The 57,671-nt window shown below is 44.1% G+C and carries 48 protein-coding genes and 3 pseudogenes (1 of these 51 running past the window's edge); 21 read left to right on the top strand and 30 right to left on the bottom strand.

The features are described 5' to 3' along the window. Positions 1–3: 3 nt before the first annotated feature. From SU60_RS03465 to SU60_RS03515, 11 genes are all read right to left on the bottom strand, one after another. Positions 4–606, bottom strand: coding sequence for a hypothetical protein (locus SU60_RS03465; RefSeq protein ID WP_041154334.1), 603 nt, complete (start codon positions 604–606; stop codon positions 4–6). After that, a complete protein-coding gene (locus tag SU60_RS03470; RefSeq protein ID WP_041154335.1) occupies positions 603–980 on the bottom strand; it encodes a hypothetical protein in 378 nt (125 codons plus the stop codon). The genes SU60_RS03465 and SU60_RS03470 overlap by 4 nt, the downstream gene beginning before the upstream one ends. Positions 981–1,312: 332 nt before the next feature. Continuing rightward, positions 1,313–1,729, bottom strand: a complete 417-nt coding sequence (locus tag SU60_RS03475) for a hypothetical protein (protein WP_041154336.1) — start codon at positions 1,727–1,729, stop codon at positions 1,313–1,315. Beyond that, complete coding sequence (locus SU60_RS03480; RefSeq protein WP_041154337.1) at positions 1,713–2,765, bottom strand: formate dehydrogenase subunit gamma; 1,053 nt, start codon at positions 2,763–2,765, stop codon at positions 1,713–1,715. The genes SU60_RS03475 and SU60_RS03480 overlap by 17 nt, the downstream gene beginning before the upstream one ends. A gap of 14 nt (positions 2,766–2,779) precedes the next feature. Next, positions 2,780–3,388, bottom strand: coding sequence for a formate dehydrogenase FDH3 subunit beta (gene fdh3B, locus SU60_RS03485; protein ID WP_041154338.1), 609 nt, complete (start codon positions 3,386–3,388; stop codon positions 2,780–2,782). Positions 3,389–3,399: 11 nt separating this feature from the next. Further along, positions 3,400–6,255, bottom strand: coding sequence for a formate dehydrogenase subunit alpha (locus SU60_RS03490; RefSeq protein WP_041154339.1), 2,856 nt, complete (start codon positions 6,253–6,255; stop codon positions 3,400–3,402). Positions 6,256–6,265: 10 nt separating this feature from the next. Beyond that, on the bottom strand, positions 6,266–6,466 hold the full coding sequence (locus SU60_RS03495) for a transcriptional initiation protein Tat (protein WP_041154340.1): 201 nt from the start codon (positions 6,464–6,466) through the stop codon (positions 6,266–6,268). A gap of 68 nt (positions 6,467–6,534) precedes the next feature. Further along, positions 6,535–7,167, bottom strand: a complete 633-nt coding sequence (locus SU60_RS03500) for a TorD/DmsD family molecular chaperone (RefSeq protein WP_041154341.1) — start codon at positions 7,165–7,167, stop codon at positions 6,535–6,537. A 9-nt stretch (positions 7,168–7,176) separates the two neighbouring features. Continuing rightward, positions 7,177–8,835 (bottom strand): 4Fe-4S dicluster domain-containing protein, encoded by a 1,659-nt coding sequence (locus tag SU60_RS03505; protein WP_041154342.1) that lies wholly within the window; start codon positions 8,833–8,835, stop codon positions 7,177–7,179. A gap of 300 nt (positions 8,836–9,135) precedes the next feature. Further along, a complete protein-coding gene (locus tag SU60_RS03510; protein ID WP_041154343.1) occupies positions 9,136–9,948 on the bottom strand; it encodes a DUF3306 domain-containing protein in 813 nt (270 codons plus the stop codon). Further along, on the bottom strand, positions 9,938–10,396 hold the full coding sequence (locus tag SU60_RS03515) for a DUF3305 domain-containing protein (protein WP_041154344.1): 459 nt from the start codon (positions 10,394–10,396) through the stop codon (positions 9,938–9,940). Before SU60_RS03515 ends, SU60_RS03510 begins: the two co-directional genes overlap by 11 nt. 390 nt (positions 10,397–10,786) lie before the next feature. Between SU60_RS03515 and SU60_RS03520 the strand changes: the two genes are divergently transcribed. Beyond that, a complete protein-coding gene (locus tag SU60_RS03520; protein WP_041154345.1) occupies positions 10,787–11,611 on the top strand; it encodes a formate dehydrogenase accessory sulfurtransferase FdhD in 825 nt (274 codons plus the stop codon). A 335-nt stretch (positions 11,612–11,946) separates the two neighbouring features. Here SU60_RS03520 and SU60_RS03530 read toward each other — a convergent pair whose 3' ends face one another. Next, on the bottom strand, positions 11,947–13,536 hold the full coding sequence (locus SU60_RS03530; RefSeq protein WP_041154347.1) for an ABC-F family ATPase: 1,590 nt from the start codon (positions 13,534–13,536) through the stop codon (positions 11,947–11,949). A 294-nt stretch (positions 13,537–13,830) separates the two neighbouring features. Here SU60_RS03530 and SU60_RS03535 point away from each other — a divergent pair, with 294 nt between their 5' ends. Both SU60_RS03535 and SU60_RS03540 read left to right on the top strand, forming a co-directional pair. Further along, positions 13,831–16,176 (top strand): ATP-binding protein, encoded by a 2,346-nt coding sequence (locus SU60_RS03535; RefSeq protein WP_041154348.1) that lies wholly within the window; start codon positions 13,831–13,833, stop codon positions 16,174–16,176. Positions 16,177–16,287: 111 nt separating this feature from the next. Then, a complete protein-coding gene (locus SU60_RS03540) occupies positions 16,288–17,184 on the top strand; it encodes a mechanosensitive ion channel family protein (RefSeq protein ID WP_041154437.1) in 897 nt (298 codons plus the stop codon). A 91-nt stretch (positions 17,185–17,275) separates the two neighbouring features. Here the strand turns inward: SU60_RS03540 and SU60_RS03545 are convergent, their stop codons facing one another. Then, on the bottom strand, positions 17,276–19,258 hold the full coding sequence (locus SU60_RS03545) for a sensor histidine kinase (protein WP_084735580.1): 1,983 nt from the start codon (positions 19,256–19,258) through the stop codon (positions 17,276–17,278). Between the two features lie 49 nt (positions 19,259–19,307). After that, positions 19,308–20,765, bottom strand: a complete 1,458-nt coding sequence (locus SU60_RS03550; protein WP_041154349.1) for a sigma-54-dependent transcriptional regulator — start codon at positions 20,763–20,765, stop codon at positions 19,308–19,310. 293 nt (positions 20,766–21,058) lie between these two features. Between SU60_RS03550 and SU60_RS03555 the strand changes: the two genes are divergently transcribed. From SU60_RS03555 to SU60_RS03580, 6 genes and pseudogenes are all read left to right on the top strand, one after another. Then, complete coding sequence (locus SU60_RS03555) at positions 21,059–21,877, top strand: ABC transporter substrate-binding protein (RefSeq protein WP_041154350.1); 819 nt, start codon at positions 21,059–21,061, stop codon at positions 21,875–21,877. Between the two features lie 6 nt (positions 21,878–21,883). Then, positions 21,884–22,582: an ABC transporter permease gene (locus SU60_RS03560; protein WP_041154351.1), complete on the top strand. Its 699-nt coding sequence runs from the start codon at positions 21,884–21,886 to the stop codon at positions 22,580–22,582. Between the two features lie 47 nt (positions 22,583–22,629). Then, entirely contained in the window at positions 22,630–23,349 is a 720-nt protein-coding gene (locus tag SU60_RS03565) for an energy-coupling factor ABC transporter ATP-binding protein (RefSeq protein ID WP_041154352.1), read from the top strand. After that, positions 23,327–23,914, top strand: coding sequence for a molybdenum cofactor guanylyltransferase MobA (gene mobA / locus SU60_RS03570; protein ID WP_041154353.1), 588 nt, complete (start codon positions 23,327–23,329; stop codon positions 23,912–23,914). Before SU60_RS03565 ends, mobA begins: the two co-directional genes overlap by 23 nt. Further along, positions 23,911–25,688, top strand: a pseudogene (locus SU60_RS03575) (bifunctional molybdopterin-guanine dinucleotide biosynthesis adaptor protein MobB/molybdopterin molybdotransferase MoeA). Before mobA ends, SU60_RS03575 begins: the two are co-directional and overlap by 4 nt. Positions 25,689–25,835: 147 nt before the next feature. Beyond that, a complete protein-coding gene (locus tag SU60_RS03580; RefSeq protein WP_041154354.1) occupies positions 25,836–26,099 on the top strand; it encodes a DUF2960 domain-containing protein in 264 nt (87 codons plus the stop codon). 77 nt (positions 26,100–26,176) lie between these two features. On the opposite strand, the gene nagK is transcribed toward SU60_RS03580, so the two are convergent. After that, complete coding sequence (gene nagK, locus SU60_RS03585) at positions 26,177–27,085, bottom strand: N-acetylglucosamine kinase (protein WP_041154355.1); 909 nt, start codon at positions 27,083–27,085, stop codon at positions 26,177–26,179. A 167-nt stretch (positions 27,086–27,252) separates the two neighbouring features. Beyond that, a complete protein-coding gene (locus tag SU60_RS03590; protein WP_041154356.1) occupies positions 27,253–28,008 on the bottom strand; it encodes a tRNA-uridine aminocarboxypropyltransferase in 756 nt (251 codons plus the stop codon). Positions 28,009–28,116: 108 nt separating this feature from the next. Here SU60_RS03590 and SU60_RS03595 point away from each other — a divergent pair, with 108 nt between their 5' ends. Next, positions 28,117–28,944 carry a sterol desaturase family protein gene (locus SU60_RS03595; RefSeq protein ID WP_041154357.1) on the top strand — a complete coding sequence of 276 codons (828 nt, stop codon included), beginning with the start codon at positions 28,117–28,119 and terminating at the stop codon, positions 28,942–28,944. 30 nt (positions 28,945–28,974) lie between these two features. On the opposite strand, the gene SU60_RS03600 is transcribed toward SU60_RS03595, so the two are convergent. The 3 genes from SU60_RS03600 to SU60_RS03610 all read right to left on the bottom strand — a co-directional run bounded on the left by SU60_RS03600 (position 28,975) and on the right by SU60_RS03610 (position 32,855). Continuing rightward, positions 28,975–29,352, bottom strand: a complete 378-nt coding sequence (locus tag SU60_RS03600; protein WP_041154358.1) for a hypothetical protein — start codon at positions 29,350–29,352, stop codon at positions 28,975–28,977. 229 nt (positions 29,353–29,581) lie between these two features. Further along, the gene (locus SU60_RS03605) at positions 29,582–30,127 is read right to left on the bottom strand and encodes a DUF3750 domain-containing protein (RefSeq protein ID WP_041154439.1); all 546 of its coding nucleotides are present in this window, start codon (positions 30,125–30,127) and stop codon (positions 29,582–29,584) included. 721 nt (positions 30,128–30,848) lie between these two features. Then, positions 30,849–32,855, bottom strand: a complete 2,007-nt coding sequence (locus tag SU60_RS03610) for a methyl-accepting chemotaxis protein (RefSeq protein WP_041154359.1) — start codon at positions 32,853–32,855, stop codon at positions 30,849–30,851. Between the two features lie 137 nt (positions 32,856–32,992). Here SU60_RS03610 and SU60_RS03615 point away from each other — a divergent pair, with 137 nt between their 5' ends. Continuing rightward, positions 32,993–33,520, top strand: a complete 528-nt coding sequence (locus SU60_RS03615) for a C40 family peptidase (protein WP_041154360.1) — start codon at positions 32,993–32,995, stop codon at positions 33,518–33,520. 117 nt (positions 33,521–33,637) lie between these two features. Here the strand turns inward: SU60_RS03615 and SU60_RS03620 are convergent, their stop codons facing one another. The 3 genes from SU60_RS03620 to SU60_RS03630 form a co-directional block, all read right to left on the bottom strand. Then, positions 33,638–33,982 carry a DUF3802 family protein gene (locus tag SU60_RS03620; RefSeq protein ID WP_041154361.1) on the bottom strand — a complete coding sequence of 115 codons (345 nt, stop codon included), beginning with the start codon at positions 33,980–33,982 and terminating at the stop codon, positions 33,638–33,640. A gap of 114 nt (positions 33,983–34,096) precedes the next feature. Further along, positions 34,097–35,080, bottom strand: a complete 984-nt coding sequence (locus SU60_RS03625; RefSeq protein WP_041154362.1) for a sensor domain-containing diguanylate cyclase — start codon at positions 35,078–35,080, stop codon at positions 34,097–34,099. Beyond that, positions 35,080–36,054, bottom strand: a complete 975-nt coding sequence (locus SU60_RS03630) for a response regulator (RefSeq protein ID WP_041154363.1) — start codon at positions 36,052–36,054, stop codon at positions 35,080–35,082. Before SU60_RS03630 ends, SU60_RS03625 begins: the two co-directional genes overlap by 1 nt. A gap of 225 nt (positions 36,055–36,279) precedes the next feature. Between SU60_RS03630 and SU60_RS03635 the strand changes: the two genes are divergently transcribed. Both SU60_RS03635 and SU60_RS03640 read left to right on the top strand, forming a co-directional pair. Then, the gene (locus SU60_RS03635; protein ID WP_041154364.1) at positions 36,280–37,146 is read left to right on the top strand and encodes a fructosamine kinase family protein; all 867 of its coding nucleotides are present in this window, start codon (positions 36,280–36,282) and stop codon (positions 37,144–37,146) included. A gap of 262 nt (positions 37,147–37,408) precedes the next feature. Then, positions 37,409–37,603, top strand: a complete 195-nt coding sequence (locus SU60_RS03640; RefSeq protein ID WP_041154365.1) for a CPXCG motif-containing cysteine-rich protein — start codon at positions 37,409–37,411, stop codon at positions 37,601–37,603. Between the two features lie 50 nt (positions 37,604–37,653). Here the strand turns inward: SU60_RS03640 and SU60_RS03645 are convergent, their stop codons facing one another. Beyond that, positions 37,654–38,265 (bottom strand): riboflavin synthase, encoded by a 612-nt coding sequence (locus SU60_RS03645; protein ID WP_041154366.1) that lies wholly within the window; start codon positions 38,263–38,265, stop codon positions 37,654–37,656. A 326-nt stretch (positions 38,266–38,591) separates the two neighbouring features. On the opposite strand from SU60_RS03645, the gene SU60_RS03650 reads away from it, so the two are divergent. Next, complete coding sequence (locus SU60_RS03650; RefSeq protein ID WP_041154367.1) at positions 38,592–39,962, top strand: MATE family efflux transporter; 1,371 nt, start codon at positions 38,592–38,594, stop codon at positions 39,960–39,962. 164 nt (positions 39,963–40,126) lie between these two features. Further along, on the top strand, positions 40,127–41,140 hold the full coding sequence (locus SU60_RS03655; protein ID WP_041154368.1) for a DUF3080 domain-containing protein: 1,014 nt from the start codon (positions 40,127–40,129) through the stop codon (positions 41,138–41,140). On the opposite strand, the pseudogene SU60_RS03660 reads toward SU60_RS03655, so the two are convergent. The 5 genes and pseudogenes from SU60_RS03660 to hrpA form a co-directional block, all read right to left on the bottom strand. After that, positions 41,130–41,977, bottom strand: a pseudogene (locus tag SU60_RS03660) (DNA ligase). The gene SU60_RS03655 and the pseudogene SU60_RS03660 sit on opposite strands and share 11 nt — an antisense overlap. A 167-nt stretch (positions 41,978–42,144) precedes the next feature. Then, on the bottom strand, positions 42,145–42,546 hold the full coding sequence (locus SU60_RS03665; protein ID WP_041154369.1) for an ATP-binding protein: 402 nt from the start codon (positions 42,544–42,546) through the stop codon (positions 42,145–42,147). A gap of 172 nt (positions 42,547–42,718) precedes the next feature. Then, a complete protein-coding gene (locus SU60_RS03670; RefSeq protein ID WP_041154370.1) occupies positions 42,719–44,302 on the bottom strand; it encodes a BCCT family transporter in 1,584 nt (527 codons plus the stop codon). A gap of 370 nt (positions 44,303–44,672) precedes the next feature. Beyond that, positions 44,673–45,152: an outer membrane beta-barrel protein gene (locus tag SU60_RS03675; RefSeq protein WP_041154440.1), complete on the bottom strand. Its 480-nt coding sequence runs from the start codon at positions 45,150–45,152 to the stop codon at positions 44,673–44,675. 278 nt (positions 45,153–45,430) lie between these two features. Then, positions 45,431–49,452, bottom strand: a pseudogene (gene hrpA, locus SU60_RS03680) (ATP-dependent RNA helicase HrpA). Between the two features lie 163 nt (positions 49,453–49,615). On the opposite strand from hrpA, the gene SU60_RS03685 reads away from it, so the two are divergent. Further along, positions 49,616–50,200 carry an FMN-dependent NADH-azoreductase gene (locus tag SU60_RS03685; RefSeq protein ID WP_041154371.1) on the top strand — a complete coding sequence of 195 codons (585 nt, stop codon included), beginning with the start codon at positions 49,616–49,618 and terminating at the stop codon, positions 50,198–50,200. A gap of 60 nt (positions 50,201–50,260) precedes the next feature. On the opposite strand, the gene SU60_RS03690 is transcribed toward SU60_RS03685, so the two are convergent. Beyond that, on the bottom strand, positions 50,261–50,572 hold the full coding sequence (locus SU60_RS03690; protein WP_245228343.1) for a hypothetical protein: 312 nt from the start codon (positions 50,570–50,572) through the stop codon (positions 50,261–50,263). 333 nt (positions 50,573–50,905) lie between these two features. On the opposite strand from SU60_RS03690, the gene SU60_RS03695 reads away from it, so the two are divergent. From SU60_RS03695 to SU60_RS03705, 3 genes are all read left to right on the top strand, one after another. After that, entirely contained in the window at positions 50,906–51,256 is a 351-nt protein-coding gene (locus tag SU60_RS03695; RefSeq protein ID WP_041154373.1) for a VC1380 family protein, read from the top strand. 25 nt (positions 51,257–51,281) lie between these two features. After that, complete coding sequence (locus SU60_RS03700; RefSeq protein WP_052481475.1) at positions 51,282–53,246, top strand: alkaline phosphatase D family protein; 1,965 nt, start codon at positions 51,282–51,284, stop codon at positions 53,244–53,246. A gap of 199 nt (positions 53,247–53,445) precedes the next feature. Further along, positions 53,446–53,886 carry a tellurite resistance TerB family protein gene (locus tag SU60_RS03705; RefSeq protein ID WP_041154374.1) on the top strand — a complete coding sequence of 147 codons (441 nt, stop codon included), beginning with the start codon at positions 53,446–53,448 and terminating at the stop codon, positions 53,884–53,886. 326 nt (positions 53,887–54,212) lie between these two features. On the opposite strand, the gene SU60_RS03710 is transcribed toward SU60_RS03705, so the two are convergent. After that, positions 54,213–54,743 (bottom strand): 3'-5' exonuclease, encoded by a 531-nt coding sequence (locus SU60_RS03710; RefSeq protein WP_041154375.1) that lies wholly within the window; start codon positions 54,741–54,743, stop codon positions 54,213–54,215. Between the two features lie 350 nt (positions 54,744–55,093). Between SU60_RS03710 and SU60_RS03715 the strand changes: the two genes are divergently transcribed. Both SU60_RS03715 and SU60_RS03720 read left to right on the top strand, forming a co-directional pair. Beyond that, complete coding sequence (locus tag SU60_RS03715; RefSeq protein WP_041154376.1) at positions 55,094–55,726, top strand: DUF2760 domain-containing protein; 633 nt, start codon at positions 55,094–55,096, stop codon at positions 55,724–55,726. Further along, positions 55,726–57,671 carry the 5' portion of an Hsp70 family protein gene (locus tag SU60_RS03720; protein WP_041154377.1) on the top strand. It continues 7 nt past the right edge of the window, so the window shows 1,946 of its 1,953 coding nt (coding positions 1–1,946); it begins with the start codon at positions 55,726–55,728; the stop codon falls past the right edge of the window. The genes SU60_RS03715 and SU60_RS03720 overlap by 1 nt, the downstream gene beginning before the upstream one ends.

Raw genomic sequence — 57,671 nt, forward strand, 5'->3', positions numbered from 1 at the left:
GCATTATTTTTCCAGTTGTTCGATTAACTCCCCACAACTGTTAAAAAAGTATTCGCATGATGTGCTCACCATTTTGGTAGAGTACTCTGCTTTGGGCTGAGAATTTTTATCAAAGCTATGCTTGAAGTTTAAGGAATGGTAATACAACGAATCCATGTAGACTTCAGCTGGAGCATGTTGCTTTGACCTAATATTATGTCTTGCCGTATGTTCGATATCCATTAGTTGAGCAAAAGGAACACCCAAGCTATTTAGAGACACATGATTATTTGACTCAGAGATATGAAGAAGAGAGTCATTGTAATAAGAGTTTTGACCTTGAGTAATTACGGAGTAAGTTGGTAATCCAATACAATCCTGATAGATCTTTGAAATTTTTTCGGCAAGATAAATGAATACTTCTGGTTCATATGTGTAAGAAATGTCGTTATTAAATGCACCCACACTCCAATTACTTTTTAATAGCAAACTATCTGCAAAGGAAATAAACGATATCGAAGGATACTCAGAAGCAATTTGGTCAATTCTGTCCCGTAGTTCAGCCAACATTTCAGTTGAGAGCTTATCTTCTTCTAGATATTTTTTTACGCCAATCGCATCAATCATTGAAAAAACGGAGAACGATCGTGCATGAAGCTATCAAGCCACTCCCCTTTAACAAAAATCCTTGGTTTCTCATCACATGCTTGACAACCTACACAAGAAACAAATTGCTCTCGAGGTAAAATTATAGAAACCTCATGGAATCGGTCCGATATATTAACGTACCAAGAGAGTTCAATACTATTATCCAAAGCCTTACGAGCAGCTGCGTAGCTAACATAACCAACGTTCTCGTATGGATTATTTTTATAGTCTGTCAAGAAACGAGTCATCATACTCTCATAGTCACTCATGTACTTTTGGTCGACGAGATACAAATCTCGATCTAAAGGTACATTTTCGAACTCATATCTTTCAAAATCTTCATGCTCGAACATCACAACTCCTAATTAATAATGCTAACGCTTTCTATACGGCTTAGCGCCGCTTTTCAGCTACGCCTTGCGCCTTCTTTCGTTCTAACTCTGTTATAGATACTAGCACTTATGTATATGAAATAATGACAATTTAACATTAATCTGTGTATTGACAGTAAGAACTATGCCGCAAAAATCAGCTTAATTCGTGATAGCGCCCCAAACCAAAAGAACTGTATACTTAAACAGTATTATTGGTGATGCCCAATATTCCGCTCTTTCCTTACCGTTTCGCTGAAAAAAAACGGCCCTATTCCGGACCGTTTGTATTCTAGAGATTTGCTAACTAACCATCACAAGTTTGGGCCTGTTGACGGGCTATGAGGTTGGTTGTTCTTCAATTGTGTCATGCCTTGATACATGCGGATAAACCACACCAAGATAGCCAGTGCCGCGAACAACATCCCTATCCATGGGATAACGTAGGCGATGGAATCCAGCATTGTGCTCTTCACCCAATAGTCGCTCACCCCAACTAAAACCCCGTTGGATGTTGCAACCGTGACGATCAAAACCACAAAGAACGTCAGGTACAAGAAGAACGTACGGATTAGCCCATAGTAATGGGATATGACCACTTCGCTGTCTTCACCTTTATCCAAACGATAGCCAGCATAAACAATGGCGATAACGCCTGAGATCAAAAACGTAAACGGGGTAAAGCAACTTAGGATATACGCAACCCAAATCCCGTTATGATGTTTGTTCATTCGGTTTCGCTCCTTTGTTCTGGGGTGTTGATGTCCCCGCTTCGCCCATCGCTTCTTTTGACTTCACTTCTTCGTACCAAAGGTCGTGGTGTTCTTTCGCCCATGTTTCGTCGACTTCACCGGTCACCATACCTTCCAACGCACCTTCCATGCCGAATAGGCCAATGTAGATGTGGAAAATAAAGCCACAGATAAGAATCAGTGCCGAAATACCGTGAACGAGGTTGGAAAGCTCCATATCGCGTCGAGTTTGGTCAAAGATTGGGAAGTCTAAAATCAGGCCACTGGCCGCAGCAATTAAGCCAAAGAAAATTAAAAGCCAGTAGATCGCTTTTTCACCGCCGTTCGAGAACCCCGCGGATGGGTGTGTGCCTTTGTGCTTGCCCATCATGCCACCCATTTTCATGAACCAACGGACGTCAGTCATGTTAGGGATGGATTTACGCCACCATTTTAAAAGCACCAAGATCAATAAGACGAAGAACAACGGCCCCATGTAGTTGTGGTACTGTTTTGCCAGCATGACGATAAAGCCCCAAAACTCAGTGGGCACGTACGGCTTAAGAAAGTGCTTACCGTAGACCAACATGAGTCCGCTAAACGCCAGCGTTAAAAATGTAAACGCCATGCTCCAGTGCAACGCGCGATCTAAACGGGTCCAACGTAGTAGTTTTCTTCCGGTACGCGGTTTACTTAGCATTAAAGGGCCGACAAAGATGTACGCCATAACAACAATGGCGATACTACCAAAGATGGCAATGGCGCCTGCTGGTGACATCCATTTTTCTTTTAGGATGTACCACGTCCCACCTGGCGTACTAATTAACACGCCATGCTCTGCGCCCTGTGACGTCGTATAGCCTTCTTGCCCCTCTCTCACTTGACGCCAATAGTCAGCACCTGCAAGTTGTGTCATTTCTTGCTGTGCAACATCAGACGACGCCGCTTGTGCTGACGCTGGTATGGCAAAAGTGAGCAGCAATGTTGCCATGAGTGACAACATTGCCAGAGACGCACGTTTCAAAATGTTTAACATGAGTCTCTCCTTACCTAGCTTTTGGTTGCGTCGTAAGAAAGATCGTTTCCGTCTGTCCAGCCTGCGTTTTTCGCGCCACGTTCAACGACACGCTGGCGGAAAACATCAGACACTTTATTAGCGTCACCAGCTAACAGTGCTTTTGTTGAACACAACTCTGCACACATCGGCAGTTTGCCTTCTGCGATACGGTTTGCACCGTATTTTAGACGCTCTTCCTCAGAGCCAGCTTCGGTTTCTGGGCCGCCTGCACAGAAAGTACATTTGTCCATCTTACCGCGCTCACCAAATGCTTCTTGTTTTGGGAACTGCGGCGCGCCAAACGGACACGCAAACAGACAGTAACCACAACCGATACACAGGTCTTTATTGTGCAGTACAATGCCATCTTCGGTGTGCTCAAAACAGTCTGCCGGACAAACCGCCATACAAGGTGCATCGGTACAATGCATACACGCGACTGAAATCGAGTTTTCACCCGCTTCGCCATCATTCAATGTTACGACTCGGCGGCGCTGAATACCCCACTCAAGTGCGTCATCATTTTCGTTCTTACATGCTGTGACACAACCGTTACATTCGATACAGCGTTTGGTGTCACATAGGAATTTCATTCGTGCCATGGTTAGACTCCTTACGCTTTACGAATGTTACATAGGGTGACTTTGGTTTCCTGCATTAACGTAACAGGGTCATAACCATACGTGGTCGCCGTGTTCGCAGATTCACCGCTAATATAAGGCTGAGTACCTTCAGGGTATTTAGGACGAAGATCTTCACCTTCAAATTCGCCACCAAAGTGGAACGGAATAAAGGCTAAACCTGGTTTAACACGACGCGTTACCATCGCTTTCACTTTAATACGCCCTTTTTCTGCACCTTCGACCCAAACATCGTCACCATCTCTGAAACCGAGATCGTTCGCGTCTTTCGGGTTCACCTCTACAAACATCTCTTGCTGTAGTTCAGCCAGCCATGGGTTTGAACGTGTTTCGTCACCGCCGCCTTCGTATTCAACTAAGCGTCCAGAGGTCAGAACAATTGGGTACTCCCCTGATTTGTCTTGATCTTGGATAGATTTGTACAACGTTGGAACACGGAAGATCGCTTCTTTATCTTCCCAAGTTGGATAATCCGTGACAAGGTCACGTCTTGGTGTGTAAAGCGGTTCTCGGTGGAGCGGAACGCGGTCTGGGAATGTCCATACAATAGCGCGTGCTTTCGCGTTACCAAATGGGATACAACCGTGCTTGATCGCGACGCGCTGAATACCACCAGACAGATCGGTTTTCCAGTTTTTGCCTTCTGCTGCGGCTTTCTCTTCCGCGGTTAGGTCATCCCACCAACCAAGTTGTTTTAGTAGCTTGTCTGTAAATTCTGGATAGCCGTCTTTGATCTCACTGCCCTTGGAGTAACTGTCTTCTGCGAGCAGGTTTTTACCTTCAAACTCAACGCCAAAACGCGTACGGAAGTTACCGCCGCCTTCTGCAACCGTTTTCGACGTATCGTAAAGAATGTGCGTACCTGGGTGCCCCATTTCTGGCGTTCCCCAACATGGCCAAGGTAGACCGTAAGTTTCACCGTTGATTGGTCCGCCTTCGGCTTCAAGCGTGGTTTTGTGGAACGTATGCCAGTTTTGCTGGTGCGCTTTCAGACGTTCAGGACTTTGACCTGTGTAACCAATGGTCCACATGCCTTTGTTGAATTCACGGGTAAGGTCTTCAATCAGCGGCTGGTTGTTTTCGACACGAATGTTTTTAAACAGCACGTCGTCAAAGCCAAGCTTTTTCGACAATAGGTACATGATTTCGTGGTCAGGTTTTGACTCAAAGAGAGGGGCAACCACTTGGTCACGCCACTGTAAAGAGCGGTTTGAGGCGGTAACACTACCGTAAGTTTCAAACTGAGTAGTTGCAGGAAGCAGATAAACGCCATCGGTACGATCGTTCATGACCGCGGCAACCGTTGGGTATGGGTCAACGATAACCATCATGTCCAACTTCTGCATCGCTTTTTTCATTTCGACGCCACGAGTTTGCGAGTTTACCGCATGACCCCAATAGAACATCGCGCGGATATTTTCACGTTGTCGAATGTTATCTTTGTTTTCTAATACACCATCAATCCAACGAGATACCGGAATACCTGCACTGTGCATTGGTTTTTGGCCGCTGTATTCATTGTCATCGAAACGTGCTTTTACCCACTCGAAGTCGACGTTCCAGACTTTGGACCAATGACGCCATGCCCCTTCAGACAACCCATAGTAGCCTGGCAGTGTATCTGACAGCACCCCAAGGTCGGTTGCACCTTGTACGTTATCGTGACCACGGAAAATGTTTGCACCACCACCAGATTTACCGATGTTACCGAGTGCAAGTTCAAGCACACAGTATGCGCGTGTATTGTTGTTACCTGTGGTGTGCTGCGTGCCGCCCATACACCAGACGATGCAACCAGGACGATTTTCCGCAAGCAGTTTCGCTGTGTGGTAGACGTCTTTCTCTGCTACACCGGTAACACGCTCAACTTCGCTTGGTGTCCAATTGGCAACTTCCGCCCGAATTTCATCCATACCAAATACACGTTGACGGATAAACTCTTTATCTTCCCATTGGTTTTCGAAGATGTGCCATAACACACCCCAAATAAAGGCGACGTCAGAGCCGGGACGAAGCGACACGTAATGATCAGATTTTGCCGCCGTGCGAGTACGACGAGGATCGGCAACCACGATCTTACAGTTGTTCTTTTCTTTGGCGATTAAGATATGCTGCATGGCGACAGGGTGCGCCTCTGCAGGGTTAGAACCAATGAACAGCATCGACTTACAGTTGTGCATATCGTTAAAAGAGTTGGTCATCGCTCCGTAGCCCCACGTGTTTGCTACGCCAGCTACCGTTGTTGAGTGACAAATACGGGCTTGATGGTCAACGTTATTTGTCCCCCAAAGCGATGCCATTTTTCGGAATAAGTACGCTTGCTCATTGCTGTGTTTCGCACTTCCTAAGAAGTACACAGAATCAGGCCCCGACTCTTCGCGAATGTCTAAAACTTTGTTCCCAATTTCTTCTATCGCTTGTTCCCAAGACAATTTTTTCCATTTGCCGTTTTCAAGCTTCATTGGGTATTTAAGACGTCGTTCACCATGCCCGTGTTCACGCAAGGCCGCACCTTTCGCGCAATGTCCACCAGCATTAAATGGGTGATCGAATGCAGGCTCCTGCCCAGTCCAAACGCCATTTTGAACCTCAGCGTAGATACCACAACCGACAGAACAGTGAGAACAGATCGTGCGCTTGATTTCCGTTTTAGCATCTGGGTCAACGGTTTTAGCTTGCGCTTTTTTCATCATGCCCGGCGCGAATAAACTAGCCCCGACGACAGCACCACCAGCAGCAAATGAGGTGTTCTTAATAAAAGCACGGCGTGATACGCCTAGTTGATTGGTTTCTTTGCTCACACTATCGGAGCGTTTAACGAGTTTCATCGGTTATCTCCTATAGTGTGTCGTAGTAATCACGAATGTGTTGCGTTTCACGGTAGCCTTTGGTTTTTACTTCATTTTCTGAAGGCTCGACCTTTTCTGACGCAGCCGCAGCTTTGGTCGTTCCCGCGACAACTGCTCCAGCAACGGCAGCGCTCGTTATGCCTTTGAGGATATCCCTACGGCTTTTGTTAATCTCATTGTTATCTTTCATCATTGCTTCCTTACCTGTCGGTAGACTTTCGGAGGCTGATGCCTCTCTATCGATATGACTCATCTTGATCACTCGTAATCGGTGACGTTTTTCACATCAATTTTTAATTTTGCTTTACTGCTTTTGGTGTTCTCACTAAAGCGCACTTGTTCCAAGGTTAAAAACGCCTGACACAGCTGAGATACTGGCTTATAAAAGTTTGCACTCTCTGCGTTTTCAAGCTGACGCGTAAAGCGGTTAAACCATGGCGCGATGTGCTTGTTAAACACTACTTGTTGAAGTTCTTCATCTTCATTGGTGAGCATTGCCATGACTTCACATAAAGCTGAAATATGATCTTCCGGCTCTTTAACATTCTCTTCTCGCTCAATGCCAAGTAGCTCAAGATCATGGCGGATCTCAGCAAGAGGCTTTTCCATCATTGAACCGGTAAGATGCCAAGAGGCAAACGGCACCACTTCACCACGACCAATTCCTATGAAAAGGTCTTGATATTCGTCTTCGAGATCTTCACGGCTTGTACTGTTTGCAGCTTGTTGAAGTGAAAGCCAAGCTTGTTGCATCGCACTTTGAGAGGATTCAACTTCCAGTGATTTCAGAAACTCGATCACCTCTGCTGAAGGCGCACTACGAAAAAGTGCTGACAAAATTAGGTATATTTCAGTTCTCAGTGTTTGCTCTTGTTCTTGGTGGTTGTCCACAGCGAACTCCTAATACTTGAGTTGTTTCATTGGATCTTCAGCCATGGATTCAAACATATCCACGACCCGGCAATCTTCACACATGGCAATACGGTTAATTGCGGCCTCATCTGTGAAGTGAGAGTGTCCACGAAGTTTGTTTTGCAGCATGTCGATCATCGACTGCGGAGCAAATGGCTTGTGACAACGAAGACATTCAGCGGCCTTTTCTTCATGAATGACCACCGGTTTTTGACGTGCCTCTTTGTCCCAATTCATTCTTGGAACCAGTGTTAATACATTCTCTGGGCATGCTTTGTCGCATAATCCACACTGAACACAATCTTGCTCAACAAATTTAAGTGATGGCGATTGACCATCAGTATGTAGCGCACGAGTCGGACAAACCGCTACACAGCTCATACACAAGGTACAGCCGTTGCTATCACAAGACACACTGCCATACGGAGCATTAACAGGAAGGTTGACCACGGTTTCTGTTGAACGAGATTCCGCAAGTGCATCTAGCGCCGTAAACAGACGCTGACGTTTATTTCCTTCTAAGTCCCCTAGCGCTATACCAAATGAATCAGTACACAGCGTTGGCATGCCTTCACGAAGCGATTCAAGATAAAGAATATCAACCGTTTCTTTTGCTATATCCAGTTGTTGAAGGAGTTCTTGGGCTATCCCCACTTCACTGTTGAGTACACGAATAATGGTTTCTGGCATGAATCGCGAGGCGGCGAATAGTACCTGTGTCGCGCCATTCACTAGCGCAGCAAACCACGTATCAATCCCCACGGAAGGGAGCTCTTCAACAACGATGGGAATCACGTTATCTGGTAATGCTTTAAGGGCCATTACGTTATACGTTTCATGGCGTGAACTGCAGATAAGAACGACTGGGTCAGTTCCCCCGGCGCTGCGATAGTTTGCTAGCGTACGCTCAATGAATTTTTGCGTATCTTGAGGCTCAGGGAGTGCATAGTGAATGGCTTCGGTAGGACATGCGGTAGCACAGGTTCCCACGCCTTGACACAGATATGGGTTGATCTCGATTCGATGTCCTGTCTTGTCACTGCCTTCACTCGACAATGCACCGGCTGGACAAGCATCGACACAACGTTCACAGCCTTTCACACCTCGAGAGCTGTGCGCACATAAATCGGTATCTAAACGGAAGAATTTTGGCTTATCAAATGTCCCCATGAGCGTCGGAATTTCTTCCAGTGCTTCAGCTAGTTTGGGATAGCCGCGTCCTACCGGATAATAACCAGGCACCGGGACTTCCTCAGACATACAGCTGCTGAGACAAAGATCGAGAACGATATCAAAGCAATCGTGATTGATCGCTACTTTGGCCAAGTTATTGCTGGTGCCTTTGTTTTCTATGATAACTTCAAAGGTTCCGAGAAAACCCGAGATCTGGACAGAGTTCGCGTAGTAAAGCTCAGGATAGGTGCCCTTTTCACCATCAGTCGAAAGCAGAGTCAGGCTGTTCATTTGTGATAACTGTGTGACCGCACTTTCGATGATCGCTGTAGGGCCGACGATCAGTGTATGCCCCCCACTTTCATAACTGACTGTAGGTGGGATCAAATTAGTCAGTTCGACAGTATTTTCGAAGGCATAAAGCCTCGCTTTCCCGTTACTAGAAGTTGCTTGTTGTAATAGTTGCTTCAGCATTGCTCATTCCATTTATGTATATGGATTATGGTGTTTTCCATCTTTCAGTGTAGTTAGCCGCGGAGATTCTGCCGATTAACTGACAAGTGTTGTAACGCAGTTAACCCATGTTTCACACCAGGTACACGATTGTCATTTTCAATTAGACGAATATTAAGCAACTTATAGCAAGCGCTGTGCCAAATAAATATTTCCTATATTTCAATAATTTATAAAGAACCAACTCTTTTAGTAAGGACAAAAAAACCGAGTGAGACATTTTGTCCCGCTCGGTTCGTTTGGTGTTCAGTCAAAATGTACCTACTTTTTATGTGGTATATTTTGTCCTAATTCATTCGTTTGGTTTAAATCCTCCACATGAAGGTCTGACAGAGAAGCGGTATCTGAACCCGAAACCTCTTGATCTGCATGTTCTCTTGATGATGTATTCATCTCAGCATGGATGCCGTCATCTTCGGACGCATTGTGGGTGGTTTCGTGAGTGTCGACGTCATGAATGTCCGTTTTGTCGGCGTTCAATGATGGCGGAATTTCTTGGTTATTCTCTGCTACCCGTTCTTCTTGGTGAGCATGCGCTTGACCAGCGTCTTCTTCAAGCTCGGGGTCTGTTTCGTCTCTAACCCAATCTCTTAGCGTATCAGCAACCTCTTTTGATAACGACGTTAAGTTACTGTAGTCGTCATCGTAATCATCCAAACCATCGCGGACGTTAAACTCTTCCGAAAGAAACAATTTACGCAGTGCCGCTTTCTTTACGCTTTCTGACGCTTCTGAAACCAACAGCGCTGCAATGCTCGGTTCTTCTTCGTCACTGTTCTCCGGTTGCGATGTCGAGAGCGTCGTTTCGTTTGAAGATAAAGTTTCGTCTCCCGATAGAGCCACCTCCGCTGATGATAACGCAACGTTATACTCCGCATTGGAAGGCTCGTCAGTCGAACGCTCAGAGCTTAAGGTTGATGCCTCATCAGACTGCAAATCTTGAGTCTCATTTTGCTCAATAACGTTAGGCACAGCGGAAGGAGTAGCATCAACATTCTGCACATAGTTTGCGTCAGAACGCGTTGACTCTTCTAACTTTCGTTTTGACCAACGGCTTAAAAAGCTAGTTGCCATTCGCTCTACCTGCTCCGTTTCGCTTCTTACGTTTGACTTCTAGCAACTCACCATGACGACCTATAAACGCTTCCATCCATGCTTGTACCGCAAGTGGCATCGCATTCGACAATACGAGATTATCGCTATCCATGTAACGAGCGGCAACCGACTGAGAAGCAGTGATAAGTTGAATAGTCGGTTGTTCACCCGAGTCTAGGTTATCCATGACAAGAAAGAGTTTAGGTTGACGCGAGCTTAAGTTGAAGCGGTAGTCTGTGCGCTCATCTTTATACAGTTGCAACAAGCAAATACGTTTGTTCTCTTTTGATGGTGTTAAATCAAATCCAGTCAATTGCCATTGAGTTGTTACCCAGATGCTTGTGCTGATTTCATGTTCAACAAGCTCTATACCAAGAGGCCACGAATCTTCCGTCTTCTCGTAAATATGATCGATATTATTAGACATAACTCACCAGTTTTTTGTTTTGTAATACAGAGATAAGTATTGACTCCATCATGCAAGGCCTGATTACCTGTAACATTAAGCATTAAGCATTAACTAAAGCAATAACCGAGCCAGTCATATTGGATTCTATACTCTATTATGTTTAAGTTAAGTTGCTGAGTTAACAAACCTCAAACTGATAGTTGTGTCATTATTGCGATATTGACGTTATTGGTTGGTATTTTGTTCATCGTAGGTATTGATGCTGTTAAACGCTATGTTGGAATAAGATTTGCTTTTGAGTTCTGTTTAGTACTTATTTCTGTTGCTTATTGAATTTAGAAAAAACGTACCATCGAAAAACATTGAACTGGGACAACCCCTACCTCCCTCACCCATTAGGAAAAGACTGTGGTAAAACCAAATATAATTAAAACCAGTGACAATCCCCTGCAAACCATGGAAGTCGAGGTGTATGACGAGTATGGCGAAAAATTAGTAAAACAAGTTGCCTGCGAACGACCTCTCACGGTGATGTTAAACTGGAAAGAAGTCGTAACACTGATGACGCTGGGTTCGCGCCCTGAAGCATTGGTGTTGGGCTATTTGAAAAACCAAAGCTTCTTATCTGATCCAGAAGCGATAGAATCGGTCATCATTGATTGGGAAACCAGTACAGCTGCTGTCATCACTGCAGAAAACACCGAGCATTTGGAAGGGGCGTTAAAAAAGAAAACCGTTACCTCTGGCTGTGGTCAAGGCACGATGTACGGCAACGTTATGAAAAGTCTTGAGAACTATCAAGTTCCTCAAGTTCAGTTTAAACAGTCCGAGATTTATGCTGCTTTAGAAGCATTAACCCATTATAACGACACATACAAAAAAGCAGGCGCGGTACACGGATGCGCGGTTTGCCAGGGGAACCAAGTTGTTTCGTTCGTTGAGGATGTGGGCCGACACAACGCCGTTGATACCCTAGCCGGTGAGATGTGGCTCAACCAACAAAGTGGCGAAGATAAAATCTTTTATACCACGGGAAGACTGACATCTGAAATGGTCATCAAAGTCGCGCAAATGGGCATACCTGTGCTGCTTTCCCGTTCTGGCGTGACGCAAATGGGCCTCGATTTGGCGAAACAGTTTGGTATTACCACGATTGCACGGGCAAAAGGATTGCGCTTTCTCGTATTTACTGGCGCGGACAATATTGACTTTGATGTGAAAGGCGAACGTTAAATATTTATTAATTTATTGTAATTCTATTGATTGGTGTAAACTAATAGATAACCTCGGTGAATGTTTCTTCGGAACGATGGGTATCACTGTGGTTGACTGCTTAAATTCACAAAGGATGTGAACTATGGAAAATGACCAGTTGTGGAATTTTTTGCTAACGCCAAGTGGCATCATGCTCTCGATGGTAATTACATTCGGTGTCGTTGGGATCTATGCTTACTTAGTCGGTCAATTCAGAGAATAGATAGATGGACTATCAATTAAAAAAAAGACCTCAATATCGAGGTCTTTTCTGTTTCGTATCAAACGCGAGTTACTTGAGTATCAGTGCTTTACTATTCAACACCACGTGATTTAAGAAACTCAGAATACGTGCCTTTAAAGTCCGTGATTTGACCGTCACGAATTTCAAGAATACGTGTTGCCAACGAGTCAACGAATACACGGTCATGCGAGACGAAGAACAACGTGCCTTTGTACTGCTCTAGTGCCGTATTTAGTGACTCGATGGATTCCATATCCATGTGGTTAGTCGGTTCATCCATGAGCAGCATATTTGGTTTATGCATCATGATCTTACCTAGTAACATACGACCTTGTTCGCCACCAGATAGTACTTTGACTGACTTTTTAATATCGTCCTGACCAAATAGCATACGACCTAGGAAACTACGAACTACTTGCTCGTCGTCGCCTTCTTGGCGCCACTGTCCCATCCAGTCAGTTAAGTTCAGGTCTTCTGCGAAATCGTGGGCGTGATCTTGCGCATAGTAACCAATGTTTGAATTCTCAGACCACTTGTACGAACCCGTACGAGGTTCTAAAACACCCGCTAATGTGTTCAACAGTGTTGTTTTACCCACACCGTTTTCGCCGATGATCGCAACACGTTCACCCACTTCAAAAATGGCGTCAAAGTTTGCGAACAGATCGTTTTCAAAACCTTGGCTTAGGTTTTCAACAATAAGCGCATTACGGAATAGCTCTTTAGACTGTTCAAAGCGAATGAATGGGTTTTGACGGCTAGACGCTTTAACTTCATCCAACTTGATTTTGTCGATTTGCTTCGCACGAGATGTCGCTTGTTTTGCTTTCGATGCGTTTGCAGAGAAACGCGCAACGAACGTTTGCAGTTCAGCGATTTGTGCTTTCTTCTTCGCGTTGTCATTGAGTAGACGTTCACGAGCTTGAGAAGCCGCTGTCATGTACTCGTCGTAGTTGCCTGGGTAAACGCGTAGCTCACCGTAATCCAAGTCAGCCATGTGCGTACATACTGAGTTTAGGAAGTGACGGTCGTGCGAGATGATGATCATAGTGCAGTTACGCGCGTTTAGCGTGTCTTCCAACCAACGGATCGTGTCCATATCCAAGTTGTTGGTTGGTTCGTCAAGAAGCATGACATCTGGGTCTGCGAATAGAACCTGCGCTAGAAGCACACGAAGTTTCCAACCCGGTGCGACTTCACTCATTAGACCGAAATGCTGCTCCATTGGGATACCAACTGCAAGAAGAAGCTCACCCGCTTTCGCTTCGGCCATGTAACCGTCCATTTCCGCGAACTGAACTTCTAAGTCAGCCACTTTCATGCCGTCTTCTTCGCTCATTTCAGCAAGTGAATAGATGCGGTCACGGTCTTGCTTCACTTCCCACAGTTCTTTGTGGCCCATGATAACCGTATCAATAACCGTGAACTCTTCGTATGCGAACTGATCCTGGTTCAGCTTAGCAACGCGTTCATTCGGGTCATAACTCACGTTACCACTGGTTTGTTCTAATTCACCACTAAGGATTTTCATGAAGGTTGATTTACCACAACCATTTGCCCCAATTAAGCCGTAACGGTTACCTTCGCCGAACTTAACTGAGATGTTTTCGAAAAGCGGCTTAGCGCCGAATTGTTGAGTAATATTCGCTGTGGAGATCAAAACCTATACCTTAGCAATTTGAGTGTATTTATAAAAACTGCGCAACGGTACTGGTTACAGCCTTACACTGCAAGTGTTGTTTTGATGAATGAGCAACAAAACTTTCCCTATAGCATCTCACCATCAGCGTTTCATGTATAAGACTGACGCGTTGAATAACCAAATATTGACACGCTTTATACTCTCGAGCCTATAGCCTTGCCGTTCAACAGTGGTGTTTGACGCAGCTTAAGCTCACTTATTGCCCCAGACCCACTATACTAACTCTAACTTTCTAAGTTCTAAGAGAAAACTATGCATTTCATGGTTCGAATTTTCACGCTAATCGCACTTGTTGTTTCCTGCTCATCTCACGCTGAGTGGAAGTATGATTTTAAAGCAGAGCCCGCGGCCTCACTTGTGGTTCAATCCATCGCTCAGGAAGTCGATAAACTGCCAGATCCTTTGTTCATGACGGAGAATGACAAGCGCAAAGTAAACCAGTTGCTTAATGCGGTGATGAACGAGCAGCGTAAACAAACCCTGGTGTTTGAATCACACCTCAAGGCCTACCACAGCACTGGGAAAGACGATGAGTGGTTTGATACCCAATCAAGTTACCTTACGCTTAAGAGTTTGGGTCAGAGTAAAGAACGATTGTTACTCTTAACGGATTCCGCTACTCGCGACAAACTAACCGGGTTTGGGCCTTATGGTGTGACTCAGTTTAAGCAAGAGTGGCGACAAACAGAGTTAAACGTCCAGTACTCCATATATTTTCAGATCCGTTCTTTCCAATCGTTAGTTAACGAAATCCTCATCTCACCGGTTCCCGTCGTGTGGGCTGGTATAAAAGTGCTGTTTATCTACTTCGGGTTGATTTGGTGGCTGGCAAACAGTAAACGTATTATTAATCTGTTTCGCGAAACTCAGTTAGACGATGTCACCAGTCCGCCAATCTGGATTCGATTGATCTGGTACGTTAGCCGCGCACATCGGGCCATCGCTTGGCTTATCGCTATCACCTTATCACTGCGCGTGCTTTCTGAGATTCAGAGCTTGCAGCATTTAGCGATTTTGGAAATATTAACCTGGTGGGTACTGGGCGGATCAATTGTGATCAGCTTTTTGCTCGAATTTACCTACCGAAACAGCCGCAGCTCAACGCCAGAAGTCATCGCGCTACGCTTATCAACCATTCGTCGCTACGTTTGGAGTGCGATTGTCGCGGGGGTAATTCTGCAAATTTCTATACGTACACTCGGCAAAGGGACTATTTATTCGTGGATTTACACCACGTTGTTCTTCTGGTTTGTGTTAGTCACTATCTCAGTTCTCCGCTTGTGGCGGACAAAAGTCTTTGATGTTGCAGAGAGTCTTTCCGATCGCCCGGTTTGGGTAAACTGGGCAATTCGCCGTAAAGACACCATGCTGTTAAGTATTGTCGGTACTGCAATTTCAGCCGTTTGGCTTATGCTAACCAGTTTTCAACACCGGATTGTCGCGATGTTGTCTGGCTACACCATGTTTAGCCAGGCGTTGGCCTATCTGTTTCGAATCGAAGTTGCCAAGCAAACGGGCAACAATGTCGATGACGTCAACCTAGTACGTATACGGGGCGATCAGACCTTCGACTATATTTTACCGGGTAGTGAGGAGAGTAAATTGGTCGAGTATGCGACAGAAGAACTCAAAGTACTTTCCAACTACCTATTAACCGACAGTCCTGCGGTTTGTGTAATTTCTGGTGAGCGTGGTATCGGCACAACCACGTTCTTGCGTACGATATTAAGCAAAGTAAAGAATGCTCAGCCGATCTACATCAACTGCCCTTACTCAGGTTACAGCGACCTATTACAACAACTCGCGTTAGCGTTTGGTTTAGAACAAGATGCCACAGAGATTCAAGTTCTTGCGTACTTGCGTAAAAGCGACACGTCGTATTTCATTGCTGTCGATAACGCACAGCGCCTAGTAAAACCAATGGTTGGTGGCTTAAGTGGCTTGATTAAAATCACCAACTTACTTCGACGGTCCAAAAAAAATCACCGTGTGCTGTTAGCCATAGAGAAAGCCAGTTGGCGATTCGTCGACCGAGCACGCGGTGAGCGACTGTTGTTTGACTGGGTAGCCTTTATGCCTCGCTGGAGCGAGAAACAGCTTAGTGCCCTGTTTGATACTCGTATTAACCAGAGCATGCCACACCCTGTTACGTTCGATGGTCTCAAAGTACCGAAACAGTGGGATCAAGAAGACACCACCGAAGAAGAACGTGCCAAACTCGGCTTTTATCGCATACTTTGGCACTACTCAGATGGCAACCCTACCGTTGCGTTGCGCTTTTTCCGTCTTTCACTGCATCAACATAAAGAGACCCAACAAGTGGTTGTGCGCTTGTTTCATGCCCCGCAATCGCAAGAGCTTGAAAAAATGCCAAAACCTATGTTGGCGGTGTTGCGTTCGATTGTGCAACTGGAAGCGGCCTCACCTGAAGAACTGTCCGAGTGTACTCAACTGAGTATTGCAGAAGTGATTGGCACGCTGCGCTATTTCCAAAGCCGAGGATTCATTGAATGGCGTGAGGAAAAAGCACGTGTGTCCGATCACTGGTTCCGACATATAACCAATGTCCTAGACCGCCAACATCTATTGGTGAAATAACAGTTATTTTCGAAATAACTATGAATTGTAAAAAAAACAATGAATTGCGAAAAAACGATGAATTGCAACAGAACAATAACTTTCGAAAGAATGATGATGAGTGAAAGTAGAATGATTAAACCGTTTAGCCTATTGGCCTTTTCACTATTTTGTGGCTCTGCTGTATTTAGTGGTTCCACTTTAGCGTCGGAAGATATCGCTAATGTGGAAAACATTCAGCAAATTGCCAGCCTGATCCGCTGGAGTGGCGTGTTCTTCTCCATAATTGTGATTGCTTGTACTTGGTTATTGCTCAAGTTCATGAATTCTATGGTCGACAGTATCGGCAGCCAATTTGTCCAGTACCGAATGCTGTTGCAAAAGCTGCAATCCTTCTTACAGTTTTTCATCTATTTAACCGCTGGCTCTGTTGTATTTATGATGAGTTTTCGAATCAACGATCAAATTCTCGCTTTGATCGGTGGTACGTTAGCGGTATCGGTAGGTTTCGCGCTTAAGGATTTGGCGGCGTCGTTTATTGCTGGGATGACGGTTATGGTTGACCGACCGTTTCAAGTGGGTGACCGCGTCACGTTTGAAGGCAATTACGGTGATATTATTGCGATAGGTTTACGCTCTGTACGCATGAGAACGTTAACCGACGATATTATTACTATTCCGAACAACAAGTTCTTAAGTGAAGTTGTCGTCAGCGGAAACTACGGTGCATTGGATATGCAGGTTGTCATTCCCTTTTATGTCGGAATGAACGAAGACATTACGTTGGCCCGCGATTTGATTCAAGAAGCAGCGTCTTCAAGCCGCTATATCCACTTGCCGAAGCCTGTGACAGTGTTGGTTAAGCAAACCATTACCGACAACTATCTGGCAATTCAGTTAACGTGTAAAGCGTACGTGGTTGATACGTCTTACGAGAAGTTGTTTGAAACGGACATTACCCTTCGTGTCATGAAAGAGTTTAAGAAGAACGGCATTCACCCGCCCAAAATTGCGGTGCACACGGGGTAACTAGACAAAACACAAAAACAATCCTAAACCAAAGAACAAAGGTCAGCACAGTGGTGCTGACCTTTTTTGTTTAAACAATATATTAGGTTTATTACGCGATGTTCATGACGTCCAATATCAATTCAGCTTTCTTGGGTAGGTAAATGCTAAAGGTACTTCCCTTACCCCACTCAGATTCCACTTTTAACTCACCGCCCGTTTGGCTCAAAATGCTCTGCGATACGGAAAGTCCAAGTCCGGTGCCGTTACGCTTGGTCGTATAGAATGGTGAGAAGATACGGTTTAAGTTTTCTGGTTTAATGCCACACCCTTGGTCGGTCACGTGAATCACCGCTCCTTTGACGTCGCCAGACTCTAGCCAATCCTCACTCGTTACGGTCAGTTTGCCTTTCCCACCCATCGCATGAATCGCATTCATTTGCAGGTTAACCAAAATTTGCAGTAAATGATGTCGGTTTACTTCGACTGAAGATTGGGCTTTTAAATCTGTGACAAACTCAACATCGCGTTTTTTTGTACCGGTTTTTACTAGCGTGATGCTTTCGTCGACAATCGGGTTCACATGTTGCCACGTGATCTCATCTTGTATGCCACCTTGGCGACTGTATTGCAGCAAACTCTTGGTGATACATCGAATACGATCTATTTGAGTATGTATGGCATCTAGCTCCTCTTGAATGCATTTAGCGTCATCGCCAAGTTCAAATTGAATCAATTCCACATTGCCTAATATCACAGCAGTAGGATTGTTGATCTCGTGAGCGATACCTGCGGTAAGTTCCCCTAACGCAGCCAGTTTTTCATGCACCACCAATTTATCCCGTGTTTGATGAAGAAGGTGGATGTGGAGTTCGAGCTGTTCCGTTTTTTCGCGCAGACTTGCCGTACGTGTTTGCACTTTATGTTCAAGCTGAGCGGCAGCATTTTTTAGCTCAATTTTTCGTTCTTGCAGAGCATCAAGCATATTGTCGAACTGCTTCGCCAATTGTGCGAGTTCGTGGTCTTGGTTTAATCCCAGCTCACCAATTCGTTTTTCTTTACCCAATTGAACCAGCTTCACCACCCTGTGTATCTGCTCTATGGGTTTGAACAAGTCGCGAGAGCCTCGATAGACCAATGCACTGGATACGAGCAATAACAACAAGGTAATCACGCTTATTTCAGCAATATTGGTCATATAAACTTTAACGAATGGCCATATCAAATAACCGGTATAGAGCATGCCAATCACGTTGTTGTGCTGATCTCTTAACGGCTGATATGCCGTGATGTACCAATCGTTGTAAACGTAAGCACGATCGACCCAATGTTTTCCATCTTTTAGTACGTGTTCTGATACTACTGAGCTGACTTTGGTACCAACCGCCCGCCCTTGTGTATCATGGTCATTTAAAGGCACGTTGGTACTTACCCGCAGATCGTCAAGGAATACGGTGATGGTCCCAACAGGTCTTAACTGGTCACTGTTATCAGGATAAATAAGATCGCGAAGTTGATCGACCAAAACCGTACTGTTGTTGAGTAGTAAACCACCATCGAGGAATCCGATGAGTTGATTATCTTGGTTACGGATGGGGATAACTGTCCGGCTGACCAAACCGCGCGTTTCTGTTCGACCGGCTTGACCATACATCGACACGGCGGCACGAGACGCCAGTTCAGGGTTTAATTGACTCAGTTCACCTTGTTCCAGAACATCGAAAAAGGATTCTCGCTGCGTCAGGTCGATATAGCGTAATTTACTATCTGATGCTCCCACTGGCTGAAAAGCGAGAAAATCTAAACCATAGCGATTCCGCTGCTGTTTGACCCAGGCTTGTAGCTCACGAGAAGGCATACTTTGATTAATTCTGATGCGAAAGTCGTATGATTCAGCAAATGACTTAACATCGCTTGCTTGCTTTCTTTGCAACAATTCGATGCTGTTATTGGCCACACCAAGTCGTTGTGACACATCAAGCAAAGCGTTGTGCCACGTATAATGAATCGACCAATAAATGGTAATCCCAACCAGAGCAATTAAGGTGAGAAAAATTGGAGCAGAAGTGAGGAATAACAAGCGATAACGGACCATGGTTTTAAACCTATGCATCCATTTCGCTACCCCTCGATATCGCATAGTTCTAACTCGCGTATCCGTCATTTTCTGTATCCCATTCCTTGTATTTTCTCTCTAGCGTTTTACGTGCAACGCCAAGATCGCGAGCCGCAGCGGATTTATTACCATCATGTAAATGAACCAACTGTTCGATGTGCGCTCTTTCTACTTCTTTAAGTGTCCAGTGATTGGGATACCCTTCTGCCGTTTGAGCGTCGTCTGGCGACGAAGACTTCAACTCTACCATGAGCTCTTGTGGTAGGGAGTGAGGTCTATCAGGTAATGAGAGTTCGCCTTTTAACTCACGCCAATAATGCGCAGGCGGCTGGCCAAGCAAAATACAACGCTCAATCAAGTTTTTTAATTCGCGAATATTTCCTGGCCAATCGTATTGATGCATGGCTTCGATGTCTTCATGCGCCCACTTTAGTGCCGGCATGCCAAGTTCGCGCGTTAACATATTAGCGAAGAAAGGCACTAATTCTGACAAGTCCTCTTTGCGTTCACGCAATGGGTGCACATCTATTTTCAGTACATTGAGACGATAATATAAATCGCGACGAAAATTTCCCTGGTTTACTTCTTCAATCAAATTGCGGTTGGTTGCGGCGACAACTCTTACATCGATGCTGATTTCTTTTTCCGAACCGACGGGGCGGATGGTTCGCTGCTCTAGCACACGCAATAGTGACGCTTGCATCGGCAAAGGCATTTCGCCGATTTCATCTAAAAACAGCGTGCCGTTATTGGCGACCCGAAATAACCCCTCACGGGATTTTTTTGCCCCCGTAAATGCGCCAGAAGTATGACCAAACAATTCACTCTCTAACAATTCTGGAGCAATCGCACCGCAGTTAATTGGCACGAAAGGCCCTACTCGTCCACTCAATTCATGAAGTCCTCGTGCAACCAGTTCTTTACCCGTTCCGGACTCTCCTTCGATTAAAACCGATGCGCGAGATGGGGCAAATTGACTGATCACCTGTTTAAGCCGCTGTGTCGGTTCTGAACTGCCGATAATTTCCGAGGTATTGTGACGCTGATAATCCCGCTTGAGCGCATATTGCATACGTTCATTTAAACGTCGCTCCATGCAGCGTTCGATCGCTTTTAGCATTTGTTCGAGGTTAAATGGCTTGAGGATAAAGTCTGCAGCACCCAACTGGAGTGCTCGAATCGCAGTTTCAAGGTCTGCATATCCTGTCATAAAAATAACGTCAGCACGCTTGTCGTCGTCTTCAAATGCCTCCTCCCATTCAATTCCTGAACGTCCGGGCAGATTAATATCCAACAAAATGAGATCGTAGTGACGGGAATGGCGCAAAGCTTCCGCGTCGTCAATGTTGCCAGCGATATCGACTTGGGAAAACAACTTTTGCAACGCCTTTTTTAAAATGGCTTGCATCCCTGGTTCATCGTCAACGATCAACACCGAAAATGCATGGTAATCTTGTCGAACACTAATATGAGGTTGAGTAGACATAATTTCCCTCGAATTTTCTTATTGGGACAGAGTGTACCAATTCTGCATTCAGATACCTTACAAAAAGTGCGACAATTTGTACCATATCAAACTATAAATAAAATAACGCTATGAATTCGCGCACAATATCGTCAGTTTTACTTGTATATAATTAAAAAAAGCCACAAGGCTTAACTATAATCTTGGCATTTAGCTTGCTAAGCCTTTGGCTAGATTTAACCGTGAAAACTCCACAGACCCTAGGGTTCAGAAATTCGGACTTCTAAGGAACCTCACAAAGGATACACATAATAATGAAAAAAATAGCGTTAACGTTGGCTGCAACTTCAATCACATTGGTAAGCTACTCAGCTTTCTCTGCCCCAGACAACGATCAGATCCGTCTAGCAACGACGACCAGCACATACCACTCTGGGTTGCTTGATTACCTACTCCCTAAATTCGAAAAAGAGACAGGGTATAAAGTCAACATTATTGCTGCTGGTACGGGCAAAGCGTTAAAAATGGGCGAAAACGGTGACGTCGATTTGGTGATGACGCATGCACCAAAAGCAGAAGCCACGTTTGTGGAAAAAGGTTACGGTATCTTGCCACGTAAGTTGATGTATAACGACTTTGTCATTGTGGGACCTGAATCGGATCCGGCTGAAATAAAAGATGACGAAAGCGTACTCGACGTATTTAAAGAAATTGCAAGTAAAGACGCGACGTTTATCTCTCGTGGTGACGATTCTGGTACACACAAAAAAGAGATGGGGTTCTGGGCTCAAACCAAAATAGAACCCAACTTTGGTGGTTACCGCAGCGTTGGACAAGGCATGGGACCGACATTAAATATGGCTTCCGAAATGCAAGGCTACACGATGACAGACCGTGGTACGTGGCTGGCTTACCAAAACAAGTTGGACCTAGAGATACTTTTCCAAGGCGATGAAATGTTGTTCAACCCTTATCAAGTGATCCTTGTTAACCCAGAGCGATACCCAACCATCAATAGTGAAGGCGCAAAAGTGTTCAGTGATTGGCTTGTCACCTCACACGGTCAAGAGCTGATCAACAGTTTTCGCCTAAACGGTAAACAACTGTTCGTGGCGAATGCGGATAGCAAATGATCCGACATGAATCTTGCTGACACCACACTAGAAGCACTTCACTTACTGGTGAATTTGGATGCAGAACTATGGGAGATCGTTGCGGTCTCCTTTAGTGTCTCTATCACCGCCATTTCTTTGGTGCTCGTTCCAGCGGTATTGATGTCATTTTTATTGGCTTACACCAATTTTCGTGGCAAATGGTTTTTGCTTTCCATCGTCAATACCCTTCAAGCCGTTCCGACCGTTGTGATAGGTCTGTTGCTGTACATGCTACTTTCACGAGCAGGACCTTGGGGCGGTTGGCAAATGCTGTTTACCCAAAAAGCAATGATCTTCGGTCAAATGCTGATCTGCTTTCCGGTGTTAGTTTCGATGATGCATGGCGCACTGCAATCAAGTGACCGTCGCATGGTTGAAACCGCGGTGACGTTAGGCGTATCCCTACCCCGCATCGCTGCGACGACCATTTGGGAAACTCGATTTCCTCTACTTGCGGCGGTTATCGCAGGGTTTTCTCGGATCGTCACAGAAGTTGGCTGCTCAATGATGGTAGGCGGTAATATCATGGGGCTGACCCGGAACATTCCTACCGCTATCGCGATGGAAAGCAGTAAAGGTGCGTTCGCACAAGGCGTTGCCCTAGGAATTGTATTACTATCACTAGCATTGGCACTCAATTTTTTCTTATCAAGTGTGAGAGGCAAAGGCTACTTAAGAACATAAAGCAACCGATTAGATTTGCTTTTTGTGTAGATAGGTAGAGGCGTATTATGACGATAAAAATCACCGCCGAGCAATTGTCCATGCGTTTTAATGAACGTGTGCTTTTTCATGTTCCAGAGTTAGCCATCGGCCCAAATGATGCGATCTATTTGACGGGCGATAATGGCGTCGGTAAAACAACGTTACTTAAGATCCTTGCTGGATTGCTGAAACCAACAACAGGTAAGGTCATTGCTCCGAAAGATTCTTGGCTAAAAAAACTGACTGGGCGCCATGGGCGCGATGATGTGGTTTACTTGCATCAGTCTCCCTACCTTTTTGATGGTAGCGTGTATGAAAACATCGCTTATGGAATCAAATATCATAAAATTACTGCTCAAGACAAACGTGCGTTAGTCATAAACGCATTAAGAATGGTGAAGTTAGAAACACTCGCTGACGAGCACATTTCTGTGTTATCCGGTGGTGAGAAACAACGCGTCGCCATGGCTAGAGCGTGGATATTAACACCGTCAATATTATTAATGGACGAGCCGAGTGCATCGCTCGATCAAGAGTCGATCGAACGTTTGGTGGTCATGGCGAAGGATTTATTGGAACGTGGATCAAGTATCATCGTTACAAGTCATCAAACCAATGCGTTGACCGATTTATGTAAGAAACAATGGTTGATCAAAGAAAAGACTTTGGTAGAGTCGCCGTTGTTACATGTCATACCAAAACAAAATTCTCAAGAGAATGCATATGCTTCAACCAACACAAACTAGTTGGGTCATTTTAGCTGGTGGTCAAGCCAGCCGCATGGGTGGCAAAGACAAAGGGCTTATTGAGCTTAATCACAAGCCGCTCATCGCGCACGTTATTGAACGTTTATCAGTACAAACACCAAATATTTTGATTAACGCTAACCGAAATCAAGACGCCTATCGCCAGTTCGGTACTGTCTTTAGTGACCAATTTAAAGAATTCCCCGGCCCCATGGGTGGTATTCACGCTGGTCTTGTCTATGCAGAAACTGATTGGGTTGGCTTTGTGCCTTGCGATAGTCCGCAGATTAACAGCGATATCGTTCGCCGTTTTTGCCAAGCGGTAGAGGAAGACACGGACATATTGGTCGCGCATGATGGAAACCATCAACAGCCAGTATTTACGATGTATCACAAACGGGTATTACCCAAATTGACGGCATTTTTAGAGCGAGGCGATCGAAAAATCATTCTTCTTTATCAGGAATGTAACACCCGCTACGTCGACTTTAGCGACTCTCCGAGCTGTTTCGTCAACCTCAATACACCGGAAGAACTGGCACAATTTGGACAATTAGAATCATGATACACTCACTAACCATCCCTATTCTTGGCTTTGCGGCTTACTCCGGAACGGGCAAAACGACGTTACTTGAAGCTTTGTTACCGAAACTAACAGAGGCTGGCTTACGTATTGGCATGCTAAAACATGCGCATCACAATTTTGACGTCGACAAACCGGGCAAAGACAGTCACCGATTACGCAAAGCTGGCGCAACTCAAATGTTGATTGCGTCTCGTAACCGTTTTGCGCTGATGACCGAAACGCCTGAAGCCGAAGAATCATTCGATTATCTGCTTAGCCGTTTTGATCACGATAAACTCGACGTGATTCTTGTCGAAGGCTGTAAAAATATTGCATTCCCAAAAATTGAACTGCACCGTGAAGAAGTCGGTAAGCCGTGGCTTTACCCTAATGACAAGAACATCATTGCCATCGCATCTGACGGTGGTGTACTTGACACTGACTTACCGCAAATGAACATCAACGATCTGGATGCAATTGCGAAGTTCGTTCTTCAATATGTACAAGATGCCAAAGTATCCGATTCCAAAGAGAAGGCCGCGGCATGTTGTGACACCCTGTCGCCAGCTTTCCTCTCAGTTAGCCAGGGTCAAGAAAAGATCTTGTCTCTGGTCAATACGGTTAAAGACACGGAACGATGCAATGTGAAACACGTACACGGTCGTGTACTCGCCGAAGATATTATTTCGCCAGTTAACGTTCCGCAATACACCAACTCGGCAATGGATGGTTACGCAATTCGTAGTGACGATCTAGACCGACAGAGTTATCAAGTCATGGCAGAAGTGTTGGCTGGTTATGCTTATGATAAGCCTTTAGAAATGGGGCAAGCGGTTAAAATTATGACCGGAGCACCCACACCAGTTAATGGCGACACTGTCGTTATGCGCGAACAAACCCTACAAGAGGGTGACACTGTAACGATCAATGCATCGAGTATTAAAGCGGGTCAAAATGTACGCCAAGCAGGTGAAGACCTGACTATCGGTAGTGACGTATTCACTACTGGTACGCGCCTCACCTCCCCTGAAATGGGCATGATAGCCTCTCTTGGTTTTGGTGAGGCAAAGGTGTACCGCAAATTAAAAGTCGCCATATTCTCTACTGGTGATGAAGTACAAGCTCCTGGTACAGAACAAAAACAAAACTCGATTTATGACTCCAACCGTTTCACAATCATGGGCATGCTTGAACAGCTAGGGTGCGATATTTTAGATTTTGGAATTTTGGAAGACAACGAGCAACGTATGATCGAAGCGCTCGAGCGTGCCTCTCAGCAAGCCGATCTAGTGCTAACATCTGGTGGCGTGTCCGTTGGAGACGCTGACTACATCAAGTTGGCGTTAGATAAACTGGGTCAAATTGATTTCTGGCGTATTAATATGCGCCCTGGTCGCCCGCTGGCGTTCGGACAAGTTAACAACACACCATTCTTTGGTTTGCCTGGTAACCCTGTTGCGTGATGGTTTCATTCATTAACTTTGTCGAACCGGCGATTCGTAGAATGCAAGGTGAGCAAGGATGGAAGCCGCTAAAAGTCAACGCCATCGCGAGCGAAAACCTCCGCTCTCGCCAAGGACGCACAGAGTTCAGCCGCGGTATTTACGAGTTGGATGAATCAGGTCAGTTAACCGTTCGTACAACGGGGAAACAAGGTTCAGGAATTTTGCGTTCAATGAGTAAAGCAAATTGTCTTATAGAGATTGCTCCCGCTGTAGATACGGTAAAAATCGGAGAAAGCGTGACAATCATCCCGCTTCAAGGCAGAATCTAGCTCCAAGCGCTTAATAGCAATATTTTTATAAAGGTCAGCAGTGCTGGCCTTTGTTTTTAGTCACATCCTATTTAATCACACACCCAAGCGCTGACTTGATGTGAACTGATTGACTAAAAACATTAACATTAGACTCGAGAGATAATTATGGCTCGCACTATTCTTTACACTTACAAAGCTGAAGATAAAGAACTGACGTTCTCTTACCAGCAACATCGCAATATTCATGAAGCGGTTGCAGAGGCCGAAGGTATCGACATCACTGAATACCTAAAAATGGAGCAGCAAATCGAAGCGATTTCTGACACCAAAGCAGTTCGTAACTACCGTGATAACCACTTCAAAAAACTTGGCTTTACAAAAATCACGTTGGCGCAAAAAGAAAACTTGGGTGTCGGAAAGAAAAAGTAAGACTTGTAAAATACGCAAACAAAAAGCCCTGTTACTCCAAAGTAACAGGGCTTTTCTTATTATTGACTCATTCGAACTTATTTGATGTTCAGGAATGCAGCGCCTCGTACACCACCAGAATCACCATGCTTAGCTTTGATGATTCTTGGACATTTTGCCACTGAAAGCAGGTACTTAGGAATACGTTTTGGCATTTCTTCGTAAATGAGGTCGAAGTTGGACAAACCACCACCTAAAACAACAACATGCGGATCCGTTGCGGTTAGAAGGTTGCCAAAACAAATGGCTAAAAGCTCCAAAAAGCGTTCCACGTGTTCCACCGCGTTTGCGTCACCTTCAGCATTCGCTTTGATAATATCAATCGCTTTTTTCTCTTCGCCAAAATAATGCGCATACAGAAGTTCAAAGCCACGACCTGAAAGGTAACTGTCTAAGCACCCTTTCTTGCCGCAACCACAACCTAACAACGGTGCGTTGTCGCCAAGGTGGAACCAGGCATCAATAGGAAGACGCATGTGACCAACTTCACCCGCGACATGGTTACGACCAGAGAACACTTTACCGTCGTAAATAAAGCCGCCACCAAATCCAGTGCCTAAGATTAGACCAAGCACTGATGGGTCGTCTTTTAGCTCTTCATCCCACGCCTCAGAGAGCGCGAAACAGTTTGCGTCATTTTCAATTTTTACTGAACGACCAATTTTCGCTTCAAGATCAGCGCGTAACGGTTTGCCTTTAGCAGCAGGAACGTTCACGGTCAGTACCGTTGCATCATCCGCATCTTCCATACCAGGAAGACCAAGGCCAATCGTGCCTTCACAGCCAAACTCTGCGTCATATTTATTGACTAGCCCGGCGACGGTATCAACTAATAATTCATAGTTATCAGTCGGGGTTGGTACGCGCTCGGTTGCAACGCGTTCAAGTTGCTCGTTAAAAGCACCAAATTCAATTTTAGTGCCACCGACATCAAAGCCGTAATACATTCAATTCTCTCCTAAAAAATGCCTAAACGACTCCCAAAACATGACTGGAGCCAAAGCTAAACTACTTGCATTATCCACATCTATACGCCTACAAACCGTGATGTCGTCTTGATTTATTTCTTGATTGGGACTGTCCGAACAACATTCCATCAACAAAAAGTCATTCCTTAGAGTGAACTCTCGTTTTTCATCCACGCTTTGAAATGTTGCAGGTGGGGTCGAGTTAGGTCACTTTTTACGCGCGTTTTGCTCAGCATGTAAGTCTCTCTAAACGCTTCAAACCAGAGTTGTAGGCATCGTGAAGCATGTTCTTCACCAGCTTGTTGAAAAACTAATGTGGCCACCTCTGCGGTCGAAAGATGTTGTTCATTGTCGGAACGGCGCATCACATATTCTGAAAGCGATTGCGGTTCTATTGATAGCACGGGTAACGATTGTAAGTATTCAGAACGTCTGAATATTTTTCTCGCTTCGCGCCAACTGCCATCAATAAAAATCAACAACCACTTCTTTTGAATGCCGTTGGTGCTGACTAAATGCTCAGGCGACATGTCCTTTAATAACCGCTCAGGTTTATCTACATATTCGTCTGGGAACACAATGACTGGTTGATACGCTTCATTATTTAATAAATCTAGCATTTCTTTAGATGGTTCCGTTCGGTTCCATTGATAAACATAGGTTTCTTGAATCGTATCCGCAATCAGTCTACCCGTATTGCTTGGTTTAAACACTTCGTTTTCTGAAACGATCAGCATACAAGCAATATCGGATTCAACATTCGGCTGCAATGCACACAGGCAATACTCCTGAGCAACCTGACAATATTGACAACGTTGAACCCTACAGCCTCTCGCATTGAAGGGCTTAGTTGAAATCGATTGTCGGTGTTGGATTAGACGGTGAAACGAGTGAACTCTCATGTTTAGTCACGCTTAGTAAAAAGTTGGGCGCGATTCTACTGGCTAAAGCGCCTAGCCTCAAGGTATGGTGTAAGGACTAGTCAAAAGCCCGTTGTGAAGGAAACATTTGTGACTGAAGAAACATTCAGCGATCCCTCTTGGATAAGACTCAGCTGTTTTGTGAGTGTACTACTACTCTGTGCACTTTGGGAAAACCGCTTGCCACGGAAAACATTAACGGTGTCACGTCGGTTTCGTTGGTTGAACAACCTCTCACTCGTTGCGCTAAACAGTTTTTTCGTCACTATCTTATTACCTATAACCGCTTTTCAAGCAGCCGTTATAGGCGGTGAATCTCAATGGGGAGCCTTTAACTTACTTGGCATACCTTGGTGGTTAAACGTGTTATGCGGGGTTATCGCTCTCGATCTTGTGATTTATGCCCAACACGTCATGTTTCACCGAGTAAACTTTCTGTGGAAACTGCATCGTATGCATCATGCTGACCTAGACATTGATGTCACGACAGGAACTCGTTTTCATCCGGTTGAAATTTTGATTTCTATGGTGATAAAGATCGCGGCGGTCATTGCTCTTGGTATCTCTCCTACAGCGATCGTGATGTTTGAAATTCTACTTAATGCCAGTGCCATGTTTAATCATAGTAATGCAAAACTCGCTTTACCAATAGATGCTACGTTGCGCCAGTTAATTGTTACCCCTGATATGCATCGTGTGCACCACTCTGTGATTCCTAAAGAAACACACTCTAATTTTGGTTTCTTTTTATCGGTATGGGATCGCCTGTTTGGAACCTACCGTGCTCAGCCAGAACTTGGGCATGATCACGTTATCATTGGTTTACCTGATCTGCGTGACGAAAACGAGCAAAGACTCGATAAGTTGCTGACTCAACCCTTCCGTTATCCGCAACCACCTAAGCATCCTAAGCATTAGGTCTGCTTGGGTGGTTGCATGGGTAAGCGATTAACGGAAAATTTGACGGGATTGTTTGCTACGCGCATTCCATAGCCATAACGTCACTCCAATAGCAAACCCCAAAAATAACGTTTTCATTTGTAGTGCTGTATTGTTGTCCAGTATTTGGAGCGTATAGTGCGCATGAGAGTTGAAAATGACGTTAGTGAACAGAATAACTAACATCAAAGCCAGCCCCGCCCTGCGATACCTAACCAGCAGATATACCGACAATAAGTCCAGCACTCCTAGCGCACTCCAATACATATTTAGCCATTGTGGTGCAAAATCGTAAGGTAGGAAGCCACCAACAAGATTGTCGTAGATGTGCACTGCGCCACCAATGGTTAAAAAAATGCATAAGAGAAACACTACGAATTTATCCATCATCGTTTCCTTATCTGAAAGAATTCTGACTAGCGTATAGAACCAAACGAGGAATTTACATTCTAAACGTCATTTTTGGGAGCGAGTTTACGTTAGACGGTGCATTAGAGAATTGAGATACGATCCGTCGCTATCCTTAGGTTTCAAAGCTATTTGTCACTACAGGATAGCGCGTGGGGAAGAATTTCGCATCTTAAGGAAAGGGAAATGACAGTATTTTCGTCATATTCTAATCAGCATACCCACTACCAATAGCACGAAACGGCATATCCAAGCCAAGTTCGGGGATCTGTTTTCCTACCCACGCAGGGAAGGTATTACTGTTGGGGCCAGGAAACAAGGTGTACTCGTTTGCCCAAGGATAGGTTTGTACCACATGTTGTACCTTCGGGATAAGGTTTTCTGCTTGCTCTCCTTCGATGGAAAGGACTTTCTCCGGCTTGGCACCATACCAATATCGATCGGGCGTGGAGGTATTATATTGATACAACGCTGGTTGGCCACGTTCAACACGCCACCCGACAACTTCATAAACGGTATATTCATCTGCGTCTCGTGGCTTCACCGCTAACCAAGTGTGTACAGCAAACCAACCACGCCAACTGAATGCATCCGCCGCGTAAACTTCAATAACCGCATCCTTAACGGTTTGAGGGTTGGGCGCAATACCTGCGGGTTCTCGACTCGCGGTTCTCCAATCACTTTGGGTACACCCCACCAACAAAGATATGCTAAACAGTATGCTCAGTTTACTCTTATAGTTACGAAGACACATGAACTTCATAGGTCACCCCTTTCCGTTTGGGTAATAACCTTTAGTTTAACTGATATGTCTAACCATCCACAAGATATGTCGCTGTCCGCCCTTGTATGTGGCGAAATTACAATTAAACAGCATTCCTAGTAACGATGTTTTAACCGTAGGTAACCAAGATACCGATAAAACTAATGACTACGAAAAGTATATAGAATTGGCCCATTGTAATTGTCCTCTATTTAATTTGAGATTCTGATTACGAGCTTCACCTTTACCTTGCTATCATTCGCTACGAGTAGAACTAAGTGCTATTACCTACACAACAATGAGTTTCTACAGCAGCAATGAGGCTAAATTTTGGCAATTCCTTGTGAGCCTAGTTTTACTAGGTTTGCTTTTTGTTGCTCCCAATACGGTGCTAAGCAGTATCTGGCACGAGTTGGGATTTTCCTTAATGTCTCTTAAGTGAAGCACTTCGTACATGACAATGCCACCGTAGCTTATATGGACGATTAAATAATTTTATTAAAATTAATAATCACAAAATCACATAAATTCAGATAGTTAGAAACTTACGGACCATTCTATTGAGTTGTTTTGATAGAAAAAAGACGCGATAACTTAAGACATTGAGACTGGCAAATGTGCACACTTACCGGTCTCAATGTCTTGTTATCAAGTTAAAATGTCTTGTTATCACGTTAAGGTGAGAGGTTCGCACACCCTTTGTAGAGCGGGATTAGCGTAGTTCGTATTTGTGTAACATGGCTTGTTGTTGCGCTGCAATTTCTGCCACTTGTTCCGAACTTTTTACCATCGCATCGAGTTGAAGTTTTGTGCGCTCACTTTGATCAGAAATGTGAGTGATAGCCTGAGAAACATCAGCCGTGGCGCGCTCTTGCTCTTCCGTTGAAAGTGAAATCTGTGTCACTCGGTCCTGTATTTGTTTTACTGCATTATTAATATCAGTAAATGTGAGCTTAACCTCTTGGCTCGATTGTAACGCATGCGTCATTTCCTCTCGGGATTCGTCGACGGCATTACGAGAACGCTCTGCAGCAACGAGTAACTCGTTCATCCTTTCACGAATATTGGTCGTTTGCTCGGACGTATCACGGGCCAACTTACGCACTTCATCTGCAACGACGGCAAAACCTCGACCTTGCTCCCCTGCACGTGCGGCTTCAATAGCAGCATTAAGAGCAAGTAAGTTAGTATTGTCTGCAATTCCACTAATCATATCTACCATCTCGCGGATTTGTTTTACTCTTAAATCCAACTCTTGCATTGATTGCTCACTGGTATTTAATGAGTGCGCAAGTGACTCCAAACGATCGCGGTTTTGTTCGACAGCTGCAACACCGACTCGCGTACATTCTGTTGCTCTAACGGAGTCCTCTTGAGACGATGCAGTAATGGTTGCTATTTCACGTATGGCAGCCTCTAACTCAGTAATTGTCGTCACCATGGAGACTAATGCCTCGTTTTGAGTCGTGAGTCCTTGATTGGTTTGCTCTGCGGCTTCATGGCTTATCTCTGCCGTTTGATAAAGCGTTTCGCAATTCTGTGTGACTACCGAAATAGAATCGTTGGTTGAGTCAATAACTTGATTTAGCTTCGCGGATACCTCTTTTAACTCCTGCGGGCCCTCTAATTTCGCTTTTTGGCGTAAGTTAAACTCGGTAAGTAACGTCAGACTAGTCTTGACCGAGTTTAGCCCGCGATATATCCAAACTCTTAGTCCAAACCACGTGAGTAAAATCATCAGAGAGATAATGCTCGCCGCGACGAGAACGACAGTACTGACGGTTTCTATCGTGTTATGCACTTGCGCTTCTTTTTCTGCAAGTAAGGTGGAGGCCGATTGAGAAATTTGATCGAGGAGCTGCATGATTTCATCGGCAAGCTGAGAAGCTTGATTAAAATCCCTTTGCTGTAGCTCGCTTTGCTCAAGTTTAGATAGAATCAAATGCAGAATCCCCTGCTCTTCAAAACCGTTCTGTACCATTTCATACGAAGCGTTAAGGCTTGTATATTCAGTGACTTCAGGGTGTAGTGCTTTAAAGTCTGCATAGGCCAACTCAATGCCTGCAATTCGATTATTCATCTCACGAAATTTTTGTTTGGCGCTGGTTAGATCGGTTTGCATCAATAACAGGAGGAACGTACTTTCCATTGAACTAGCAGATGCGATAAAACGATTTGCGGCATCAATAGAATTTGGATCATCACCACTTAAAAATGAGCTGATTCGACTCATCTCCGGTCCAATCGAACTTAACCCATACCGAAAGCCCCCTACAGCTGAGTCGACTTGGGTTTGAATCTCTACCACCGTCGATTGTTTGTTGAGTGTCGAGCTTGTTACTTGATGCAAGTGTTCAACTTTTTTAGCCAGTTCGTCCGTTAGATCAATAGAACCAGAGATATCCTGCACCAAGCCTTGGGTTTGCCCTGCTAAAACATCGATCTTGTTCTTTAATTCCGGAAGTCCTTGAGATTGTGTCTGCTGCACCCCGCTGTTTAATAATTTAACGATTTCCAGCACGTTTCTGGTTAACTTGGCGTTAGCCATCGCCATTGGCAATGTTTTTTGAGACAAATCATTAAATTGCTCGCCAATTTCATCCATTCCTTTGAAACTTGACGTAGAAAGCGCTATAACGAGTGCTGTAATAGTTAAAAATATTGCACTGATAGTCTGAACTAGTGAAAGTGATAAACGGAAGCGGTTATTCGTTGTCATAATCTCGCGGTTCTTTCTTGGGGTTTAAACGAACTCGTTGCAAATCCGATACATGGATGGAACGAGAGCAAATGTATCCCAATGGTAAAGAGTCGATATGACATTTGTGTTTCAATTGATAATTGCAAAAATAACGGGTGGGAATTTTGCGTCGAATTTATTTGTCTCTCATAATCTGTGGTCTGGTAACCGCATGTTCTTCAGCTCCCAAGCCAAATGAAGACACTACAGATGTTGTAAGCAACCATCAGGCCGCTTCGTCTCACCATAAGACTAAAAAACATAAACAAACCCTGGCAAATAACCCGGATCTATTGCGATTTTACAATGAATGGCATGGGACACCCTACCGTTGGGGCGGCACTAAAAAATCAGGCATTGACTGTTCAGCGTTCGTTCAAAAAGCCTTTGTAAAAGCTTACCAGTTGTCTTTACCTAGGACGACGAGACAGCAGTCGAAACAAGGCGTTAAGCTGAGTTGGGAAGAGGCGCAATATGGCGATTTAGTTTTCTTCAAAACGACACGCACCAATTATCATGTTGGTATTTATATCGGCAATAAGCAGTTTATGCATGTCTCAACGTCTAAAGGGGTGATGATTTCGAGAACCGACAACCCTTACTGGGCGTCTAAGTTTTGGCAAATACGTAGGGTGACACTGTAACCCCCCTTTGGGTGACGGGCTTTTGTTGAAGTCTATGACCAAGTCCGTATGACTTTATGACCTTATGACCTTATGACCTTGTTACCTTATGTGGTCGTGTAAATAACAATGCTAACCTTAGTCATACGTTGCAACAGCAGAATCAAACAAGTTTTTGACTAATGCAATGTATTCATCCAGAAACGCAATCTGCTCATTAGTTGCTTTTTTCGACCACACGCCTGCAAGTACCTCGCTTAAATCATCCACGACTGCGTCAGCTTCTTTAAGCAATTTGAATCGAACACTAGAGTGAAGTTCAGGGTTTTGCTCAAAAATCGCCATAATATTTGACGCGACCATGTCTGTAACGACATCTTCAATGCTTTCTGTGCCTGTATCACCGACTTCAGTAGCAAAGATATCTAAGTTAAATGACAAGTGCTCAATTAAAGCAAGATATCCATCAGTTTCTACGACCACTGTTTTTCTCCGATTACATTACTAAGCTGAATGGGTTCCATATTAAGACATGTTTAGAAAATTTCATTAACTTATTACTAAATATCAGAGATGGATTATTTAAGCGTACAAAAGTCACTCAACAGCCTCAGAAAATATGTCATCCTCATAAGTGCATGTTTGATTGCGGCCATTTTCTTTCGCGTTATATAAAGCGGAATCTGCGGCTTTTAACCAATGGATGTGATCGTCAAAATACGTTTTATACTCACAAACACCAATACTAATCGTATAGTTGATCACGCAGCCCTCGGCTTCTATGACTTCTTTTTCAATACGCTGCCTCAATCGTTCGGCAAAATAGTTTGCTTGCTCTTGATCCGTATTGGGTAGTAACACCGTAAACTCCTCACCACCAAAACGGCCGCAAATGTCACTGTTTCTCGCTGTTTTTTTCAGAATATTAGCAGTACGACGAATCACTTCATCTCCCGCTGGATGTCCATAATTGTCATTGACCTTTTTAAAATGGTCTATATCGAAGATAACTAATGTAGACGAGCGATCGATAACTTTAATTTGAGCAAACTCATCTTTTAATGCGCTTTCCCAATGGGCACGATTAAAGAGTCCCGTAAGACCGTCTTTTCGACTGATTTCAGAAAGGTGTTGATTCGTTTCTTTTAAGTGAATACGGCTTCTCGCGGTTTCTGATACATCATTAACCTGAATAGCGATATGGCTGACCTCTCCCGAAAGTGCTCGCAGTGGTGTAATTACGATATCCTGGAACATAAATTCATTGCTGTTAGAGACAGGAGAAAAGTTATTAAAACGAAACAGGTAAGGTCGATTTTCCCAACTAGAAAATGAACGAGTTTCGAGGTCTACAGAGGTGCGGATTTTGGTTTCGAGCCAGGAACGAGGGAGTTCATCAAAATGTTCAAACAAACATTGGCCAAGAATATCCTGCGATAAGACACCGCTGTAGGATTGCATAAAGCTATTCCAAACACAGACTTTGTTGTCACGATCGAGAACAATGAGCCCTGAATCCATTGTATCTAAGATTTGCGTGACCCAATGGAAATTGGCCATGTCCAGCGAGATATCGGACATTAGATTAACTCCATAATATCGTAAATAATTTCTACGGATGATCTGTCTAATAAAAACAGCACTTCACACTCAAAATCCAGTGATTCTGCCGTGTAAATATATTCGATGGTGAACAGTTCCCCTGACTCTACATTACCTTCACCATAGGCTGGTAACGAATCGATGATCCTAGGCTGGCGCAATGCAAAGGTTTTATCTAGCTGACTACCTAAAGAGGTTAAAAATGACGATACTAATAAATTCGACACATTCAAAATGATTTCGTTATGGTCAGTGAACGCTAAAAGATAGCCTAACCTTTCCCCAATTTGATTTATGTCTTTTCCTCTAAGGCAAACTAATGCTTCGCCATGAACTCCGCCTCCAACAAACCGCTGAGCAACGGCGACAGAACCATCACGGCCAATAACATCAACTAGCGTCATATGCAGTTCACCATAGGACAACGGACCAACATGAGGCACCGGAAGCTGGATAAATTCCTGAAGATGTTCCGCCATGATTGATGCGCCTTTACCTAACGCGATATTCGCGACTTCACGAAACTTAGACAAAGGCGTTGTTTCTTCTAACAAGGAATCAACGTCTGCTAAAGCTAATGTGGGTTTCTCGGCGTAACTTAGACCCAAGGTTTCATAAATAGGACTAATTTGTTCACTGGACAAGGGCTTGGCAATAAACGCAAAAGCGCCCAGTTCCATACATCGCTCTCTGGCTCCGTGCTGTACGTCTCCTGAGACGACGACGACTTTGGTGTTGTAAGCACTGACAGGTAACGCCTTTAACACCTCAAAACCATCCATTGTTGGCATGGTCAGATCGAGGAACAAAATATCGATATTTTGTTCCTTGAGAATGTTTAGTGCTTCATAGCCGTCGTGAGCTTCGATCAAACTCATTGAACTATTACGTACTATCGAGCGAGCAATCAGTTTTCTCGCAATAGTTGAGTCATCACAAATCAGTAACTTCATACTACCTATGGAACCAAAATCAAAAAAAGAAATAATACATGTTGAAAGATTTCATCTCTATATGCTAAGCGGAAATAACATCGACTTATTAGAGATTTGTTTCACATTTATACAAATTTTATGTTTTCTATTAAAGGTTTATACCTGAACTTTGTGCAATTTAGCGTCCATATTCTCATGAATGACCTAAACTAAAGGGGCTCAAATAAACACACGAGGTTTTGTATGTGGCAAGCAATATCGCAACAGCTCTCTGATACATTGTTGTTCGACTATCAAATCACGGAAAAAGTTCGACTTTCCGGTGGTGATATTAGTGAAAGCTATATGATCAATGATGGAGAACAGCGTTACTTTGTAAAAATTAATAGCCGCGACTTTCTGTCCAAGTTTCAGCTAGAGGCAGAAAGCTTACATCTACTTCGCGAAACTTCTACCCTGTTTGTTCCCGAAGTGGTGCTGGTCGGTAAAACGAAAAATTGCTCATTTCTGATTTTGAATTACCTACCCACGAAACCATTAGAAGACGCTAAAAATAGCTTCGAATTTGGTCAACAACTCGCCCGCTTACACCAATGGGGAGAGCAAAAAGAGTTTGGCTTTGATGCCGACAATTACATTGGCTCAACCTTACAGCCAAATCAGTGGCACAAAAAATGGTGTGTCTTCTTTGCTGAGCAGCGTATCGGCTGGCAATTGCAACTGCTAAAAGAAAAAGGGATCACACTCGTTGATATCGAAGACTTTATTTCTGTTGTGAAACAGAGTCTAGCGAACCACTCTCCTAAGCCGTCGTTATTGCATGGTGATCTGTGGAACGGTAATGTCGCGCTGACACCAGTAGGGCCTATCTGCTTTGATCCTGCGTGTTACTGGGGCGATAGTGAATGCGATATTGCAATGACAGAGTTGTTTGGTGGGTTTAAGCCTGAGTTTTACCAAGGCTATCAAGAGGTTAACCCAATACAGCTTGGCTATGATGAAAGAAAAGATATTTATAATCTTTACCATGTTTTAAACCACTGCAACTTGTTCGGTGGGCACTATCTTGAGCAAGCGCAGTGGATGGTCAACAAGATTATGTCTTATTGATTTCTAAAGGTTTATCACTAAATAGTGTAAAACATCGAGAGACATCACCTCAAACTCAGTCATCTCGTACCACGCTGAGTTTGAGGTCAAACTTTGTACTTATTTCGATTCCATTAACAACGTCTATGCCTAATATTTTAGTTAACGTACCTGTGCTGACTTGCGAATATTCTTGCCGAAGACTTGTAGAGATCGGGCCGAGTCAGTGAAAGAGCTATCTTCTCTCAGGTTACATTAACCCCAGTTCATCAGGAGTTGTTGTATGAAAAACTATACGGAAAGACATGTACAATGTCCTCATTGCGGACACTCTATCGGAATTACCTTAGATGCAAGTAATGGTGATCAAGAGTTTTATGACGATTGCCCGGCGTGCTGCCATGCTATTCATCTCAACATGCATGTCGATGAATTGGCAAACAAAGTAGAACTATTTGTCGACGATAACTATGAGTAGACTTTAGAATGAAGAGGAGCTTGCTTATTGCTCCTCTCGCTGTGAGCACTTTAAATTTTTCTTTCAGCTAACACGCGCTCGACAGTATCAACGATTGCCTGAGTCTGCGGGTCAAATTCAATATTGACTTTGTCTCCTGCTTTGCGACAACCAAACAAGGTTCTGTTTAATGTTTCAGGAATCAAATGAACAGAAAAGCGGTTTCCATCGACCTCACCAATCGTAAGAGAACAACCATCGATACCAATATATCCTTTCGCTAAGACATACTTCATGGTTTCTATTGGTAGCTCAAACCAAATGGTACGATTGTTTGGTGTATCGATAACACCAGTGATAGTCGCTACCTGACTAATATGTCCGGACATGTTATGGCCGCCAATTTCATCACCAAATTTAGCAGCACGCTCAACATTGACGTAATCCCCTTCTATTAGCTGACCAAGATTTGTCAGAGCCAGAGTTGCTTGCATCAAGTCAAAGCTAATACGATTACCCGCAATATTTGTCACCGTAAGGCAACAGCCGTTATGAGCGACAGACGCTCCAATCTCTATGCCTTTACTAAGGTCACCATCGAGTTCAATAACGTGCGTTTGAAATTGCTCTTTCTTATCGATACTCACGACTTTCGCTGTGCCCTGCACGATTCCTGTAAACATACTGTTTTCCTACTTACCTAGATATAAAGCTACGAACTTAATGTCATGCTACGATGTTAACGTTTACTCCACTCACAAGTAAACTTTGATTTACGCCATTCTGCATGAGCCCTTTCTCGAACTCAGTGAAAATACTGCGCATTTGTAGCCCAGTACTTCGAATACATGTGGCATATAAAGATACAATTGTTTATCATTTGCACGGAGCATATTTGAGGCATATTTCACCTTACCGTGGCTAAGCAAACTATCCGCTGGTCCACCTTACCTTTTTTGTCCTCTCGCTCTTCAATTATTCAACTTATTGTTCCGTTCTGGAGTATTGTGTGCATCACTATAAAGAAGAAGCATCAAGTCTTATCAAACTCTCGACCCCCGTATTGATTGCTTCTGTTGCTCAAACGGGTATGAGTTTCGTTGATACTGTTATGGCAGGAGGCGTCAGCGCGACAGACATGGCTGCCGTATCCGTCGCTTCAAGTATCTGGATGCCAACGATTTTGTTTGGTATTGGCTTACTAATGGCATTGGTTCCGGTTGTCGCTCAACTTAATGGTGCGGGTCGCCGTGTAAAAATACCTTTCGAGATACAACAAGGGATAGCTCTGGCCCTCCTTTTAAGCATTCCAACGATTGCCGTATTGTTTCAAACCCAGTTTATTTTGGAGTTGATGGACATTGAAGCACTACTCGCAGAAAAAACCGTTGGCTATATTCATGCGGTTACTTTGGCAGTTCCAGCTTTCTTATTGTTCCAGACCTTGAGAAGTTTTACTGACGGCATGTCACTCACCAAACCCGCTATGGTGATCGGATTTATCGGATTGTTGCTAAACATTCCTCTCAACTGGATATTTGTCTACGGAAAATTTGGTGCACCAGCCCTCGGTGGTGTCGGGTGTGGCGTGGCAACAACCATTGTTTATTGGATTATGTTTGCTCTGTTGCTGTTTTATGTCATGACTTCAGAGCGATTAAAAAGCATTGATGTATTTGGCGAGTTTCACCGTCCTCAATGGAAGGCTCAGCTACGATTGTTTAAATTGGGTTTCCCGGTTGCAGCGGCACTGTTCTTCGAAGTAACCTTATTTGCTGTCGTCGCTCTTTTGGTCGCTCCATTAGGGCCGATCATTGTTGCTGCGCATCAAGTTGCGATTAACTTTTCTACGTTAGTATTCATGTTACCGATGAGCGTCGGCGCAGCGGTGAGTATTCGAGTCGGACATAAACTGGGCGAAGAAAATGTTGAAGGCGCTAGGATTGCTTCACGTGTTGGTATCATTGTTGGTCTCCTATTGGCTATTGTCACTGCTATATTGACCATCGTATTCCGCGAATCTATCGCTCTTTTATATACCAATAATTCCGAAGTTATTGCACTCGCAATGCAACTGTTATTACTCGCTGCGATTTATCAATGTACAGATGCGGTCCAAGTCATTGCCGCTGGTGCGTTGCGCGGGTACAAAGACATGCGCTCTATATTCAACCGCACCTTTATCGCCTATTGGCTACTTGGCCTGCCTATGGGTTATGTGCTTGGTCGTACTGATTGGATTGTCGAACCGATGGGCGCGCAAGGCTTTTGGATCGGGTTTATCATCGGCCTGTCCTCTGCCGCGTTATTGCTAGGCGTGAGACTCCGCTGGATGCACAAACAGAAACCCGAAGTACAGTTGAACTTTTCGATTCAATAACAAAGATATCAAAGCCAGCAATCGCTGGCTTTTTCATAACAAACCGTATATCTCGCTTAATTGATCCTGTGCTTTTTATTAACTTTGCAGATATGACAAAGATTTGAGTGCGCGTATCCATACAAACTAGAATATTCAATAGTTGATGATGATCGGGATAGCTTGTGAGACTACTACTCTTTTTACCTATAGCTTCTATCGCATTGCTGGTAGGCTGCATCGATTTATTTTCCTCAGAGCAGGCCACGCTAGAAAAGTATCAGCAGCGGTTGGCAAATGTATTGGATGCAAAGGCGATTGAAATCACGCCAAAAGCGGCGATAACAATGCCTCCTCGCAGAGAATTGTTTCAACCTTTACCCCGGCTTTCGTTAGGCCTTCTCGAAAGTTTTCAGCTAAGACAGTGTGGGTTGTTTAGCCTGCTGGCAAACAAAAACTCCCAACTTGGAAAAGTTCAGGATGCGTTTCACGACCTTGATTACCAAACCAAGTTACTTAAAACATTAAATCATTGTCTTACAAACTTTGACCTAAGTCGTGATGAACGAACAAAACTAGAACACTTATACGCTCAAAAGTGGAAACACTTTCACGCACACCTCGATAACTTATTGCTCACAAGCCATGCGATGCAAAAACAACTCACTGCTTCAGATTGGCTTTCTGTAGATTCGAAAAACCAAGTGGCGCAGGTGGTAGAGGCTTTAAGTTTGCTTATCGATATGTATGCAGTACCGAATAAAGCCACGTCACGCTTACCTAATGTATCAGTAGTTCAATACCAAGAGGTGATAGAAAAGTCTCGAGCCATTGGGCGGCTTTACTACTCTCTCAAGAATACATCACTCTGGTTAACACAGATCACTGAGCTGTTAGAGTCAAACCAAAACAAGGTTATTTGCGGGAAGAATCGCGACACGACACGGTTTCGCTATTTAAATAATGTTTTTCAGACCATTTACGTAGATGAGGTTCAGCCATATTTGGCCTATTTAGACAGCACATATCAAGACTTGAGTAAAGCGACTCAATTAGTGGAAGAGAGAATGTCTGCTCAAGATCAACATTATGGACTGATTGAAGTCCACTCAACATTTAGGCAAGCAACACTGGAACATGTCAGATTCTGGCAAGGTTTATTTAAGCGCTGTGGCGTCAGTATCACGCCTACTCTTTGAGTCGCTCACGTAAAAAACGCGCAAATTTGGGTTTTCCGTTTTGAGTAAAGCCGTTATAGCGGAACGTCACGGTTGACCCAACTTTTGGCGGAGTGCGGCGTACTTCATCCGTAAAACCACTGCCGATGTAAAACTCTACCCCATTCGGCATTCTAACGTGTATCGCTCCCATCATCCCCAACAAGCGTCCCGTACCGGGTTTATACCCAATCACCATCGCTTCTGTGTCTTGATAATGTTTTAATTTGAGCAAATCACTACCACGACCAGCTTGATAACGACTGGAAACTTTACGCAACATCACCCCTTCACCATCAGCAGTTGAGATCTTATCCAGTTGACGAAATAAATGCGCTTCGTCCTGGATCACCCGATGCTCGACAAATTTAATATGCGATTCATCAAGCTCGAACACTAATTCTTTGATGTTGTAATAACGTTTACGATAATCCCCTGCGGAATATGGCATATCGAAAATCATAAAGTCGATGTCACGCCAAGCACGCTCTACTGGTGTTTTATCTAACACGGTTTGTTGAACAATGTGAAAATTACCTCTTCCAGCCCAAAGCTCACCATCTAAAGGATAATTTGGTAAAGACTCCGTAAACCATGCTGCGCATATATTCGGTTTCCATTTCGCGTCACCAAATGCTGCCCAGTCCAGTAAGCACGAATACCATCGAGTTTTTCACTGTACCAGTATTCCGATACATCGATGCCTTCCTGATAAGTTTCTGCAAGTGATACGTCTGGGTTAATATCCGTAATGGCAAACGTATCAGTGGAGGCGCCTGTGATTACGGCAAGTGCGATCAACGACATTTTTAATGGCATAAGGTCATCCTGTTCATTCAACGCGATCATTGAACCCTAACTGACACCATTAACCTATTTGTCATTATTTTTTATTCGAGCTAAACCTATCGCAGCGAGTAATGCAATGTAAGTTATTGGTTAAACTTTGGATCAAGGCTGCATAGTTAACAGGTTTCATAGCTCAACTACTTATGAGAATACTCTTCCCAATTTTTACGCATTTTTTCAATGGTTTCTTCAGGAACTTGGTGAATGCTCTGATACCCTCCCCGACAAATTCGCACTTCGACTTCAATACGTTTCTTTTTACAGTAGTCTAAATAGCACTTCATTTCCCACACACGTACAAATGTATTACTCACAATAACGTTAACGCCCCTACTTAACCATTTTCGTGTCTGGTTAAAGCACCAATCATGCGCTTGCGGCAGTAACATCGGCTCAAAATAATATTCGCCCGCTTGATTTTCAAAATACATATCAGCCTCGAAGTGCTTAGCCGGGAAATCGTTAAGCAACTGCTTGGCAAGTGTGGTTTTACCCGAGCCTGGAAGGCCTCGGATCAAGATCAACTTAGGGGTAGACATTTTTACGAAAACCGTGTGGCAAGGAAGAAACGTTAGACTGTAAAGACTTAAATGAAAAATGGAAGCCCAAAGTTGTTTTAGTACCATCCCCAAAAGAAAAATGCCGAGAGCAATGAGCTCTCGGCACAGACATAATAAGATTAAGTATCTTTAGTTGAGCTGAACATATCAATTATTGATAAGCAACAAGCTCCGTTCTAAGCCCTTTAACCAAGCTGACACACATAATTAGTAGAACAACAGTAAACGGCAGTCCTGTCGCAACAACACCTGATTGCAACGCTTGTAGAGCCTCTTTACCCCCGACCCAAAGCATGACAGCAGCAATGGCGCCTTCGATACACGCCCAAAAGATGCGCTGTGGAACCGGAGCGTCAATTTTACCACCAGCGGTAATGCTATCGATAACCAAAGATCCTGAGTCTGATGAAGTTATGAAAAAAACTAAAATCAGCATGATAGACAAGATCGAAATAGCTGAGCTATAGGGTAAATGATCATAGACATGGAATAAGGTTAAAGAGATATCCGTTAATCCATTAGTCCCAAGCTCGCCGATTTTGTTTACGACTTGATCAAGCGCGATACCACCAAAAATGGCCATCCAAACAATAGTAACGACGGTTGGAACGACAATAACTGCAAGAATGAATTCTCTAACTGTGCGACCTTTCGATACACGAGCGATAAACATGCCGACGAATGGCGACCAAGACACCCACCAAGCCCAGTAGAAAACAGTCCAACCTTGCATCCAGGTTTCATCTTCTCGACCATGAGGGTTACTGAGTGGAATGATGTATTCAATATACGCCTTGGTTGTATCAACGATTGAATCAATAGCGGTATCAAAAGTGATGAAGGTAATAAAGATAAGAAGTGCAAAAGCAACCACCATATTTATATTACTTAATAACTTCACACCGCCATCGATACCACGAATTACGGACAATACTGCAATAAAGGTAACAAACGTGATAACTATCATTTGAGTACCAATACCACCATCAAGACCAAACACATGGTTTATGCCACTCGTTGCCTGTTGAGCCCCTAAACCAAGTGATGTCGCCAAGCCGAACAATGTTGATAAAACAGCAAGGATGTCGATAACATGCCCTAACCACCCCCAAGCGCGATCACCAAAGATAGGGTAAAAGGCAGAACGAAGCGACAGCGGCAACCCCTTATTGAACGTAAAAAAGGCAAGAGCAAGCGCTACAAGGGCATATATTCCCCAACCATGGATACCCCAATGGAAGATGGTTGCGCCCATCGCTAATGATTTTGCTTCTTCTGAATATGGTACCGCGTTGAGAGGCATTCCCCACCAATCTGTAAAATATGCGGTTGGTTCGGCAACACTCCAAAACAAAAGGCCAATCCCCATACCAGCTGCAAATAGCATCGACAGCCATGACATTCGGGAATGATCAGGTGTCGCCTCTTTACCACCTAGTCGTATCTTTCCAAGAGGTGAAAGAAGAAGCACTAGCGCAAACAATACAAAAAAGTTCGCTGACCACATAAAAAATGCATCAAACTGCTCGATGATGCCGTTTTTCACGCCGTTTAAAGCGGTACGAGCGGTAACTGGGTCTACTAAAAGAAGTGAAACTAAACAAAGAACGATGAGACCTGCACTGATACCGAATACTGGGTTATGTATATCGAAACCCCATTTTTGAACGTTGTCCTGTCCAACTTGATAATCTGTGGTTTCGATACTGTATTTCTTAAATGCGTTATTATCCATATATACAAATTTAACGTTAATTTGAAACACTCCTCACATGAGAAGGATTTCAATACCGCCTCCATTAATTTGAGCTCTAATGACTTTAATTTGGCGAAGGAGTCTAACACTAATCACACATTTATGCAAAGTACGCAAATTTATTACATTTTTACGGCAAGTCGATACAAATGCAATCAACATCCGTCAAATTAATACTATGATGTCTAATTGTTTTTGAGGCGGGAGGGAGAATGAACAGTTATTTACTACGACTGGTATTATTAAAGCTTGCTATCAAAAAACGCATTGAGTCTGACTTCGGCTTAAATACAAAAACACCGGCCTTAACGTAAGCCGGTGTTTTCTTATAAGGTTTCTCGACTTGTACTTACAGGAAGTGTAGAGAAGCGTTTAATGAGAACGTATCAACATTATCTTTGTCGATAGTGTAGTTCATGTAACTTGCGCCAACAGATAGAGGACCAAAAATGAAGTACTCTGCACCAACGCCGTACATTAGATCGTAGTCGTCATCATCCTTGCCGCCTTTTACTTCTTTATCCCATTGGTGGATACCACCTTTCGCGTAAACATGCAGAGGACCAAAATCGATGCTTGGCTTAAGTGCCGCGTAGTAAGATGTCAGCTTAGTGTCTTGACCATCAACGTCGAATTTACCGTGTTGTGTCACACCCGCTTCAATACCGATGATAGGAAGGATACCAGTACCAACGTGAACAGAATAAGACGTATCCGTTTCACCTTTAAAGTCAGCTTGGCCAACCGATGCACCACCGTAAATCCAAGAATCTGCCATCGCTACAGAAGATGCGCTAAGAAGCGCCACTGCTAATAGAGTTTTTTTCATCATCTACCTTGTTCTCTTTTATAAATCCATACACTCACAAAATTGTAAGCGTCGGTACTGTAAACATAAGAGTGGCGAATAATTGCCACTCTAGTCCTTAAAATAGGTTTTCGCTACGTATCAGCAAGTCAAAGCAAGTATCACGCCAACCTACCACCGCATTACCCAAACTATAGCCACGATATTGCAGCCTTATTAAGTCTAGTAATTGTCAAGCGATGGTTAGTAATCATAACCCATTATCAAAATTGAAAAACCAGCTTCATTTTACTGGCCTATCAGCAAGCATCAATCGCATTTTTCACTCGTTTATCAGACACAGGATAAGGCGTGCCTAACTGTTGAGCAAAATAGCTTACCCTCAACTCTTCCAACATCCAGCGAATTTCTTTGACGTTCTCAGGAATCGCCACACCTTTCGGGATTTTGTTCAATAGTTCTTTGTAGTCATTGGTGACAGACTCGATTTTTAGCATGTGTAACCGATCTTTGTTTGGATCGATCGGCAATTTTTCCATTCGTCTTTCTATCGCCCGCAAATAACGCAGAATATCAGGAAGCCGCTTCCAACCGCATTCAGTCGCAAAGCCTTTGAAAATCAAACCTTCAATTTGCGCTTTAATATCTGAAAGTGCAAATGCCATCGTGAAATCAATTTTACCTTTTAGCTTTTTATTAATGTTGAATGCTGTCGTCAAAATGGTTTCTACTTGCTTTGCAATTTCGACCACTGTATCGCCCAGTTCTGCGCGAACGTACTCTTTCAACGCTTCGAACTTTTCTGGTTCCCAAACTAATCCGCCCTGCTCTTCAATCAGCTTATCAACTCCACAAGCGATGCAGTCATCAATCAGGTCAAGAACCTTGCCATAAGGGTTAAAATATAAGCCCAATTTTGACTTGTTAGGCAAGTTCGCATGCAGATATTTGATTGGCGAAGGTACGTTGAGCAGAATTAAGCGACGTTGGCCAGCGCGCATTGCTGTGACCTGCTCGTATTCCGTTTCATAAAGTTTTATTTCAACACTGTCTTTGGTATCCACCAATGCAGGGTAAGCTTTTACATCATAGCCCCCACGCTTTTGCTGGTAGACCTTTGGTAACTCACCGAAACTCCAAGTGTGTAGTCCTTGTTGCTCGATGTCATCATCCGCAACTTTGGACAACGTTTCCTGAACTTTGTCTTTTAGGCTTTCTTTTAACTCATGAAGGTCACGATTTTCTTTCAGTTTTCTATTACCATGATCCACTGCTCGGAATGTCACTTTTAAGTGATCTGGCACTTGATCCATATTCCAATCTTCGCGCAATACTTCCACACCCGTCATACGGCGTAGCTCTTTTTCCAATGAATCTAATAAAGGCGCCTCCATTGGTGTCACTCGCGCCAAAAATGCATCGGCATAGTTAGGAGCAGGTACAAAGTTTTTACGGATGGTTTTAGGTAACGATTTAATCAAGCTAACAACCAGTTCGTGACGCAGACCTGGGATTTGCCAATCAAAACCAGCGGGATCTACTTGGTTTAAAATTGGCAGTGGCAAGTGCACCGTGACACCGTCACTATCTTCACCTGGTTCAAATTGATAACTAAGCTTGAGTTTTAAACCATTTTGATGCCAAAAGTTAGGGTAATCCAAATCGGTAACATGACTAGCATCTCCCTTGAACAACATCTCTTTTTCGAAATTAAGTAGTTCAGGAGTTACCTTCGATGTTTTTTTCCACCATGAATCAAAATGTTTACCAGATACCACTTCAGTACCGACACGTTGATCGTAGAAATCAAACAACTCATCATCGTCGACCAAAATATCTCGGCGACGTGATTTATGCTCTAGCTCTTCGACTTCTTGCAAAAGCTTACGGTTTTGCTTGAAGAATGCGTGTTTGGTTTCCCACTCACCTTCAACTAAAGCACTACGAATGAATATTTCACGACTAACCGCAGGGTCGATACTACCGTAGTTAACCAAACGTTTCGGAACGATTGGCACGCCATAAAGCATGACTTTCTCGTGTGCCATCACCGCGGCACGCTTCTTCGACCAGTGCGGTTCACTATAACTACGTTTGATAAGGTGTTTTGCTAGCGGCTCAATCCATTCAGGCTGGATTTTGGCAATAATACGTCCCCAGAGTTTTGAGGTTTCCACCAACTCCGCAGACATGATCCACTTGGGTTGTTTCTTAAATAAACCGATGCAGGGAAAATATGAAAACGTGCGTTTCGAGCGCCTTGATATTCACTTTTCTCTTGGTCCTTCATACCAATATGCGACAATAAGCCAACCAAGATTGCACTATGGACACCATGATAGGATGCGGGCTCATCATTGAGCTTAAAGTCCATTTCATGCATGGATTGATGAATTTGAAAATACACATCTTGCCATTCGCGTACCCGCAAAAAGTTAAGATAGTCTTGCTTGCACTGTTTACGGAATTGATTACCTGTGAGCGCTTTTTGTTGCTTTTGAATATAGTCCCAGAGGTTAACAAACGTGAGAAAATCCGACTCTTCGTGGAAGAAACGTCGGTGCTTATCATCTGAAGATTGCTGTTTGTCGGATGGGCGCTCGCGCGGGTCTTGAATTGACAGCGCCGCCGCAATAATCATCACTTCTTTAAGTGCACCGTATTTAGGTGCTTCCAAGACCATACGCGCTAACCGCGGATCAATCGGTAAGCGAGCCAGTTGTCGTCCTGTTGTTGTAAGACGTTTTTTGGCCTCCTTCACATCTGGATTGATCGCGCCAAGTTCTTCTAAAAGGCGTACACCATCTTGAATGTTGCGCTTATCTGGCGCTTCAACAAATGGGAACGCTTGTATGTCACCGAGCCCGAGTGAAGTCATTTGTAAAATAACAGACGCTAAGTTGGTACGAAGAATCTCTGGATCGGTAAATTCTGGTCTTGACTCAAAATCTTCTTCTGAATAGAGACGAATACAGATCCCCTCTTCGACACGCCCACAACGACCTTTACGTTGGTTTGCACTCGCTTGAGATATAGGTTCAATAGGAAGACGCTGAACCTTTGTGCGATAGCTATAGCGACTGATACGTGCCGTACCTGGGTCAATTACATATTTAATGCCTGGGACCGTAAGCGATGTTTCAGCCACGTTGGTTGCAAGAACAATTCGACGACCTGCATGTGGCTGGAAAATCTTGTTCTGCTCTCCCGCAGACAAGCGCGCATATAGCGGCACTATCTCAGTGCTTTTCAAATTACGCTTAGACAATGCATCCGCAGTGTCACGAATCTCGCGTTCACCATTCATGAAAATCAGGATATCGCCCAGCCCTTCATCACACAGTTCATCAACCGCTTCAAAGATACCCTCTAGTTGATCGCGATCGGTGTCGTCATCGCCGCTTAACGGGCGGTAACGGGTTTCTACTGGGTAAGTACGACCTGATACTTCGATGATTGGCGCGTTGTCAAAGTGTTTCGAAAACCTTTCTGGATCAATCGTCGCAGACGTAATAATGACTTTTAAATCCGGGCGACGTGGTAACAGTTCTTTTAAATAACCCAAGATAAAATCGATATTCAAGCTGCGCTCGTGCGCTTCGTCGATAATGATGGTGTCGTATTGATTTAAGAAACGATCATGTTGAATTTCAGCCAACAGAATACCGTCGGTCATCAATTTTATTTGCGTGTTCTCAGAAATTTGGTCATTGAATCGGACTTTATAACCGACAAATTCACCAAGCTTGGTTTCCATCTCTTCAGCGATTCGGTTTGCTACTGAGCGAGCCGCAAGACGACGAGGCTGAGTGTGACCAATCAAGCCAAACTTACCACGGCCCAATTCTGCACAAATTTTGGGTAGCTGGGTGGTTTTACCCGAACCGGTTTCACCGGCAACAATAACCACTTGGTTTTCTTCAATCGCCTTCGCGATGTCTTGCCGTTTTTGACTAACGGGAAGAATTTCTGGGTATTCGATTTTGGGGTGAGAACTGATGCGCTGCTCTGCAACCATCATTGACTTGGCGATGTCTAACGCAATTTCATCAAACACGGCATGGCGTGATGCCTCTTTTTTAATCTTGCTCGCACCAGAAATACGTTTGCTTAAGCGAAAACGGTCCCGCATCATGCACTGATTGAGTGCTTTGCGTAAGGATACGGCGTTATTCTGTTGCGACTGAGGCGGCTGAGTATTCACCTCGCGCTCAGCTGATTTTTTGGCGTTTTTATCACCTTTTTCAGCAACAGTTTGCTCTTTCTCAGGTGTTCTCTTTGTAGGCTGTGACGAAGTCAAAGCGTTTCCTATTCTTTTCATTACATAAAACTGCGCGAATTGTATCACACAAGCCTTGAAACTGGACAACCCAAAGGTTATTCAATTTTTTCGAACAACTTAAGCAAATGCATCAGGTTTTGAGTCAAGTTCCATGACTTATAATCCAGTGATTAGCCGAAAGCACTTAATTAAGGAACATCATATGTCTCGTGTATTAGCTCTTAAATCAAGCATTCTTGGTGATTACTCTCAATCAAACAAACTGGTTGAAGATTTCACAAAAAACGTAGCAGAAGACAAATTAATTGTTCGCGATCTCGCTGCAAATCCACTTCCAGTTCTGGACTTCTCCGTTGCGACTGCATTACGTGCGACAGAAGATCTTTCTCAAGAGCAGCAAGACGTCGTGAATTTATCTAATACATTGATTGAAGAGATTAAAGCTTCAGACACACTCGTGATTGCTGCACCAATGTACAACTTTACAATCCCTACTCAGCTTAAAAACTGGATCGATTTAATCGCCCGTGCTGGCGTGACATTCCAATATACAGAGAATGGTGTACAAGGTCTTATCGAAGGGAAAAAGGCCATTGTTGTAACAACACGTGGTGGTATTCACAAAGATTCAGCGACTGACATTGTAACGCCTTACCTGCGTACTGTTTTAGGGTTTGTCGGTATCACTGATGTTGAATTCGTGTATGCAGAAGCACTAAATATGGGCGACGACGCTGCTGCTCAAGGTATGACATCGGCTCAAAGCCATTTAGCCTCTTTGGCATAAGTAATCTGCAGTTGCGCTAACTCATGATTCGAAGGGATTGGAGATACTGATCCCTTTCTCTTATTTCTCATTGTTACTTTTTATTTGCTTCTTTTCTATGTCGGTCACCGCTTTTCGGTAAAACCGTTCCAATGACGCTTCAGCTTCATTGATCATTTTTTCTATCATCGCATCAAAAGCAACGTCGCTTGGAATCGCGATTTCATCCCCTACACTCACTTCCAGTGAATTGTCGTAAATCACCAACCAATCATCGCCCTCTAAGTGCCCTTCTCCGTGGACCACAAAGAATCGTTTGGCGAATTCATCATTCGTACAGTTTATACCTTCAATTTGGATATTGAACGAGGAGTCGATACTCATCGTGCTCATTCCCTGCTCACTTTCCAATGCATTGCACACGTGCTTAACACTTGCGCGATAAGTGAATTTGAGTTGAGATAATGACTTTGTTGTCTTCATGCAGTCATGATGGTTGATAACCTAGCTCGGTACAAATCCGACCTTTGCACAAAGCGAATGATTTCTCGTTCAAGCTCGGTACTATCACAACAAGTATTCACGGCTTGTTCAGAAATAGGCGTCATCGTCAATTTTTTGATAAACGTAATTTTATCTAATGTTCTTTATTCATAAGCCGTTACAATAGTACACGTTGCAATCCAACGGTTACCTCAAAATCAACATAGACATAACGACGCACAAGTGAAAGCATCCGAACTCATTTCTATCCTCAACACATTACCGCCTGAACACGATCCTGAAATAGTGATGGGAGAACAATGGCTGCCTGAACGGTTAGTCGAAACCCAACTCGATGGCGATTTGTTGTTTTTAAACTTTGATAATGCACCAGAAGATGAACAAGGAGAGGAAGAAGGCCGTGGCTTTGTTGAACACGAAATTGAGTTAATTCGTACTCGCTTACAACAAATTCTGGATGAAAATAGCGATAGCGCTTCCAAATCGGACGCGATCTTGGGAATATTTCTCATGGGTCATGAACTGAGTAGCTCACAAGTTATCGAAATCTTGGAAGAGTCAGAGACGCCATAGAACAACCATAGGATAAGGAGTCGCTTTGCCTGCACAGCCCAATATTAGTCGTTCCCCTAAACTTCCTTTGATCATCGCAGGTCCTATCCTACGTAAGGTAACGGCATCAGAAGTGAATATTTGGCTTGTCACGACTGAACCATTGCAAGGCAGTGTGGAAATAATCGACCTGCATTCTAAACAAACACATTACTCCGCTTCACTCGACCAGCATCAATCTCTACAAGTTGGTCAAAGAGCATGGGTTTCGCTACTGATGCTTACTGGAATCTTTCCAACACAGCAGCCGCTTCGCTACCAACTTCATACCCAGCATGGATCACTTACAGAGCTATTACCCAATTTGAATTATGACCATGACGACAGTGCTTATCGCGGCGTCGAGTTTGTTATTAACGACAAAGCAGACTACGTACTACATGGCTCATGCAGAAATCCTCACCATTTTAGTGACGATACTCTGGTTGCAGCGGATACGAAAATTTCAAAGCAACAGGCTGAGTCCCGACCTAGCATGTTGATCATGAGCGGTGATCAGGTCTATACGGACCATGTTGCAGGCCCCACCCTGGACGCAATTGAGCAAGTAATCGATATCTTAGGTTTGCCGAGTGAAAAATTTGAACAGGCAGTTGTCGAGGATAGTACGTCACTTTATCAACACCCATTCCGTTTCTACGGACGTGATAAATTGTTACCGCATTACATCGAGGAAGACCGCTTATTCAGTCGTTTTCTCCCAAAAAGAGAAATACCTATTTTTAGCGCAAAGCAATGTGAAAATCACTTAATCAGCTTTGCCGAATGTTTTGCGATGTATTTGCTTGTCTGGTCTCCTATCCTTTGGAAGCATGTAGAGCAAGATCGATTACTGAGGCAAAACTTCATCGTGGGTGGCCAACAGCTAGCCCCTAAATGGCAAAAGCAATGGCGTGAAGAAAAAGTTCATATTGATAAATTCATTCAGGGTTTAGACAAAGTTCAACGTCTGCTGGCACATATTCCTACTTATATGATTTTCGATGATCATGATGTCACCGATGACTGGAACTTAACGATTGGCTGGGAACAAGCGGCTTACAACCACCCGTTTTCGAAAAGAATTATTGGCAACAGCCTGATTGCTTACTGGCTATGCCAAGGGTGGGGAAACGCGCCAGAGAAGTTTGGAGATGATTTCCTACAACTTGCGAAGGAATTTTTAAATCTTGGAACAGAGAAAGCTCAAGATACATTCATTCAACACCTTTACCGCTTTGAAAACTGGCACTACACCATCCCAACATCTCCAAAAGTCGTTGTTCTCGACACCAGAACGCGCCGTTGGCGATCAGAGTCGAGAATGTACAAACCCTCAGGGTTAATGGATTGGGAAGCGCTAATCGAGTTCCATCAAGAGCTCGTTCATCAAGACAAAGTGATCATCGTTTCGGCAGCGCCGATGTTTGGCGTAAAGTTTATCGAAACCCTTCAACGCATATTTACCATTGCAAGACAGCCCTTGATGGTTGATGCAGAGAACTGGATGGCGCACCCAGGAAGTGCGAATACACTCATCAGCATTTTTACGCACACCAAGACACCAACCAATTTCGTCATATTGTCGGGAGATGTGCACTATTCGTTCGCTTATGATATTAAGCTGCGCTTTCGAAAAAATAGTCCGAATATCTATCAAATCACCTGCAGTGGAATAAAAAACCAGTTCCCAACCCGACTCCTCAACCTATGTGATGCACTTGATAGAATGCTGTATAGCCCCCGCTCTCCGCTAAACTGGTTCACAAAACGTAAGCGACTAAAAATCTATAAGAGAGCGCCCAGTACACATAACTTTTACCGACTGGTAAATCACAGCGCGATTGGTGAGTTACATCTGGATGAGAATGGAAAACCGAGTGATATTCGTATACTAACCAGTGATGGCGATGAAGTGTCCTTCCCTGCGACAAAGAGTGAAACAAGTGACGCTCCTGATCATAGTAAATAACGGGTAAAAATGTTCCCCCTTGTTTCCAACTATTGCACCTGCGTGAGGTTTGATCAATTGTTTGCCTCGATCGGTATAACGATTAGCTTCTAGCGGAAAACGTACCGAACGCAGGATTATTAAGTTATTAGGCGTTGGTCTTGAGATTCACAAGTCTCATGCCCATTTTAAAAACATAGACAACGACAAGGCGCTCAATATGTTTAACTCTCTCACCACCTTATTTAAACAACTTATCGACGGTTCAGACTTGAGTCAGATTAACACGGCTTCTCCAAATTTAGCGATCGCGTGTTTACTCTGTGAGGTTTCTTCTGCGGACCATCAAGTAGATGAAAAAGAACACGAAACGATACGCTCATTGCTAGTAAAATTGCTTACATTAGATCAACAAGAAGCGGAATCGATCCTCAATCAAGCGCAAGCAAAAACGAAAGAGTCGGCTTCGTTGTACGATTTTACTTCACAACTGAGAGAGCTCTCTCAAGAAACCCGCTACGACCTGATCAAAAGTATGTGGGAAGTGGCGTACGCTGATGGGGAAATAGATCCACTCGAAGAAGCCGTAATTCGCAAAACGGCAGAGTTATTGTACGTGGATCACAGCGACTTTATTAGGGCAAAACTGCAGTCTCAATAACAACGTAACAAGGTCAGTCAACTAACAAGGACTAAGAGATAACATTAGTGTTGAGGCACATAGAGGCTCTTGTTTTGATTTATGGATGTTCCTCAGAAGACCTTATTAGAAGCAAAAACCAAGAACAAATAGATCAGAATAATCAAAAAAGAAAAACGCGCTATTCAGCGCGTTTTAATCTAAAGCCATTTTGATTATTTTCGTCAAGCCAATGACAGTTATTAGTGTCTAATGTTTGATACAAGTTAAGCATATAGACTGCTTACTGTGTAAACACTCGGTAAAACTCATGTCATGGGTTTTAATAACCGGAAGCGGGATCACATTTAAAGCATGGCAAGTGCGAGTTTCGCTAAGTTATAGGCATCCACATACCCGGAGTGCTGTCGTCCTTCCCAATCAATGCCTTTTGCTTCTTGTGCAGCACGATGACCAATACGCTTATCTTTAAGACGGTTTTGAACTCGATAAAGTGTTGCTAAGTTGATAAATTCGCTAAACGGCGCGTCGATCCCTTTTTGCTGACACTCTTTGAGTAAAATCAAATCATCTCGTCCCCATGAGGCGTATATCTTATTACGGCCACCGAAGTTCTTAACCATCGATTTCAGTACTTCTTCCAGAGGCCGTCCCTGCTTCTCGATTTTTCGTGGTGTAATCCCTGTGAGTTCTGCACAAAACAAGGACACTTCATCATGTTCCGGCTTAACGTAGTACTGCGCTCGTTTAACGATCTCGCCTTTAGACAAATCTATTTCAGCTAACCCTACTTCGATGATCTCTCCTGTACGGCCAACGCCATTTTCGCTCCAGCAACACATTTCTAAATCGAAGCATACGATACGGTTATGGTTCATCGTTTGTCGTGGTTCCTAATATAAATTTGAAAGCGTGCAATACTACCGCAACGATATAAAAAACTCGAATTTACCCGATGATTAAATCACCGATTAACCGGGGGATCTGCGGAATCGCACAATATTGTTCAACAAACAATCAGGAATAACTTCTCATAGTTGCTTCAATCGTCGATTTTTCATCCGCTTCGAGCGCTATTATGATGAATTATTACAGCGTTAAGCCTTGAATATGCTAACATCCACCATCATTTTAGTGTCTAAACTTGGTGCAAGATCGCAAAGACGATCATTTCAAAGCTATGAGCCAATACTGAGCACCATAAAATTAATTAAAGAGAATAAATGTCATGAACATTGATTTGAACCTAATTCCTCAAACGTTTGATATGCTCCACGCTGGTCTGGCAGCATCGAGCGTTTTACTTCTTTTGGTTGCCGTTTCTCGTAAATCTAAGGTAGTGGAGAAAGTCGTCGAAAAGCCTGTCGAAAAAATTGTAGAGGTTGAAAAGCCTGTTGAAAAAATTGTTGAAGTCGAGAAAGTCGTTGAAGTTGAAAAAGTGGTAGAAAAAGTCGTTGAGGTTGAATCTAAGCTTGCTACCGCGTCTACAGATTCCGCTATGCAACTGCTGTCTATCATGCAGCAAGAAGCGCGTTTAATCGACTTTTTACAAGAAGACTTAACCTCCTTCTCTGATGACGAAGTGGGTGCAGCGGCTCGGGTTATTCACACTGGCGGTCAGAAAGTATTAAAAGACTATGTAACCCTTGCTCATATCCGTAACGAAGATGAAGAAACTCGCATCACTGTTGAAGAAGGCTTCAACCCACAAGAAATTCGCCTAACAGGCAATGTGACCGGTAGTGCTCCTTTCAATGGCACTCTGGTACATAAAGGCTGGAAGGCAACGGCAATGAACCTGCCAAAGCTATCTGAAAACTACGATGCGTCTATCATTGCACCAGCAGAGGTTGAGTTGTAATGGAACACATGAATCAAGAAACCACTTCTCAAGAGCAGCCATCGGCAAAATTTAGTGTCGGTATCGATTTGGGCACCACGCACTGTGTTATCTCGTTTGTTGATACTCAGAATGAAGATGCTCGTGTTGAAGTCATGCCTATCCCGCAACTTACTGCGCCAGGTACGGTAGAAACTCGTAGCCAACTCGGCTCGTTTCTTTACCAGCCACACGAACATGAAATGAACCCACAATCTCGCGTTCTGCCTTGGTCTAGTGAACCCAAAGCTCTGGTGGGTGCTATTGCACGTAACTTGGGCGCTAAAACGCCAATCCGCCTGATTGCGAGTGCTAAATCTTGGTTGTGTCACGGTGGTGTAAACCGTCGTGAAGCATTTCTACCTGCTGGAAGCCCTGAGGAAGTAGAAAAAGTCTCCCCGCTTCGTGCAACAGAGCTTTACCTTGAGCACCTCAAAGAAACATGGGACCACACACACCCAAACCATCAGCTTGCAGATCAAGATGTGACCATTACGGTTCCTGCATCGTTCGATCCTGCAGCACGCGACCTAACCGCTGAAGCGGCCCGCAACGTCGGTTTTGTCAATCTGACTCTTTTGGAAGAACCTCAAGCGGCACTTTACAATTGGATCGATAACAGTGAAGACAAATGGCGCGACGAGGTTGAAGTTGGCGACATCGTTTTGGTTGTCGATATTGGTGGTGGTACTACGGACCTTTCTTTGGTCGAAGTAACAGAAGATGAAGGCAACCTAACACTCAACCGTATCGCAGTAGGTGAACACATCCTACTTGGCGGTGACAACATGGATCTCGCCCTTGCCTACCGCTTGAAGATGAAACTGGCGCAAGAAGGCAAAGAACTGCAACCTTGGCAAGTTCAGGCGATGACGCACGCATGCCGTGACGCAAAAGAAGCACTATTAAACGACAGCGAACTTCAGTCAGTGCCAATCGTGGTACCAAGCCGTGGCTCTAAACTGCTTGGCGCAACGCTGAAAACAGAACTGACTCAACAAGAAGTACAGCAAACACTGGTTGATGGTTTCTTCCCACAAGTGACGATTAGCGATCACCCGGTTCAACGTAACCGTGGTGCACTGACGCAAATGGGTCTACCTTACGCGCAAGATGCAGGCATCACTCGTCACATTGCCGCGTTCTTGTCTAAACAAGCAAACGCGCTTTCTGCTTCAGGAAATGACAGCGCAGAATCAGCAGCTCAAGACTTTAACCCGTTCGCGAACATGCCTGGTATGCCAGGTGCGGATGCAGCGCAATCGGCTGACTTTATAAAACCGACTGCGATCCTATTCAACGGTGGTGTTCTGAAATCAACACTGCTCTCGACGCGCTTAGAAGACACCATCAATGAGTGGTTGATTGAAGCCGACGCTGAAATGGCAAAACGTCTTACAGGTGTCGATTTGGATCTTGCAGTTGCTAGCGGCGCAGCCTACTACGGTGCGGTCCGCCATGGTCAGGGCGTACGTATTCGTGGTGGTATTGCTTCGGCATACTACGTAGGAATCGAAAGTGCGATGCCTGCAATTCCTGGAATGGCGCCTCCGATGGAAGCGCTTTGTGTTGCACCATTTGGTATGGAAGAAGGATCAAGCGTTGATGTCCCTAGCCAACAGTTCGGTTTGATCATCGGCCAGCCCGTTAACTTCCAGTTCTTTGGTTCAACCGTTCGCCGTGATGACCTTGCTGGTACACATTTAGATTACTGGGCACCAGAGGAACTTGAAGAGCTGCCGGAAATTCAAGTTACCCTGCCTGTATCTGAAGGTCGAAGCGAAGGCGAAGTGGTTCCTGTAACCCTTGCTTCTCGCGTGACAGAGCTAGGTACGCTTTATCTCGAGGCTATTGCCGCTGATAACGGCCAAAAGTGGCATGTAGAATTTGATGTACGTGACGACGCAAAAAGCGACGCAAACGAAGA

The sequence above is a fragment of the Vibrio mytili genome (assembly GCF_000830505.1).
Classification (GTDB): Bacteria; Pseudomonadota; Gammaproteobacteria; order Enterobacterales; family Vibrionaceae; genus Vibrio; species Vibrio mytili.

Coding starts and splice junctions, on each gene's coding strand:
- SU60_RS03465 (WP_041154334.1), bottom strand. CDS start 606: ATGATTGATGCGATTGGCGTAAAAAAATATCTAGAAGAAGATAAGCTC.
- SU60_RS03470 (WP_041154335.1), bottom strand. CDS start 980: ATGTTCGAGCATGAAGATTTTGAAAGATATGAGTTCGAAAATGTACCT.
- SU60_RS03475 (WP_041154336.1), bottom strand. CDS start 1,729: ATGAACAAACATCATAACGGGATTTGGGTTGCGTATATCCTAAGTTGC.
- SU60_RS03480 (WP_041154337.1), bottom strand. CDS start 2,765: ATGTTAAACATTTTGAAACGTGCGTCTCTGGCAATGTTGTCACTCATG.
- fdh3B (WP_041154338.1), bottom strand. CDS start 3,388: ATGGCACGAATGAAATTCCTATGTGACACCAAACGCTGTATCGAATGT.
- SU60_RS03490 (WP_041154339.1), bottom strand. CDS start 6,255: ATGAAACTCGTTAAACGCTCCGATAGTGTGAGCAAAGAAACCAATCAA.
- SU60_RS03495 (WP_041154340.1), bottom strand. CDS start 6,466: ATGAAAGATAACAATGAGATTAACAAAAGCCGTAGGGATATCCTCAAA.
- SU60_RS03505 (WP_041154342.1), bottom strand. CDS start 8,835: ATGCTGAAGCAACTATTACAACAAGCAACTTCTAGTAACGGGAAAGCG.
- SU60_RS03510 (WP_041154343.1), bottom strand. CDS start 9,948: ATGGCAACTAGCTTTTTAAGCCGTTGGTCAAAACGAAAGTTAGAAGAG.
- SU60_RS03515 (WP_041154344.1), bottom strand. CDS start 10,396: ATGTCTAATAATATCGATCATATTTACGAGAAGACGGAAGATTCGTGG.
- SU60_RS03535 (WP_041154348.1), top strand. CDS start 13,831: ATGCATTTCATGGTTCGAATTTTCACGCTAATCGCACTTGTTGTTTCC.
- SU60_RS03540 (WP_041154437.1), top strand. CDS start 16,288: ATGATTAAACCGTTTAGCCTATTGGCCTTTTCACTATTTTGTGGCTCT.
- SU60_RS03545 (WP_084735580.1), bottom strand. CDS start 19,258: ATGGTCCGTTATCGCTTGTTATTCCTCACTTCTGCTCCAATTTTTCTC.
- SU60_RS03550 (WP_041154349.1), bottom strand. CDS start 20,765: ATGTCTACTCAACCTCATATTAGTGTTCGACAAGATTACCATGCATTT.
- SU60_RS03555 (WP_041154350.1), top strand. CDS start 21,059: ATGAAAAAAATAGCGTTAACGTTGGCTGCAACTTCAATCACATTGGTA.
- SU60_RS03560 (WP_041154351.1), top strand. CDS start 21,884: ATGAATCTTGCTGACACCACACTAGAAGCACTTCACTTACTGGTGAAT.
- SU60_RS03565 (WP_041154352.1), top strand. CDS start 22,630: ATGACGATAAAAATCACCGCCGAGCAATTGTCCATGCGTTTTAATGAA.
- mobA (WP_041154353.1), top strand. CDS start 23,327: ATGCTTCAACCAACACAAACTAGTTGGGTCATTTTAGCTGGTGGTCAA.
- SU60_RS03580 (WP_041154354.1), top strand. CDS start 25,836: ATGGCTCGCACTATTCTTTACACTTACAAAGCTGAAGATAAAGAACTG.
- nagK (WP_041154355.1), bottom strand. CDS start 27,085: ATGTATTACGGCTTTGATGTCGGTGGCACTAAAATTGAATTTGGTGCT.
- SU60_RS03590 (WP_041154356.1), bottom strand. CDS start 28,008: ATGAGAGTTCACTCGTTTCACCGTCTAATCCAACACCGACAATCGATT.
- SU60_RS03600 (WP_041154358.1), bottom strand. CDS start 29,352: ATGGATAAATTCGTAGTGTTTCTCTTATGCATTTTTTTAACCATTGGT.
- SU60_RS03605 (WP_041154439.1), bottom strand. CDS start 30,127: ATGTGTCTTCGTAACTATAAGAGTAAACTGAGCATACTGTTTAGCATA.
- SU60_RS03610 (WP_041154359.1), bottom strand. CDS start 32,855: ATGACAACGAATAACCGCTTCCGTTTATCACTTTCACTAGTTCAGACT.
- SU60_RS03625 (WP_041154362.1), bottom strand. CDS start 35,080: ATGTCCGATATCTCGCTGGACATGGCCAATTTCCATTGGGTCACGCAA.
- SU60_RS03630 (WP_041154363.1), bottom strand. CDS start 36,054: ATGAAGTTACTGATTTGTGATGACTCAACTATTGCGAGAAAACTGATT.
- SU60_RS03635 (WP_041154364.1), top strand. CDS start 36,280: ATGTGGCAAGCAATATCGCAACAGCTCTCTGATACATTGTTGTTCGAC.
- SU60_RS03640 (WP_041154365.1), top strand. CDS start 37,409: ATGAAAAACTATACGGAAAGACATGTACAATGTCCTCATTGCGGACAC.
- SU60_RS03645 (WP_041154366.1), bottom strand. CDS start 38,265: ATGTTTACAGGAATCGTGCAGGGCACAGCGAAAGTCGTGAGTATCGAT.
- SU60_RS03665 (WP_041154369.1), bottom strand. CDS start 42,546: ATGTCTACCCCTAAGTTGATCTTGATCCGAGGCCTTCCAGGCTCGGGT.
- SU60_RS03670 (WP_041154370.1), bottom strand. CDS start 44,302: ATGGATAATAACGCATTTAAGAAATACAGTATCGAAACCACAGATTAT.
- SU60_RS03675 (WP_041154440.1), bottom strand. CDS start 45,152: ATGAAAAAAACTCTATTAGCAGTGGCGCTTCTTAGCGCATCTTCTGTA.
- SU60_RS03685 (WP_041154371.1), top strand. CDS start 49,616: ATGTCTCGTGTATTAGCTCTTAAATCAAGCATTCTTGGTGATTACTCT.
- SU60_RS03690 (WP_245228343.1), bottom strand. CDS start 50,572: ATGAGCACGATGAGTATCGACTCCTCGTTCAATATCCAAATTGAAGGT.
- SU60_RS03705 (WP_041154374.1), top strand. CDS start 53,446: ATGTTTAACTCTCTCACCACCTTATTTAAACAACTTATCGACGGTTCA.
- SU60_RS03710 (WP_041154375.1), bottom strand. CDS start 54,743: ATGAACCATAACCGTATCGTATGCTTCGATTTAGAAATGTGTTGCTGG.
- SU60_RS03715 (WP_041154376.1), top strand. CDS start 55,094: ATGAACATTGATTTGAACCTAATTCCTCAAACGTTTGATATGCTCCAC.